General features: G+C 64.4%; 45 protein-coding genes and 4 pseudogenes (1 of these 49 running past the window's edge). 13 read left to right on the top strand and 36 right to left on the bottom strand.

Translation table 11 applies throughout. The features are described 5' to 3' along the window. Window positions 1-4, bottom strand: partial view of a fatty acid--CoA ligase gene (locus GPA27_RS16015; protein ID WP_169141560.1) — the 5' portion only. Its footprint begins 1,643 nt before the window's first position; the window shows 4 of its 1,647 coding nt (coding positions 1-4); the start codon lies at window positions 2-4; the stop codon falls past the left edge of the window. A gap of 325 nt (window positions 5-329) precedes the next feature. After that, window positions 330-3,035: a winged helix-turn-helix domain-containing protein gene (locus GPA27_RS16010; protein WP_169141559.1), complete on the bottom strand. Its 2,706-nt coding sequence runs from the start codon at window positions 3,033-3,035 to the stop codon at window positions 330-332. Window positions 3,036-3,266: 231 nt separating this feature from the next. On the opposite strand from GPA27_RS16010, the gene GPA27_RS16005 reads away from it, so the two are divergent. The 8 genes and pseudogenes from GPA27_RS16005 to GPA27_RS15970 all read left to right on the top strand — a co-directional run. Beyond that, the gene (locus tag GPA27_RS16005) at window positions 3,267-3,581 is read left to right on the top strand and encodes a Rieske (2Fe-2S) protein (protein WP_169141558.1); all 315 of its coding nucleotides are present in this window, start codon (window positions 3,267-3,269) and stop codon (window positions 3,579-3,581) included. A 31-nt stretch (window positions 3,582-3,612) separates the two neighbouring features. After that, complete coding sequence (locus GPA27_RS16000) at window positions 3,613-4,638, top strand: universal stress protein (protein ID WP_169141557.1); 1,026 nt, start codon at window positions 3,613-3,615, stop codon at window positions 4,636-4,638. Window positions 4,639-4,697: 59 nt separating this feature from the next. After that, window positions 4,698-5,678 carry a quinone oxidoreductase family protein gene (locus tag GPA27_RS15995; RefSeq protein ID WP_169141556.1) on the top strand — a complete coding sequence of 327 codons (981 nt, stop codon included), beginning with the start codon at window positions 4,698-4,700 and terminating at the stop codon, window positions 5,676-5,678. 89 nt (window positions 5,679-5,767) lie between these two features. Continuing rightward, window positions 5,768-6,706, top strand: coding sequence for a TauD/TfdA dioxygenase family protein (locus GPA27_RS15990; protein WP_211165036.1), 939 nt, complete (start codon window positions 5,768-5,770; stop codon window positions 6,704-6,706). A 55-nt stretch (window positions 6,707-6,761) separates the two neighbouring features. After that, the gene (locus tag GPA27_RS15985; protein WP_169141555.1) at window positions 6,762-7,820 is read left to right on the top strand and encodes a beta-keto acid cleavage family enzyme; all 1,059 of its coding nucleotides are present in this window, start codon (window positions 6,762-6,764) and stop codon (window positions 7,818-7,820) included. A gap of 128 nt (window positions 7,821-7,948) precedes the next feature. Then, window positions 7,949-9,250, top strand: coding sequence for an MFS transporter (locus tag GPA27_RS15980; RefSeq protein WP_169141554.1), 1,302 nt, complete (start codon window positions 7,949-7,951; stop codon window positions 9,248-9,250). 32 nt (window positions 9,251-9,282) lie between these two features. Further along, window positions 9,283-9,852, top strand: a complete 570-nt coding sequence (locus GPA27_RS15975; RefSeq protein WP_169141553.1) for an RBBP9/YdeN family alpha/beta hydrolase — start codon at window positions 9,283-9,285, stop codon at window positions 9,850-9,852. A 339-nt stretch (window positions 9,853-10,191) separates the two neighbouring features. Beyond that, window positions 10,192-10,390, top strand: a pseudogene (locus GPA27_RS15970) (IS1595 family transposase); the annotation flags it as partial. A 256-nt stretch (window positions 10,391-10,646) separates the two neighbouring features. Here the strand turns inward: GPA27_RS15970 and GPA27_RS15965 are convergent. The 18 genes and pseudogenes from GPA27_RS15965 to GPA27_RS15885 all read right to left on the bottom strand — a co-directional run. Then, window positions 10,647-11,030: pseudogene (locus GPA27_RS15965) on the bottom strand (enoyl-CoA hydratase/isomerase family protein); the annotation flags it as partial. Between the two features lie 40 nt (window positions 11,031-11,070). Next, window positions 11,071-11,196: pseudogene (locus GPA27_RS29505) on the bottom strand (3-hydroxyacyl-CoA dehydrogenase family protein); the annotation flags it as partial. Between the two features lie 38 nt (window positions 11,197-11,234). Then, window positions 11,235-11,705, bottom strand: coding sequence for a 3-hydroxyacyl-CoA dehydrogenase family protein (locus tag GPA27_RS15960; protein ID WP_256222988.1), 471 nt, complete (start codon window positions 11,703-11,705; stop codon window positions 11,235-11,237). Further along, window positions 11,688-12,164 (bottom strand): annotated as a pseudogene (locus GPA27_RS15955) (3-hydroxyacyl-CoA dehydrogenase family protein); the annotation flags it as partial. The gene GPA27_RS15960 and the pseudogene GPA27_RS15955, both read right to left, overlap by 18 nt. A gap of 86 nt (window positions 12,165-12,250) precedes the next feature. After that, window positions 12,251-13,438, bottom strand: coding sequence for a beta-ketothiolase BktB (gene bktB / locus GPA27_RS15950; protein ID WP_169141550.1), 1,188 nt, complete (start codon window positions 13,436-13,438; stop codon window positions 12,251-12,253). 45 nt (window positions 13,439-13,483) lie between these two features. Continuing rightward, window positions 13,484-14,626 (bottom strand): acyl-CoA dehydrogenase family protein, encoded by a 1,143-nt coding sequence (locus tag GPA27_RS15945; protein ID WP_169141549.1) that lies wholly within the window; start codon window positions 14,624-14,626, stop codon window positions 13,484-13,486. Between the two features lie 224 nt (window positions 14,627-14,850). Continuing rightward, window positions 14,851-15,834 carry an acrylyl-CoA reductase (NADPH) gene (acuI, locus tag GPA27_RS15940; RefSeq protein WP_169141548.1) on the bottom strand — a complete coding sequence of 328 codons (984 nt, stop codon included), beginning with the start codon at window positions 15,832-15,834 and terminating at the stop codon, window positions 14,851-14,853. A gap of 2 nt (window positions 15,835-15,836) precedes the next feature. Next, the gene (locus GPA27_RS15935) at window positions 15,837-16,271 is read right to left on the bottom strand and encodes a hypothetical protein (RefSeq protein ID WP_169141547.1); all 435 of its coding nucleotides are present in this window, start codon (window positions 16,269-16,271) and stop codon (window positions 15,837-15,839) included. 18 nt (window positions 16,272-16,289) lie between these two features. Beyond that, entirely contained in the window at window positions 16,290-17,243 is a 954-nt protein-coding gene (locus GPA27_RS15930) for an NmrA family NAD(P)-binding protein (RefSeq protein ID WP_169141546.1), read from the bottom strand. A 30-nt stretch (window positions 17,244-17,273) separates the two neighbouring features. Then, on the bottom strand, window positions 17,274-18,062 hold the full coding sequence (locus tag GPA27_RS15925; protein ID WP_169141545.1) for a glucose 1-dehydrogenase: 789 nt from the start codon (window positions 18,060-18,062) through the stop codon (window positions 17,274-17,276). A 22-nt stretch (window positions 18,063-18,084) separates the two neighbouring features. Then, window positions 18,085-19,896 carry a DUF1302 family protein gene (locus GPA27_RS15920; protein WP_169141544.1) on the bottom strand — a complete coding sequence of 604 codons (1,812 nt, stop codon included), beginning with the start codon at window positions 19,894-19,896 and terminating at the stop codon, window positions 18,085-18,087. 36 nt (window positions 19,897-19,932) lie between these two features. Further along, window positions 19,933-20,931 carry a WD40/YVTN/BNR-like repeat-containing protein gene (locus GPA27_RS15915; protein WP_256222985.1) on the bottom strand — a complete coding sequence of 333 codons (999 nt, stop codon included), beginning with the start codon at window positions 20,929-20,931 and terminating at the stop codon, window positions 19,933-19,935. Window positions 20,932-20,933: 2 nt separating this feature from the next. Further along, window positions 20,934-22,307 (bottom strand): DUF1329 domain-containing protein, encoded by a 1,374-nt coding sequence (locus GPA27_RS15910; RefSeq protein ID WP_169141543.1) that lies wholly within the window; start codon window positions 22,305-22,307, stop codon window positions 20,934-20,936. A 40-nt stretch (window positions 22,308-22,347) separates the two neighbouring features. Beyond that, on the bottom strand, window positions 22,348-24,774 hold the full coding sequence (locus GPA27_RS15905) for an efflux RND transporter permease subunit (RefSeq protein WP_169141542.1): 2,427 nt from the start codon (window positions 24,772-24,774) through the stop codon (window positions 22,348-22,350). Window positions 24,775-24,876: 102 nt separating this feature from the next. Next, window positions 24,877-26,118: a thiolase family protein gene (locus tag GPA27_RS15900; protein WP_169141541.1), complete on the bottom strand. Its 1,242-nt coding sequence runs from the start codon at window positions 26,116-26,118 to the stop codon at window positions 24,877-24,879. Window positions 26,119-26,167: 49 nt separating this feature from the next. Next, entirely contained in the window at window positions 26,168-27,283 is a 1,116-nt protein-coding gene (locus GPA27_RS15895) for a saccharopine dehydrogenase family protein (protein ID WP_169141540.1), read from the bottom strand. A 31-nt stretch (window positions 27,284-27,314) separates the two neighbouring features. After that, window positions 27,315-28,934: an AMP-binding protein gene (locus GPA27_RS15890; protein ID WP_169141539.1), complete on the bottom strand. Its 1,620-nt coding sequence runs from the start codon at window positions 28,932-28,934 to the stop codon at window positions 27,315-27,317. A gap of 37 nt (window positions 28,935-28,971) precedes the next feature. Next, window positions 28,972-30,228, bottom strand: a complete 1,257-nt coding sequence (locus GPA27_RS15885) for an acyl-CoA dehydrogenase family protein (RefSeq protein WP_169141538.1) — start codon at window positions 30,226-30,228, stop codon at window positions 28,972-28,974. A gap of 342 nt (window positions 30,229-30,570) precedes the next feature. Here GPA27_RS15885 and GPA27_RS15880 point away from each other — a divergent pair, with 342 nt between their 5' ends. Further along, window positions 30,571-33,270: a winged helix-turn-helix domain-containing protein gene (locus GPA27_RS15880; RefSeq protein WP_169141537.1), complete on the top strand. Its 2,700-nt coding sequence runs from the start codon at window positions 30,571-30,573 to the stop codon at window positions 33,268-33,270. Window positions 33,271-33,837: 567 nt separating this feature from the next. Here the strand turns inward: GPA27_RS15880 and GPA27_RS15875 are convergent. The 6 genes from GPA27_RS15875 to GPA27_RS15850 form a co-directional block, all read right to left on the bottom strand. Beyond that, window positions 33,838-35,493, bottom strand: coding sequence for an electron transfer flavoprotein-ubiquinone oxidoreductase (locus tag GPA27_RS15875; RefSeq protein WP_169141536.1), 1,656 nt, complete (start codon window positions 35,491-35,493; stop codon window positions 33,838-33,840). A gap of 21 nt (window positions 35,494-35,514) precedes the next feature. Beyond that, a complete protein-coding gene (locus GPA27_RS15870) occupies window positions 35,515-37,104 on the bottom strand; it encodes an MFS transporter (protein WP_246261164.1) in 1,590 nt (529 codons plus the stop codon). A 102-nt stretch (window positions 37,105-37,206) separates the two neighbouring features. Beyond that, window positions 37,207-37,668: a MaoC family dehydratase gene (locus GPA27_RS15865; RefSeq protein ID WP_169141535.1), complete on the bottom strand. Its 462-nt coding sequence runs from the start codon at window positions 37,666-37,668 to the stop codon at window positions 37,207-37,209. 205 nt (window positions 37,669-37,873) lie between these two features. Then, window positions 37,874-39,577 carry an AMP-binding protein gene (locus GPA27_RS15860; protein WP_169141534.1) on the bottom strand — a complete coding sequence of 568 codons (1,704 nt, stop codon included), beginning with the start codon at window positions 39,575-39,577 and terminating at the stop codon, window positions 37,874-37,876. Window positions 39,578-39,626: 49 nt separating this feature from the next. After that, window positions 39,627-41,156 (bottom strand): tripartite tricarboxylate transporter permease, encoded by a 1,530-nt coding sequence (locus GPA27_RS15855; RefSeq protein WP_211165034.1) that lies wholly within the window; start codon window positions 41,154-41,156, stop codon window positions 39,627-39,629. Window positions 41,157-41,170: 14 nt separating this feature from the next. Next, window positions 41,171-41,656: a tripartite tricarboxylate transporter TctB family protein gene (locus GPA27_RS15850; RefSeq protein WP_169141563.1), complete on the bottom strand. Its 486-nt coding sequence runs from the start codon at window positions 41,654-41,656 to the stop codon at window positions 41,171-41,173. A gap of 378 nt (window positions 41,657-42,034) precedes the next feature. Between GPA27_RS15850 and GPA27_RS15845 the strand changes: the two genes are divergently transcribed. The 4 genes from GPA27_RS15845 to GPA27_RS15830 all read left to right on the top strand — a co-directional run bounded on the left by GPA27_RS15845 (window position 42,035) and on the right by GPA27_RS15830 (window position 47,143). Further along, the gene (locus GPA27_RS15845; RefSeq protein ID WP_169141533.1) at window positions 42,035-43,894 is read left to right on the top strand and encodes a DUF1302 domain-containing protein; all 1,860 of its coding nucleotides are present in this window, start codon (window positions 42,035-42,037) and stop codon (window positions 43,892-43,894) included. A 275-nt stretch (window positions 43,895-44,169) separates the two neighbouring features. After that, the gene (locus GPA27_RS15840) at window positions 44,170-45,366 is read left to right on the top strand and encodes a CaiB/BaiF CoA transferase family protein (RefSeq protein WP_169141532.1); all 1,197 of its coding nucleotides are present in this window, start codon (window positions 44,170-44,172) and stop codon (window positions 45,364-45,366) included. Window positions 45,367-45,453: 87 nt separating this feature from the next. After that, window positions 45,454-46,203: an electron transfer flavoprotein subunit beta/FixA family protein gene (locus GPA27_RS15835; RefSeq protein WP_169141531.1), complete on the top strand. Its 750-nt coding sequence runs from the start codon at window positions 45,454-45,456 to the stop codon at window positions 46,201-46,203. 10 nt (window positions 46,204-46,213) lie between these two features. Then, a complete protein-coding gene (locus GPA27_RS15830; RefSeq protein ID WP_169141530.1) occupies window positions 46,214-47,143 on the top strand; it encodes an electron transfer flavoprotein subunit alpha/FixB family protein in 930 nt (309 codons plus the stop codon). 68 nt (window positions 47,144-47,211) lie between these two features. Here the strand turns inward: GPA27_RS15830 and GPA27_RS15825 are convergent, their stop codons facing one another. From GPA27_RS15825 to GPA27_RS15780, 10 genes are all read right to left on the bottom strand, one after another. Next, on the bottom strand, window positions 47,212-47,577 hold the full coding sequence (locus GPA27_RS15825; RefSeq protein ID WP_256222982.1) for a hypothetical protein: 366 nt from the start codon (window positions 47,575-47,577) through the stop codon (window positions 47,212-47,214). A 78-nt stretch (window positions 47,578-47,655) separates the two neighbouring features. Then, window positions 47,656-48,651: a Bug family tripartite tricarboxylate transporter substrate binding protein gene (locus tag GPA27_RS15820; protein ID WP_169141529.1), complete on the bottom strand. Its 996-nt coding sequence runs from the start codon at window positions 48,649-48,651 to the stop codon at window positions 47,656-47,658. 76 nt (window positions 48,652-48,727) lie between these two features. Further along, complete coding sequence (locus GPA27_RS15815) at window positions 48,728-49,642, bottom strand: SDR family NAD(P)-dependent oxidoreductase (protein ID WP_211165033.1); 915 nt, start codon at window positions 49,640-49,642, stop codon at window positions 48,728-48,730. A gap of 114 nt (window positions 49,643-49,756) precedes the next feature. Continuing rightward, window positions 49,757-50,854 (bottom strand): acyl-CoA dehydrogenase family protein, encoded by a 1,098-nt coding sequence (locus tag GPA27_RS15810; RefSeq protein ID WP_169141528.1) that lies wholly within the window; start codon window positions 50,852-50,854, stop codon window positions 49,757-49,759. 7 nt (window positions 50,855-50,861) lie between these two features. Further along, window positions 50,862-52,013: an acyl-CoA dehydrogenase family protein gene (locus tag GPA27_RS15805; RefSeq protein WP_169141527.1), complete on the bottom strand. Its 1,152-nt coding sequence runs from the start codon at window positions 52,011-52,013 to the stop codon at window positions 50,862-50,864. A 337-nt stretch (window positions 52,014-52,350) separates the two neighbouring features. Continuing rightward, window positions 52,351-53,256 carry a LysR family transcriptional regulator gene (locus tag GPA27_RS15800; protein WP_169141526.1) on the bottom strand — a complete coding sequence of 302 codons (906 nt, stop codon included), beginning with the start codon at window positions 53,254-53,256 and terminating at the stop codon, window positions 52,351-52,353. Window positions 53,257-53,506: 250 nt separating this feature from the next. After that, the gene (locus GPA27_RS15795) at window positions 53,507-54,709 is read right to left on the bottom strand and encodes an acetyl-CoA acetyltransferase (protein ID WP_169141525.1); all 1,203 of its coding nucleotides are present in this window, start codon (window positions 54,707-54,709) and stop codon (window positions 53,507-53,509) included. Window positions 54,710-54,727: 18 nt separating this feature from the next. After that, complete coding sequence (locus tag GPA27_RS15790; protein WP_169141524.1) at window positions 54,728-56,173, bottom strand: hydroxymethylglutaryl-CoA synthase family protein; 1,446 nt, start codon at window positions 56,171-56,173, stop codon at window positions 54,728-54,730. Between the two features lie 351 nt (window positions 56,174-56,524). Further along, window positions 56,525-56,968, bottom strand: coding sequence for a universal stress protein (locus GPA27_RS15785; protein WP_169141523.1), 444 nt, complete (start codon window positions 56,966-56,968; stop codon window positions 56,525-56,527). Between the two features lie 57 nt (window positions 56,969-57,025). Next, window positions 57,026-57,544 (bottom strand): tripartite tricarboxylate transporter permease, encoded by a 519-nt coding sequence (locus GPA27_RS15780; protein ID WP_246261162.1) that lies wholly within the window; start codon window positions 57,542-57,544, stop codon window positions 57,026-57,028. Window positions 57,545-57,671 lie beyond the last annotated feature (127 nt).

Here is a 57,671-nt window from a genome sequence, read left to right as displayed (position 1 = left end):
GCATGGCTGTCTCCGTCGTGGTTGTTCGAGATGAAACCGGGGTGCGATCAGTGGTTGGGACTCAAATTCAGCATAGCCCTTGCACACCATCGCACAGACAGGAGAAAGCTTATTGGGGGGATGGGGCCGGCTCCCCCCCCTGAGGCGAGGGGGAGTGGACCACTAGTCATGCAACGCATGGGGGGTGAGGTCAGGACGTCATCTGGCCCGAGCGGGCGAAACACACGCTCGGGTCGAACAACCGGAAACGATCTGCGATGCGTCTGCCCGCCGAGACCGGGGATGAGAGCAGTGCCGGACTGAACTGCCGGTCCGTCCGGCGCAGGCGACTAGTCGACGCCTTCGAGCAAGCCCAACAGCTGCGCCCGCCGCACCACATGTTTTCTGTTCGCGGCATCCAGCTTCCCGAACAGGTTCTTGAGGTGCCACTTCACGGTCTCCTCCCCTACTCCCATCGCCTGCGCGACCTCCTTGTTGGAGAGGTTGCGCGCGAGGAGTTCCAGGACCTCGCGCTCCTTGGGCGTGAGCACCATGCTCGGGATCGCGCGCGGGCCGGCGGCGTCGCGCGGGGGAGTGGACGTTGCCGGGCGCAGGACGCGGGCCACGGCGATGCTGCGGCCGGGTTCGGGATAGCCGGCTTCGTCGACCGAGAGGCTGCGCGCCCAGTCGGCGATGGCAGGGTGGGCATCAACGAACACGCGGGCAAGGCCGTAGGTGTGGGCGAGGTCCATCGCTTCCCGCAGGAGTTCGCGGCCGTGTTCGCTGCTGCGGTCGAGGACCCAGGCGCGTAGCGCCATGTTCTCGATATGGGCGCGGCCGAGCTTGAGGCCTTCGGCGAAAGGGGCGGCGCGTTCGAGGGCTTCGCGGGCGGTGCGCCAGTCCTGCGCGGCGATGGCGGCGTTGGCGTGCGCCATGGTGCGCTGGAGTTCGACCATGCGTTGCCACACGGGGCCGTGTTTGCCCTCCTCGCGCGCAAGGAGTTCGTCGATGCGCTGGGCGAGCGCGCGGCAGGTTTCCGAGCGGAAACGGCCGGCGTGCATGCGGGTCTGTTCGGCAAGGCTGACGATGCACAGGCGCGGCATGTTGCGAGCGGCGCCGATCGCGAAAAGGGTTTCGAGGAGGTCCAGCGCGCGGTGCTCGACGCCCTGCGCAGCGGCGACGCGGGCGGCGGTGCGGTATGCAAGCAGCGCGGTCTCGGGGGTGCCGGTGCGTTCCAGCACGTCCAGGCGGTTGGCGAGCAGCGCGGCGGCTTCGTCGACACGGTCGCGTTCGTAGGCCGCGGCGGCCAGCAGCGCGGCAAGCATGCACGACAGCGGATGGCGGCGGCCGAGTGCCTCGTCCGCATGCGCCAACGCGGGGCACAGCACCTCCTCGACGAGCCGCACCTGCCCTTCCCAGAGGTAGCTCAGGCCGGTGATGAATTCGCCCCAGCGCGCCGAGTAGGCATAGGCGACGCCGTATTCGCCGCGCGGTACCTGCTGCTGGTGGCGCCGCGCAAGCGCGGGATCGCCGCGCAGGATAGCGAGCACCGAGAGGCGGTTGGCGTGCATCTGCAGCAGCCGCGGTTCGCGCGCGGGGGGCGCATCCACCCACGGCTCGAAGAGCGCGATGCATCGGTCGGGGTCGTCGGCGTAGTAAGCGGCACCGCTACCGATGAGCGCGCATTCGTAGCGCTGGCCGACGTCGATGTCCGCCCCTTCGAGAATGCCCGCAACGAGACGCTCCGCCGCATCGTGGCGTTCGCTCAGCGCCAGCACCCAGGCGGCCGCGAGCCGCAGCCGCGGGCGCCTGTCGAGTTCGGCTTGCGGCAGCAGTTCGACCCAGTCGAGAACCATGCCGACGTGGCCCTGCAGCGCCGCATCGTAAAGGCATTGCTCGGCGAGGTCGAAGGCGACCTCGCGATTGCCCGCGGCGAGCGCGTGGCGCGCGGCTTCCTCGAGCATGCCGCGGTCTTGCAGCCAGCGCATCGCACGCGCGTGCACGTCCGCCTGCTCGGCAGCGGGCAGTTCCGCGAGGCGCGCGCGCAGGGCGTCGCGCGCAAGCGTGTGCAGGCGGAACCATTCACTGTTGTCACCCACCGCGAAGATCGGGATGTCGCGCATCAACCGCGCCATGCGCTCGGCCGGGTCGGCGACACCGGTGAGGGCCCCGCACAGGTCGGGGTGCAGCATGTCGACCACCGAGATGCGGGTAAGGAAGGCCGCGTCCTCGGGCGCGATCTTCGCCAGCAGACCACCGAGAAGTTGATCCTGCTGGTTGCCGGCGCGCGCGGACAGCGCATCGACGACGAGGCGGGGGTCGCCGCCGCGTTCCAGCGCCGCGAGCGCAAGCTGCAGGCCCAGCGGCCAGCCTTCGATGATCTCGTGGATGCGCGCACAGGTGTCGGCGTCGACCTTGGTGCCGAAACGGTTGCGTACGAGATTGAGCGTCTCATCGAGGCGAAAGCGCAGCGATTCCGCTCCGAGGAGGACGCAGTAGCCGTAGGAGCACAGGTCGGCGACCTCGCGGTCGAAGCCGCTGCGCGCGGCGATGACGAGACGCAGGTTGGGCGGAGCGTTGTGCAGCAGGTAGGACAGGAGCGTGAAGGAGGCATCGGGCAGGCGTTCAGCCTCGTCCACCATCAACACGAGGTCGAGCGAAGTCTGCGCGACCTCTGCCAGCCAGGCGGTGACGCCTTCGAACTCGCTGGCCGATGCGCCCGCGCCCTCGACCAGGATGCGCCCGAAGGTGGGCCGGCCGCAGCCCGAGCGTACGGCCTGCACGAGGCTCTGCAGCAGGCGCTGCGGGTCTGTGTGCTCGTCGACCGAAATCCACGCGACAGCTGCGCCGCGGGCGAGGATCTCGCGCCGCCACTGCGCGAGAAGCGAGGTCTTGCCGAAGCCCGGCGGGGCCTGCACGACGACGACCTGCCGGTCACGGAACTGTTCTTCATCGAGACTGAGCCGCGGGCGCAGCAACAGGTGTCGCGGCGCTCGCGGCGGAGTGGTCTTGAGAACAAGTTCCGGCAGCGCCGCAGCGCCGATCGCAGAGGTCATGAGCGTCCCGACAGGTTTGGATCCGGCATACGCGCCGCGGCGTTCGCTCCGCCGACGGCCGGAGAGCGCCGCGCAACGCGCCAATGCAGCTTATACCCGCCCTCGCGCGAGGGGTGGGCAATTATAGGCATGCCCCCCGTGGGGGGGCTCCCCCCCTTCTGCGAGGGGGGTGGCCCTTGCACCCCCTCTCTAACATCCGTTTCAAGTCATTCCCCATGCGAGGAGAAGCGGATGCAATACGTCGATGTCTGCCCCCTGGAAAGCATCGCCCCAGGCGGCTCGCTGGCCGTGCGTGCCGGCGGTCGCGACCTTGCGCTGTTCAATGTCGATGGCGTCGTGCATGCGATCGAGAACGCATGCCGCCACGCCGGCGCGGCACTCGCGGGAGGAAAGCTGTGCGGCCGCACGGTCGCCTGCCCGGCCCACGGATGGAAATACGACGTCACGACGGGTGCTCTGCTCGTGGCGCCCGAGATGTCGGTGCAGAAGTTTCCGGTCGAAGTCGTCGACGGCAGGGTACGCGTCGCGGCCGGAAACGCAGCATGAGACCCAACCCGCCCTGCTTCCAGGAGTAGCCATGTATCGCCATCTGCTCGTGCCCATCGACGGTACCGATCTCGCGACCGAAACCGTCAGCAACGCGGTCGAATTCGCCCGCACCCTCGGTGCCCGCATCACCTTCTTCCACGCGCAGCCGAACCATGCAGCGGCGTTCGGCGGCGAAGCCGAGATCGTGCGCCTCACCTCCCCGGCCGACTTCGCCTACGCCTACCAGGGGCGAGCGCGCGAACTGCTGGCGAAGGCCGAATCGGCGGCGCGGGCACTCGGCGTACCGTGCGACTCCTCCACTGCGGTGAGCGACTCCCCCTACCGCGCTATCATCGCCGCCGCCCAGGATGGCGGCTGCGACCTGATCTACATGGCCTCGCACGGACGGCGCAGCAGCATCGGCATGATGCTGGGCTCGCAGACCTTGAAGGTGCTGGTAAATGCGGGGATCCCGGTGCTGGTCGCGGCGACGTCGAGCCCGCCAGCGACCTCGCAGGCGATCGGCATCATCCGCGACGAACACCGTTCGCTTGCCGCGGTGCTGCACGCCTGGCTGCATCTGCTGGAATCCGACAGCGGCCCGGCGGAGGGTTCGCGCGACGAGTTGATGCGCGCGATGGTTCATTACATCAAGGCCTTCCCGGTCGCGCTGCACCACCCGAAGGAAGAGGATTACCTGTTCCGCAAGCTGCGCGAACGGACCTCGCAGTGCAACGCCGAACTGGACGAACTGGAACGCCAGCATGAACGCGACCTGCAGTTGGTGGATGAACTGGCGAAGGCGGTGGACCGCCATGCCGCCGGCGAGGCAGACCTCGCGACCGTGAAGGAAGCGGTGAGCCGCTACGCGTTGTTCATCTGGGAACACATGGGGCGCGAGGAAGGCGTGATCCTGCCCGCCGCCCAGCGCTACCTGACCCCGGCCGACTGGGACGAGATCAACGCGGCCTTCTCCGAGAACTGCGATCCGCGTTTCGGTCGGGACACCGACGCGGAGTTCAAGCGGCTGTTTTCGCGCATCGTGAATCTCGCGCCCTCGCCCGCGAAGCAATAAAGAGCTTTACTTAAACCAAACCGCGGCCGCACTTCGCGCCGCAGCAAGGAGCACACAGCATGGCCAATGCGATTCGAATCCACGAGACCGGTGCGCCGGAAGTGATGCGCTGGGAATCCGTCGAAGTCGGTGCCCCCGGCCCGGGCCAGGTCCGCCTGCGCCACGAGGCGGTCGGTCTGAACTTCGCCGACACCTATTTCCGCACCGGCCTGTACCCGATCCCGATGCCCAACGGCCTCGGCGTCGAGGCCGCGGGCGTGGTCGAGGCGGTCGGCGAAGGCGTGTCGAACGTCGCCGAAGGCGACCGCGTGACCTACACCGGCTTTGTGAATACGCTCGGCGCCTACAGCACCGCACGCATCATCTCCGCCGCGCCGCTGATCAAGCTGCCGGACGCGATCTCGTGCGAGACGGCCGCCGCGATGACGATGCGCGGCCTGACCTCGGCCTACCTGATGCGCCGCATCTGGCCGCTGGCCCCGGGCGATACGATCCTGATCCACGCCGCGGCAGGCGGTGTCGGCCTGATCGTGTGCCAGTGGGCGAAGCTGCTCGGACTCACGGTGATCGGCACGGTCTCCAGCGAGGAAAAGGCCGCGATCGCCCGAGCCCACGGCTGCGACCACGTGATCTTCTACCGCCGCGAGGACGTCGCGACCCGCGTGCGCGAAATCACCAACGGCGTCGGCGTGTCGGTCGTGTATGACAGCATCGGCAAGACGACCTTCGACGGCTCGCTCGCGTCCCTGAAGCGTCGCGGCCTGATGGTGTGCTTCGGCACCGCCTCCGGCCCGGTCGAGCCCTTCAACCCGCAGTTGCTCGCGATGAAGGGCTCGCTCTACCTGACCCGCCCCGCGCTCGCCGACTACATCGCCGATCCCGCGGAACGCGACGCCCTTGCGGGCGAGCTCTTCGACCACGTCGCGGCCGGCCGCATCAAGATCGAGATCAACCAGCGCTACGCGCTGCAGGACGCCGTACAGGCCCACCACGACATGGAAGCCGGCAAGACGATCGGCTCGTCAGTGTTCATCGTCTGACCAGAAAAAGCGTCCCGACAGAGAGACAAGAAAACCACGGACCCCCATTCACCCGACATACCAGTCAGTCCACACCTGGAGACAGCTTCATGAACCAGACGACTCAGGAAAAGCCCGCTGCACCGGCCTTCGTGCGGCCGGGGGCGTTGAACAGCTCGGTGAAGTTCGAGCCGCTCACCGCGAGCATCGGCGCCGAACTGATCAACGTGAACCTCGGCGACGCCTCGCGCGATCCGGCGCTCTTTGCCGAGATCAAGGCCCTGCTGCTCGAATACAAGGTGCTGTTCCTGCGCGATCAGGACATCACCCGCGCCGAGCACGTCGCCTTCGCCGAACGCTTCGGCAAGCTCGAAGACCACCCCGTCGCCGGCAGCCACCCCGAACACCCGGGCCTCGTGCAGATCTACAAGTCGCCCGACCAGCCGATGGACCGCTACGAGAACGCCTGGCACACCGACGCCACGTGGCGCGAAGCGCCCCCGATGGGTTGCGTGCTGCGCTGCGTGGAATGCCCGCCGGTGGGCGGCGACACGATGTGGGCCAACATGGTGCTCGCCTACGAGCGCCTGCCCGAGGACATCAAGGCGAAGATCGCCCACCTGCGCGCCCGCCACAGCATCGAAGCGAGCTTCGGCGCGGCGATGCCGATCGAGAAACGCCTTGCGCTGAAGGCACAGTACCCGGATCCCGAGCACCCGGTGGTGCGCCTGCATCCCGAGACCGGCGAGAAGGTGCTGTTCGTGAACGCCTTCACGACCCACTTCACCAATTTCCACACCCTGGCCAACGTGCGCTTCGGCCAGGACTATGCGCCGGGCGCCGCCGAGCTGATGCAGTACCTGATCCGCCAGGCCTTCGTCCCCGAGTACCAGGTGCGCTGGCGCTGGAAGCCCAACAGCATGGCGATCTGGGACAACCGCAGCACCCAACACTACGCCGTCATGGACTACGCGCCCTGCCATCGCAAGATGGAACGCGCCGGGATCATCGGCGACAAGCCCTACGGCCTGGAAGGTCCGGGCGCCTGAAGCGCCCCGACATGAAACTCCCAATAGATACCAATCCCTGCAAGGAGCACCTGAAATGAATTTCCTCGACGGATCGCTGTTCCCCGAAAACCAGCAGAAACTCGTCATCACCGCCGCCCCCTACGGCCCCGAGTGGATGCCTTCCGATTTCCCGGAAGACATTCCGGTGACGATGGAAGAGCAGATCCAGAAGGCGGTCGACTGCTACAACGCCGGCGCCACCGTGCTGCACGTGCATGTGCGCGAACTCGACGGCAAGGGCTCGAAGCGCCTGTCGAAATTCAACGAACTGCTGGCCGGCATCCGTGCCCGCGTGCCGGACATGATCCTGCAGGTCGGCGGGTCGATCTCCTTCGCCCCCGAGGGTGAGGGCGAGGCGGCCAAGTGGCTGTCGGACGACACCCGCCACATGCTCGCCGAGCTACAGCCGACGCCCGATCAGGTGACGATCGCGATCAACACCAACCAGATGAACGTGGTCGAGCAGATGTGCGCCGCCGACGTCGCCGGCACCTCGCTGGGCGAGCCGGCGATGTACCAGGCCTACCGCGAAATGACGATTCCCGCCGGTCCGGATTGGGTCGAGGAACACATCCGTCGCCTGTCGTCGAAGGGCATCCAGACGCACTTCCAGCTCGCCAACATCACGCAGCTCGAAACCGTCGAGCGCATGATGCGCCGCAACGTCTGCAACGTGCCGCTGATCCTGACCTGGGTCGCTATCGGCGGCGGCTTCGACGCGCCGAACATCTACAACCTCGCCAACTTCGTGCGCGCCTGCCCGGACGGTGCCGTGCTGACGCTGGAAACCTCGATGCTCAACGTGCTGCCGCTCAACATGATGGCGATCGCGATGGGCCTGCACGTGCGCTGCGGTATCGAGGACAACATCTGGACCCAGCGCCGCGATCGCAAGATGGGCTCCGTCGAGCAGATCGAACAGCTGGTGCGGATCTCGCGCGAGTTCGGCCGCGAGGTCGCCAACGGCAAGGAAGCGCGCGAGATCTACAAGATCGGCACCTTCTACGAAGGGGCCGACGAGACCCTGGCGAAGAACGGCTTCGCACCGAACCGCAAGGCGGGTCAGGTCGGTTTCCTGCAGCACGCGGCATGATTCGTAGCACAAGGTAGTACCAATGCAGTACGGGCAAGGGGGACGATTTCTGCCCCTTGCCCGCATAAAGCGCCGACCGGCGAGCGATCTCGCGACGCCGGGACGGCCACAAACACGAGGAGACAAGCTTGGCCGCGTATATTGCAGAGGCCCTGCCGGAGGCATCGACCTCCACCCCGACCGCTCCGCGTACCTACGCCTGGATCGTGTTCGCGCTCACCTTCGGACTGCTGCTGTCCGACTACATGTCGCGCCAAGTCCTGAACGCGGTCTTTCCGGTGCTGAAGGCCGAATGGACGCTGAGCGACACCCAGCTCGGCTCGCTCAGCAGCATCGTCGCCCTGCTCGTCGGCCTCCTGACCTTTCCGCTCTCGGTCGTGGCCGACCGCTGGGGCCGCGTGAAGAGCGTGACGCTGATGGCTGCGCTGTGGAGCCTGGCCACCCTCGGCTGCGCCTTGGCGTCCAATTACAATGAGATGTTCATCGCCCGATTCTGTGTCGGTGTCGGCGAGGCGGCCTACGGCAGCGTCGGCATCGCGCTGATCCTGAGCATCTTCCCCGCCCACCTGCGCTCGACGCTCAGCAGCGCCTTCATGGCAGGCGGCCCGGTCGGCTCCGTGATCGGCATGGCCTTCGGCGGCGTCATCGCCGCCCAGTTCGGCTGGCGCTGGGCTTTCGGCGCGATGGCCGCGTTCGGGCTCGCGCTGGTCATCCTCTATGCCCTCGTCGTGCGCGAGAAACGCCTGTGCCCACACGGCGCTAACGGCCGCGTCGCGCAGCGCGCCGCCCGCCCCGGCCTGCGGATGATCTTCTCCGGACTGTTCGCATCGGTTTCGGTGATCGCGGCCTACATCGGCAGCGGGCTGCAACTCTTCATCATGGCGTCGATGCTGGCGTGGCTGCCCAGCTTCCTGAACCGCTATTACGACCTGCCCACCGACAAGGCCGGTGTCGGCGCCGCGGTCTTCATTCTGATCGGCGCCATCGGCATGATCGTCTGCGGCATCGTCACCGACCGTCTCAGCCGTGTCAAAGCGGAGCGCAAATGGACGATCGCGATGACCTATTCGCTGACTTCGGCCGGGCTGCTGCTGTTCGCCTTCCAACTCCCGGCCGGCCCCGCGCAACTGGTGCTGCTCGGCGCCGGCATGGCGATCGTCGCCGGCACCACCGGCCCGGCGGGCGCAATGGTCGCCAACCTGACTCCGGCCCCCATCCATGCGACGGCGTTCGCGACGCTGACGCTGGCGAACAACCTGCTGGGCCTTGCCCCCGGCCCCTTCGTCACCGGACTCATTGCCGACCGCGTCGGCCTGATGGACGCGATGCAGATGGTGCCACTGGTCGCCCTCGGCGCGGTCGCCGCCTTCGCCGTCGGCAAGCGCTACTACGCCGGAGACCTGAAGCGTCTCCAGGCGCAGCAACACTGACCTCCTGTTTCACCCCTCGCCACGCACAAAAAATGACGACTACCCCGACCATCCTGATCGTTCCCGGCCTGCGCGACCACGTCGCGGAGCACTGGCAGACCCTCCTCGAACAGAAGCTCCGAGAGAAGCTGATTGAAGCACGCTCGGTACAACCGCTTGAGCACGACAAGCTGAGCCGCGATGCCCGCGTCGCGGCGCTCGACCAGGCCTTGGCCGAGATCGACGGCCCGGTGATCCTCGTCGCCCACAGTGCCGGCGTGATGATCACGGTGCATTGGGCGCAGCAGCACAAACGCCCCATCATGGGCGCGCTGCTCGCAGCCCCCGCCGATCTGGAATCCCCCTTCCCGCCCGGCTACCCGACGATCGACGCGCTGCGCGATAACGGTTGGCTGCCGATCCCGCGCAATCCGCTGCCTTTCCCGAGCATCGTCGCCGCAAGCACGAACGACCCGCTGGGTAGCCTGGAGCGCGTGACCGGCTTCGCGCACGCCTGGGGCAGCCACGTCGTAAACATCGGCGACGTCGGCCACCTCAACCCGGCGGCCGGCTTCGGCGAATGGGTCAAGGCCGAGGAGTTTGTGCGCGAACTCGCCGGATAAATGCCAGGCGCCTCAATGAGGTAGAGTTCTAACGCATAGAGTCCAAGCCCCGTTGCTCCGGGATTCGGAAGTGGTTGAGAGACAGCGTGCTTTCCGACGAGGCGACAATTCACAACTATTGCCGCACCACCACACCGAAATGGCTATGTCCCAATTACGTGTTGGAGGCTAATCCGTAAGCAGGCGCCCGACGCGGAGTCTGATCATGGATACGCAAGCTTTCCAGCATTTGTTGGCTCAGTTGAGCGAACTCAGCGGCAAGCAGAAGGCCCTTCTCGTGGCGACACTTCATGAGCAGCCCCGGCGAGACGAGCTTGAAGGCGCTGTGCCGGACCTGCGGGCGCTTTCCATATCCAGAACGTCAATGCCTAGCCGGCTCAAGAACTGGATAGCACTCTTTCACGGCGTCGCCACCAAGTACCTCGTCAATTACCTCGGTTCGCGACGCATGCTGGAACGTTGCCGAGACGCGATCCGACCTGCGTACTGCCTGCACAAAGCAGCCGGACGTCCCATGCAACACGTAATTGGGACATAGGCACCGAAAAGCCCTTCGCACTGCTGCGGGCCTGGTTGAACCGCGAGGCGTCTTGTGGAGATTTCCCATGTGACGGACGTCGTCGGCCGCGGTGATGATTGCAGATCGACGAATCCAGTGCGGAACCGTTTATAAACAAGCGGGCCCGCTCATTGGCGGGCCCGCTTTTGTAGATCGTTCTACAACCACTTTGGATACTGCAATTCGCTAACTGCTTGATCGTAATGTCGTCGCGATCGCATAAGAAACCCAGCTCTCTGGCCTCCTGTGCGGATGCGCTCACCTTGCAGGTCCGTAGCAGATCGAAGCAGTGGGCGATCGCCTGCCCCACGCCGACCTTCGCCGCGCTTCGCGCAAGCATTTCGCGGCAGCCACCCCACCCCGGAACGATCCCGACCTGCGCTTCGACCAGTCCCATCGCGCTCTCGGCATGCGCCTGGATCGCATGGCAGTGGAGAAGCAGTTCGAACCCGCCGGCGAGTGCGGAGCCTGTCAAGACGCCAACCACGGGCACGGGGGCCTGCAGCAGATCGACGACGAGGCGTTGGCCGATCGAGATGAATCGCTCCACTGCGCCGGGCTGAGCGATAAACCGGCCGCCCCTCAGCGCGCGACAGGAAGGCGGATGGAACGATGCCATCTCCGGTCAGGCGCCTGACAAACGCGGGCAGGCCGATCCGGTGGATCATTTCGAACGGGCCCCATGTCCAGTTGTAGCCGAGCTTCATCGCCTGGTCGAAGGCATCCACGTCGGCTGCGACATCCGGAATCAACCGCGTCGCGTAATGCAGCACCTGCGACAGCACGCGCCAGGCGTAACGCCCGCCCTTGTCGTCGCAGGCGATCAGTTCGGCGAGTTGGCCGGGCTTGAGGGCGGCGCTCGCCAACGAAACCTCGCGCGGCGCCCGATATTCCAGCGTTTGCAGATCGATGGTTTCGCGCACACCCCGCCGGACGCATCCTTGAACTGGCGGTAGAAGCCTTGCAGCGTGCCGCCCTTTCGGCCCCTGTAGCCCTTGTCGAGCATGCCCCGAACCGTCGCGTCGATCTCCGCCATGGCCGAGAAGTCGTCTTGGGGCGGTAGCAATGCGCCGAGGCTTTCCACTGCCGAGGGCATCAGGTCGATGCCGACAAGGTCCCACAGCCCGAACACGCCGGTCTTCGGAAACCCGCAGACGCGCATCACCGCATCGGCTTCTTCGACCGTGAGACCGAGCGCTACGGCCTCGCGCAAGGCAAGTTGCATCCAAAATATACCCAGGCGATTGCCGATGAAGCCCGGACGATCGGCGCAACGGATCACGGTCTTGCCCATTCGAAAGTCGTTGAAATCGGTCACCCGCTCAACAACCTCGGGCAAGGTCCCTTCCCCCGCGACCAGCTCCACCAGGCGCATGTGACGCGGCGGATTGAAGTAATGGGTGACGACGAAGTGGCGTCGGAAGTCTTCCGGCAGACCTTCCACCAGCCTCGCCAGCGGAATGGTCGAGGTGTTGGAGGACACGATTGCGTCGGAGCGGCGCACGGCGGCGATCCGGCGATACAGGTCCTGCTTGACGTCGAGCCGCTCGAGTACGACCTCGACGATCCAGTCGCAGTCGGCCAGCAGCCCGAAATCGTCTTCGACGTTGCCGATGCGGATCCGCGATGCCACCGACGGGTGCATCAACCCCCCGTTGCTGCCGGCGCGGACAAAGCGATCCAGTACCCCTCGGGCGATGCAGCTGCGATCCTTGGCTTCCGGCGGGACGATGCCGAGCAGCACCACTTCTGCGCCGCCGTTGGCCGCCTACGCTGCGATGCCTGCGCCCATTACGCCGGCGCCGATCACGCCGACCTTGCGAATCGGATCGACCCCGCTCATGCCAGACGCTCCACGACCAGGGCGATGCCCTGCCCACCGCCGATACACATCGTCACCAAGCCATAGCGGCCGTCGATCCGGTCGAGCTCGGCAAGCAGCTTGACGATGATGATCGAGCCGGTTGCGCCGACCGGATGGCCCAGCGCCACGGCACCGCCGTTGGGATTGACCTTGTCCTCGTCGAAACCGAGCACGCGGCACACCGCGATCGCCTGTGCGGCGAAGGCTTCGTTCGATTCGATCACGTCGAGGTGGGCGACCTTCAGCCCGGTTTGCGCCAGTACGCGCTGTACCGCAGGAATCGGCCCCAACCCCATCACCTCGGGGCCGACACCACCGAAGGCATAGCCGACCAGCCGCGCACGCGGCTTCAGGCCGCGCCGCGCCGCCTCGGCAGCGCTGGTCAGTACCATCGCGGCGGCACCGTCGTTGAGGCCGGACGCGTTGCCGGCGGTGACGATGCCGTCCTTCCTGAATACGGGCTTCAGCTGTCCGAGGCTTTCGACCGTGGTGCCCGCGCGCGGGTGCTCGTCGCGGCAGAAGCTGATCTCCTGACGCCCCTGGCGGACCGTCACGGGAACGATCTGCGATTCGAAGCGGCCTTGCTCGATCGCGGCACAGGCGCGGCGATGGCTTTCCGCGGCGAAGGCATCGAGATCGCCGCGGGTCAGGCCGTACTCGCGCGCGACGTTTTCAGCGGTCACGCCCATGTGGCCGCTGCCGAAGGGATCGCTCAGCACGCCCACGGTCAGGTCCACCACGGCGCCATCCCCCATCCGCAGCCCCTGGCGCGCGTTGGGCAACACATAGGCGCCGCGGCTCATGCATTCGGCGCCGCCCGCCAGCGCCACGCGGCTGTCGCCGAGCAGGATCATCTGGGCGGCCGAGATCACGGACTGCACGGCCGAGCCGCACAGACGATTGACGTTGAAGGCGGCCGACGTCTTCGGCAGCCCGGCATTCAGCGCGATATGACGCGCCACGTAGGCATCCTGCGGCCCCGTGGTGACGATGTGGCCGAAGACCGAGTGGTCGATTTCCCCGGCGGGCACACCGACCCGACGAATCGCTTCGACGGCCGCAACGGTGCCGAGTTCGGCGGGACTCATCGACGAGAGGCTCCCGCCGAAGCCGCCGACGGCCGTACGCACGCCGTCCAGAATCACGACATCCTTCAATTCCATGCACATTCTCCCAAGATCAGTCCTGAGCGCGACCGCAGACCGCGCTCACTTGCCCAGCATTGAGCGGGCGATCACTTCCTTCATGATTTCCGACGTACCGGCGTAGATCGTCTGCACCCGCGCATCGACGTAGAAACGCGAGATCGGATACTCGACCGTGTAGCCATAGCCGCCGAAGAGCTGCAGGCATTCGTCCGTCACCCGGCACTGCATCTCGGTGAGCTGCAGTTTCAGGATCGCCGCATCGACGGCATCCATCTCACCGCGCCGGTACTTGCGAATGCAGTGGTCGAAATAGGCGCGAGCCACGGCAAGCTCGGCCTTGGCCTCGGCAAGCTTGAAGCGGGTGTTCTGGAAATCGGCGATGCGCTGGCCGAAGGCGGTTCGCTGCTGGACATAGTCGAGCGTCAATGCGAGCGCACCTTCCGTGGCGCCCAGCGCGTGCGCTGCGACCGCCAGTCGTTCGCGGGGCAGTTCCTGCATCAGGTAGGCGAATCCGCGGCCTTCCTCGCCGAGCAAGGCGTCTTCCGGCACCACGAGATCCGAAAAGAACAGTTCGGCCGTGTCACCCGCGTGCTGGCCGATCTTCCGGATCGCCTTGCCGTGCGAGAATCCGGGCAGGCCCGCATCGACCAGGAACAGCGAGACGCCCTTTGCCCCCGCCTTCGGGTCGGTCTTGGCGCAGACGATCACGAGCTCGGCCTGCATGCCGTTGGTGATGAACACCTTGGCGCCGTTGATGCGCCATCCTTCGGCCGTGCGCTCCGCGGCGGTGCGCATGGCCGCCAGATCGCTGCCGGCGCCTGGCTCCGTCATCGCGATCGCACCGAGCACTTCGCCGGTGCTCATGCGCGGCAGCCATTGCCGCTTCTGTGCCTCGCTGCCGATATGCAGAATGTAGGGCATGACGATGTTGGCGTGGATGTTGTATCCACTGGCCAGACCTCCGAAGCCCTGGCGCGCGATCTCCTCGGTGGCGATCTGCGAAATCTCGAATCCGGCACCGGCGCCGCCATACTCTTCAGGCATATCGATACCGAGCAATCCGGCTTCGCCCAACGTGCGCCAGACCGAGCGGGGCATGGTCCCGGCGTCCTCCCAGTCCTGGTAGTGGGGCGCGATCTCCTGCTCGAGCGCCCGCACGATCATGTCGCGAAAGAGCTGAACATCGGGGTCTGCACTAGTCATCGCGGTAAATCCTGCTCCAATGCTTCGAGTGTTTTGGGGGCATTTCCAAGGCAGAGGGAGATGCATGGAAATGGCTGCAGAAGACCGGCCGAGCCGTCTCCTGCGCCGGGAATCCGGCGCTCGTCGAGGGGAAAAGGCCCATCCAGCGCGTACGCTGGATGGGTAAATCGCCCAACGGGAGGAGAGAGGAGGCTCCGCTGGTCGAACACGATGGGCCGATCGCCCTAATTCCAGACGTCTACGACAATTCGCCCGCGCACCCTGCCCGCCAGGATCTCGGGGGCCAATCCGACGACTTCGCTCAGCCCGACGTCACGGATCATCGACTCCAGCTTGTCCGGATTCAGATCCCGGGCGAGCCTTTGCCATGCCCGGAGCCGGAGTTCCCTTGGCGCCATGACACTGTCGACGCCGTACAGCGCAAGATTGCGCAGTACGAAGGGGAGCACCGTTGTCGGGAAATCCATTCCGTGCGCCAGCCCCGTCGCCGCCACCGCGCCGCCATAGCGCACGGATGCGCAAACGTTCACGAGGGTGTGGCTGCCGGCGGTATCGATCGCGCCCGCCCAGCGCTCCGCCTGCATCGGCGCACCCGGGTCGGCAAGGAGGGCGCGATCCATCACCTCTGCCGCGCCGAGGGCCTTGAGGTATTGCGTCTCCGCGGTCCGCCCGGTTACGGCCACCACGCGATAGCCGAGCCGCGAAAGGATCGCGAGCGCAACGCTCCCCACTCCGCCACTCGCACCGGTGACGAGGATCTCGCCGTCGGACGGGCGGATGCCGTGGCGCTCGAGCGCGAGGACGCAGAGCATCGCGGCATAACCCGCGGTGCCGATCGCCATCGCCTGGCGCGTGGAAAATGCCGCCGGCAAGGGCACCAGCCAGTCGCCGCGGACCCGCGCGCGCTGCGCCAGTCCGCCCCAGTGGCGCTCGCCCAGCCCGTAGCCGTTGAGAACGACCTTGTCGCCGGGCCGCCAATCCGGATGGTCGCTGGCCTCGACGGTCCCGGCCAGGTCGATGCCGGGCACCATCGGGAAATGACTGATCAGCGGAATCCGCCCCGTGATCAGCAGACCGTCCTTGTAATTGAGGGTCGAATGTTCGACCCGTACGGTCACGTCGCCTTCGGGCAGGCGTCCGTCATCCACCTCGGCCAGCGTTGCCGCATGACCGTTCTCGTCCTTGTCGATCAGGATTGCCTTGAACACGGTCAAGCTCCTTCGGGATGGGTACGCAGGTATCGCCAGAAGAGCGAGGCCCACACGAGATCGCCGGTCACCAGCACGGCGAAAGGCAGGCTGGCGGTGCCGGCGAGAAAATGCTGGTAGCCCACCAGCACTACCAGCAGCTTTCCGAGGATGCCCATCTCGACCATCACGCGGTTCCGCACCGGGTCGGCACCGACCCGCCAGTAGCCGATGCCGAAAGCGATCACCAATACGGCGAAGAGATCGGTGTAGAGGATGTCCGTGGGTACCGGCTCGAAGCCGAACAGCTTCGACAGCGCCACCGGGGCGATCCACAGCGGGATCGCGACACCGATGTTGAAGAGGCCGGCCAGACGGAACATCAGCCGCCAGCCGGAAAAGCTGCCGCTGCCTGCCGGCACGGTCGTGCTCGTTATCGTGCTCATGCTCATATTCATCTTCTCTCCTTTGCTGAATCAGGCGGCGCCGAGCATGGCCTGCAGTTCCCTGACACGGGGCTCGATGTATTCGGGGAAGAGTTGTTCCAGCGGCGTACCCTTGAACGCGGGCAGATGCATGGCGTTCCAATGTGCCCACAACGGCATGCCTTCCGGGCACTCGGTCGCGGACACGCCGATACCGACGATGGCCTTCATCGGGCCATCGGGCGTTTCGTCATAGGCCTTGAGCCAGTCCTCGTGCCCCAGGTACACGCGCTCGACCTTGCGACCTAGGATGCGCTCGCGTGCGTCGAGCAGCTCGTTCCAGGTGAGGTAGGCCGTGGCAGCGACCGGGCAGACCGCGTTGCGCGAGGCCGGGTGGGCGAGCACGTGGGGGATGATGCGTCCCACGTCGCACGCCGATGACCAGGAAATTTTCGTATTGCCGTCCCCCATCACCGCCACCGGCTCGGGCATGAAATACTCGATCCACAACCCGGCCGGGATGATCGTGAAATCCAGCCCGGCCAGCTCGATCACGCGGCGGATGAATGCCTTCTGGCGGGCGGCGGTCTTGTGCGCGTTGTCGGTCGGCCAGAACTGTTCCCACTCGTAGATGAAGCCGAACTCGGAGGGCACGAAACGCTCCACGCCGGCCTCCTTCGCGGCCCAGATCAAGGGGTATTGCGACTCGGTCGCGAACAGCGGAACGCAGGACACCAAGTAGTCGGTGCCCTCGAGCGCGGGGATCAGCGAGGCGTGATCGGTGACGTCCGCCTGCTTGACGACCACGCCGCGCCGGCGCCAGTCGTCCCAGCGCTGCTGCTTCGTATCGACGGAATTGAGGAGACCGGAGGAGGACTTCTCCTGCAGCCCCCCTGCCCGCGCGAGCACCTGCACGTTGAATACGTCCTGGCGCAGCAACTCCTCGACACAGGCCGACCCGGCACTACCGGTGGCCGCAAAGACGGTGACGGTTTTCCTGCTCATCGTTTGACTCCTTATCTATGAATGCGCTGCTCAGCCGGCAGTCAGCCCGCCGTCGAGCACCAGTTCGGCGCCGTTGATCCATCGGCCACTACCGGCCGCCAGGTAGCGCACCGCGGCGGCCACGTCTTCCGGTCGTCCGTAGCCCATCGGGTGCATCTGCAGCATGAGGGCCTCGGCCCCTGCCACGTCGGCGGCCAGCCCCAGATCCACCAGCGAACGCACCACCGCCTCGCCCATGTCGGTCTTGATGACGGCCGGGTGGAGCGAATTGACCCGAACGCCGTATCCGAGCCGTGCGCTTTCGATGGCGGCCGATTTGGTCAACAGGCGCACCGCGCCCTTGGCGGCGCAGTACGCCCCGAGACCCGCAACGCCGACGAGGCCCGCCACCGACGAGAGGTTGACAACCGCCCCGCCCCGGCCCGCCGCACCGCCCGGCCGCATTACGCGCATCGCCCACTTGGTGCCGAGAAAGCAGCCGTCGGCATTCACCGCCATCACCCGCCTGAAGTCGGCGAGGTCGCAATCGACCATCAGTGAAGCGGTCTCGATGCCGGCGTTGTTGACCACCACGTCGAGGCCACCGAATGCCTCGACTGTGCGCGCCATGACGTGCGACCAATCCTCCTCGCGGGTCACGTCCTGCTGCAGGAACATGGCGCCGAGGTCTTCGGCCGTCGCCCTGCCGCGCCCTTCGTCGAGGTCGGTCACGACGACGCGGGCGCCCGCCGCAGCGACTTCGTGGGCAATGGCCGCACCTAGGCCCCGGGCCGCGCCGGTGACGAGCGCAACCTTCCCTTCCAGGGAACTGGAATCCATTCCTTACTCCTCCAGGCCGGGATCAGAAGTAGAAGGTGCCGCGCATAAACACTTCGTTGGCGGACTGCAGGTTCGCGCCGAAGTCATCCCCGCCGCCGTCGCTGCGCAGGATGTTTCCGTAGAGGTCGAGCTGGAAGGACTTGTTCGGCTTCCACTTGACCCCGGGCTGGATCAGCCAGCCGCCGCGCAGGTCGGTCAGCATGGTGAGGTCGCCGCGCCACTCCAGGGTTTTCGACGGTTGCTGGATCGCCAGGGCCACGGCATTGAAGCTGTCGAGCCCCTTCGGACGCTCGCCGGGCTTGTTGTCGAGGCCGGAGAGGTGGCGCCCGAACAGATCGCTCGCGGTCTTGTGCAACCATTGCGCGACGATGTAGGTGGCGGGGATGTCGGCGCTGAACTTGTGGTATTTCTCGACAATGAAGGCGAACTGGGTCTCGTTTTCCTCGACGTAGCGGCGCGACAACGTCGGGTTGGTGAACTTCTTGTCCGGGGTCCAGGAGAGTTCGAAGCGGCCCACCAGCTGGTCGAGGAAGGAATCGGGCTCGCCTTCGAAGACGTGGTTCACGCTGAAGCCGAACACGTTCTCGCGCGGAAACTCGCGGGCGATGTGACCACGCAGGTTGCCGAGGCCGGCCACCGGATCGAAGAAGGTGTCGAGCACGCAGGACGTCGCGGCCTTGTTGGGCAGCGAGATCTTCCCGCCGCTCACCGTGCCGCCGCACCCTGCTGCGACCGCAGCCGAGCCCAGGCCCAGCGTCGCCGGGAATTCGTTCAGCGCGCTTTCCAGTCCGCCGATGCCGTCCAGTCCGACGAGGCTGGCATAGTGGAACCATTCCGCGGCGCTGTAGATGCCCTGCCCCGTGCCCGCCTCGAAGGCGGTATTGGCGAGGACGCCCTTGCGGGAATCGGTCCACTTCACGACGCCGTCGGGATTGCGTCGATTCACCGCCATCAGCTGGACGCCGAAGTCGCCGAGTTTTCCGCGCACCCGTCCGCCGAAGGTCCAGTCGTCCTTGACCTTGTCGTAACCCGCCCGCTCCTGCACCGCGAATTGCGACGGAATGGTGTTGTACGGCGAGTTGTCGCCAGGGAGGATCGTGGGCTGGAAGCGCTGCGTGAAGCCTTCGACCTCCCAGTCGTTATTCACGCGGAAGCTGCCGCGCAGCGCGAGCGAGGGCACGCGCTTGTCGGAATATTCCTCGGCGGCGACGTCGAGTATCGAGTGGCGGCGCAGGTCGATGCCGTTGGGCACGTCCAGCACGCGGAAGAAGATTGATTCACCCCACGCGATCTGCTGGTTGCCGAAGCGCAGCCACAGCGGGCCGTCGTTGTAGTCGAGATAGGCTGCCGGGATGTCGAGCATCCAGTCCTTGCGCGCGACCTCGAACGGCGTGCCGCCGCGGCTGCCACGGAATTCCTGCTCGAAGAGGTTCTCCTTCCTGAAGGCGCCGTCGACCTGGCCGATACCGTCGTAGAACCCCCGCAGCTTCACGTGGGCCGCCAGCGACTCGCTCAGTTTGCCGTCCGCAGCCAATTCCACGCGTGTGGCGAACATGTTGAAGGTGTTGGAATCCTTCAGCGATCCCGGCCGGGTCAGCGTCGCGGGCGCGACACCTGGCGCGAGGAAAGGGCCGAGGCCGGTGTTCGGCACCGCCTTGCCGTTGAAGACGTTGCCCTGCTGGTTGGCCGGATTGTCCTCGCCTCCGACCCGTACCGCGATTTCCTCCCTAACGAAGCCGGAAAACTGCCACTCGGCCGCGAGTGTCGACGCCGGGGCGAGAAGCGCAGCGATCCACAGGCTGCTGCGCGTGAAGCCGAATGCCTTGGTGTTCATCGTGTCCCCTACCTTGTCTTGTTGTGTCGTGTCGCGTCACGGCGCGAGTTCGAGCAGCGTGCCGGCTGCGCCGGCGGTCATCACCCGCCATGCGCCTTGCCCTTCGCCGTCCCGTCGGGCGGCGGTCACGGCTTGATGCCAGGCCTGGGTGACGAGCCGGGAGTCGATGCGGCGCCAGCTCGCGCCACCGTCATCGCTGCGCAGGATGGTGTTGATGCCGGAGGCGACGATGCGCCCGTGGCCGTCGCCCCACACGCCCGTCAGGATCGCTGCGGAACCCGTGGGCAGTGCTTTCCAGCTCGCGCCACCGTCGGTGCTCGCCAGCACCGTTCCCGCCTGGCCCACCGCGTAGGTGTTGCCGTCGCCCGCTTGCGCGAGGCCGAAGAGGGACTGCTCGCCGCGATGCACGACCTGCCAGCGCACGCCATCCGCCGAGCGCAGGATCACGCCGAATTCGCCGACGATCGTGACCATGCCGTCGTCGCCGACATGGACGTCGTAGAGATGCGGTTCGGCGCCGCCCTCGCCGACTCCGGTCCAGTCGATCGCGACCGGCTGCCACGCATGGCCGCCGTCGGTAGAGCGCAGTACCGTGCCGAAAGCACCGACCGCGTAGGCCTGCCCGCGGCCGTTCAGGCTCACCGCCATCAGCCGCGCGTTGCCGACCGGGGCGACGGGACGCCACTGACGGCAGTCGTCGGCGGCGAGGATCGTCCCGAGCTGGCCGACCGCGAGGCAGTGGCCCGCCCGGATCGCCGCACCGAGCAGCACCGGGGTCTTGGCCGGGACCGCGAGTGGAGCCCAACTCGCACCGCCGTCGTCGCTGCCGAGGATGGTGCCGAAGGCGCCGACCGCGATACCCTGTCGTCCGTCGAATGCGAGATCGAAGAGGGCGTCGTGGGCGCCCCCGCTGCGGATCGCCTTCGGCGACGGACTCGCCGGGCCTTCCGACGCCGTGACGCTGGCCCCGGCGAACACCAAGAGGGACGCAGCCACCACGCGGCGAAGCATGATTCTGGACTTGAGTGCCTTCACGATCAGGTCCCCAGCCGCTGCATGGCCTGTTCGGTCAGGTACTTCTCGTACAGACCGGCCTGGTTGTAGCCCGACGACACACCGCCCGCGACGGTCTTGGCCTGAACGAAGCGCGTCATCCGGTTGGACTGGATGTCGTGGCAATGCACGCCCGTCCACGACCACGCGGTGTTCTTGCCGTCGAGGACGCGCGCCCCACCCTTCTCGTAGAGGCTGTATTGTGGTTCGAACTGCTTCCAGATCTCGCCGCGGCGATCGTAGGTGACATAGGCGACATACATCATGTTGCGCACGTCGATCCACACCCTCTTCTTCGACACCGGCGCGCGCGAATAGCCCACCGGCTCGGCCTCGACAACGATCACCTCGGGGCACAGCTCCATCTGGGTCTCGAAGAAGGTCTGGCCCTTCGGGCCGCCGTGCACCGGGCGCTCCCAGTTCGCGTGGTCGCCGTACCAGTTCTCCGACACCGCGCCGAGGAAGGGGCCGCGGCCGACGATCTTGTAGTTGCCCCAAGTCAGCATCGGGTCGCCGGCTGCCCAAGCGTCCGACAGGTACAGCGCCATGCCCGCCACCAGCGGTTCGAAACGCTGATTGGTCGGGAACTTGCGCACGCGCTTGAAGGCCGGCAGATAGCCGACGAGATCCGGGAACTTGCGCTGGTCGTAGTGCCACGTGTTGAGATAGGACGTGCCCTTGACGTCGGCGGGCGACGTGAAGAACACCGACTGGAAGCGCAGCTTGTCCTCGAGCCCCTTCAGGTAGGGGCCGCCGGCGCCGACGCGAGCGACGGTGTTCTCCTCGACCCACACGAAGTCGTACTGGTACGAGACGTCCCCGTCCGGCCCGATCTCCCAGTCGCGCACGGCATACACCGAGTTGTCGTGGCGCCCCCAGCACAGCGTCAGGTTCGCGAACACTTCGTTTGCGCTCGTGCCCTCGGGGAACGGGTTCCCGCCGATCCACGGCTTGCCGTCGGTGGTCACGACGTTGCCGTCCTGATCGAGCTTCGCCTTGCCCTTGTTGCGCAGCGTCGCCTCGAGGTATTCGTGCGGGTACATGCGGGTGACGTCGCGCGTCGAGGCGACGATGCGGATGCGCCGCCCCATCTCCTTCACCTGCCTGTAGGCGACGGGGTCGAGCAGGTTCTTGACGAGCTCCACGTTGTCCGCGGTGATCAGGTCGCCGGTCTTGATCTTGCCCTTGGTGTAGCCCTCGATCGACAGCAGTTCGTCGGGATAGGCCTTGGTGATGTCGGCCGAATGCGCGATGAGCGGCCACAGCGGGGTCAGCACGCCGGCGGTGAGGATGCCCTTGGCGGTCTTCTCCATGAAGTTGCGCCGGCTGTAATCGAAGTCGAATTTGCGGATATGCATGTCTCACTCCTCCTTGTGTTCGGGATGGATCCCGTCGTGTTTACAGCGTCGCCACCGAGACCCGCAGGCCCCCCGGAGCGGGTTCGACCGATTCCGAAAGCACCGAGATGTCCGATTCGAGGAAACGGGGGCGGAACAGGTACACCAGCAGCGGCACCAGCAACAGCGCCAGGACCATGTTGATCAGCATCACGACCACCAGCATCAAGCCCATGTCGGAGAGGAACTTGAGCTCCGACAGGAAGTACCAGGGCGCGATGCCGAGCGTCATCAGGCTGGCGGTGAAGAAGATCGCCTTGCCGCAGGTGGTGAGCGCGCTGCGGATGGCCAGCGGCAGGTCCTTGTGCGCGAGGTGGTATTCCTCGCAGATGCGGGTCAGCAGGTAGATGCCGTAGTCGATGCCGACACCGATCCCGATCGCGAGGATGGGCAGCGAATTCACGTCGAGGCCCAGTCCGACCAGCGACATCGCCGCGGTGAGGAAGACGTTGGCGAGATTCACCGGCACCAGCAGTACCAGCCCGGCGGCAAACGAGCGATAGGCGAACGAACAGCCGATCAGGATCACCAGATTCAGCGCGCCGAGGATGTACCACTGGTACAGATCCACGGTGTCGTTGATCGACTGCTGCAGGGCGATCGAGCCAGAGCCGAGGCGGATCAGGAAGTTCGGGTGGGATGTGCCTACCTGATCGATGCATTTGCGCGCTTCGACCAGCGCCGCATCGACGGTCGCCTGCTTGTTATTGGGGTACCACAAAGAAACGGTGCCGTTTTCCTGCTCGAAGTCGGTGACGTGCAGGTAAGCCTTGGCGTTCGTGCCGACCATCAGCGCACCCGCTGCGGCGGCGGCCGAGGCGTCATCCGGGTCGAGCGGCGCCCACTTCGGATTGCCGCCGTTGAACACGCGGTTGGCTTCAGGCGCATAGTCGGCGAAGGACAGCGTCGCGGTGGGCGGATTGGGGCCGCTTTCGAGGCAGTGCTGCAAGGCCTGCATCGTGCCCAACGTGTCGGCCTGGCGCACGATGCGGCCGGATTTGCCTTCGAAGATCACTTCCAGCGTCATCAGGCCCGGGAAGTTCCGGTTGATCTCGCGCACCGCGACGTTGAACTGCGAATCGTCGCGCAGCAGGTTGCTGCCTTCCACCGGATTGCCGACCTGGATGCGGAACATCTCGACGAGGGCCAGCGCGCTCAGCACGACGAAGACGGCTGCGGTGAAGCGCGCGCGCCGGCCCACGGCGAAGCGGCCGATGCCGACGAGCAGCGTCTGCATCCCGCGCTGCAGCGCCCCGCCCTGACCTTCCGTGGCCAGCAGGTGGTCGAGATTCTTCGGCCGCGGCAACAGGCTCAACATCACCGGCGTCAGGAACACGCCGGTCGGCACGAGGTTGAGCGCCCACAGGCCGGTGAAGAGCGCGAAGCGTTCCAGCGCGGGAATCGGCGCGATCGCGACCAGCAGGAGGCCGACGACGTCGGTGAAGATACCGAGCGTGCCCGGCCACATCAGCGAGACGAGCGAGGTTTCAGCCGCCTTGTGCTTGTCGCCGAACTGCTGCAGCAACTCGTAGTAGCGCTCGGTGGCCTGCACGCAATGGCTGAAGCAGCGCGCGATCAGCAACAGCGGTACGACCATCAGCAGCGGCTCGACCGGATGCCCGATCCAGCCCACGAGGCCGAAGCCCCACACCGCCGACACGGCACTGACGATCACCGGCGTGACGATCCCCGCGACGTTGCGCATGTGCAGCGCGAGCAGCACGAACATCAGCGCCAACGTGACGCCGAAGATCTTTGCGGTATCCGAACCGAAGAAGTACACCCAGCCGGTGAGCATCGGCCATCCGGCGACGTAGACCTCATGCGCCTCGTCGCGCTCGCGGGCGACGAGATCCTGCACGAAGGTGAACAACTGGCCGTAATCCACCAGCCGCTCGATGAAGGTCGCATTGATCACCGCGGCGGTGCCGTCTTCCGACACCAAGAAGGTGCGCGCGCCGGCCGACTCGTTCACGCGACGGCGCACCTCTGCGAGCTCCTCGGCGGTCGTCGGCGGATGGTCGTCCATGATCGGGTTGGAATAGATCCCGTCGGCCGTCACAACCGTGTAGCGGGCCTTTTCGGTGGCGATGGAGAGGATCTGGTCGTGGTCGACGCCGGGCGCGAGATCGATCTCGCGCGACATGTCCCAGATCTTCTTCATCGTCTCCGGCTGGTACAGGTCCTTCCCGTCCTTGCGCTTGACCATCACGGTGATGGTCAGCGGATTGCCGAAGTTGGGGTGGTCCTTGTACGCCTGGACGAAGGGATGATTCTTCGGGAACAGATCCGAAAAGATCGTCCGCACCTCGATGCGCTGCAGACCGACAGCAAAGAACGCCGTCGCCAACGCCATCACTGTCAGCACCAGGAACCGGTGGCCGAGGGCGAACCTGGCCAACCGATGGCGCAACTCCATTGCCTCCATTTTCTTGTCTCCAACCTGCCTTCTGTTATCGAAGCTCAGCCCTGCAGCGGGCCGAGCGCTTCGTTTTTTTCTTCTTGCTTACGAGTTCCGTCCGCGATCAGTTCATCGCCCGAGGAGCGTCACGCACGCGACCGCTTCCTCGATGCCGTAGAGGCCGCCGCCGTTCTCCGCCAGTGCAAGTCGCACCCCCTCGACCTGGCGCGCACCCGCTTCGCCGCGCAACTGGGTGACGAGCTCAAAGATCTGGCCCAGCCCTGTCGCGCCGATCGGATGCCCCTTCGATTCCAGGCCACCGGACGGATTGATCGGGATGCGCCCGCCGATGGCGGTCTCGCCCCGTTCGGCGCACACGCCTCCCATGCCCGGAGCACACAGGCCGAGCACTTCCGACTGGATGATTTCGCCGATGGCGGTGGCGTCATGCACCTCCGCGACCGAAATGTCTTCCGGTCCCACGCCCGCCTGTTCATAAACTTTCTGCGCAGCAGTACGCACCAGATGCAGGTCGAGCGCTTCCGCTGCACGGTCCGAGCCGCCCTGCAGCGCCCAACCAAGCACCTTGATCGCACGGGACGTCCGCCCCGCCAACCGCGCCAGCCCGGCCTCGCTGCACACGATCGCCGCCGCAGCACCGTCACTCACCGGCGAACACATCGGCAGCGTCAGCGGATAGGTGATCGGCGGTGCCGCGAGGATCTCGTCGATGCTGTAGGCCTGCTGATATTGCGCCAGCGGGTTATGCACCGAGTGGCGGTGGTTCTTTGCCGACACAGCGGCGAACTGGCGCTGCGTGCTACCGTATTCGCGCATGTGCATGCGCCCGAAGGCGGCGTAGATGTCCATGAACACGCTGTACGGCCTGGGCGAGACACTGCCCGCCGGTGGTTCGATGCCCTCGCCCATGCGCAGCAACCGGTCGCGCCCGGCGGCCACGTCATGCACGTCCCATGCGCCGTCGAACACACCGAAGGTGCGCGCCTTGTCGTCGGAGAACATCTTTTCCGCGCCGACAGCGAGCACGACGTCTGCCGCACCACCGCTGACCAGGGCCACCGCCATCTGGAAAGCTGTGCTCGCACTGGCGCAGGCATTCTCGACATTGACCACCGGAAGCCCCTCGAAGCCCATCGCACGCAGCGCGATCTGGCCCCGGACCATGTCCTGCCCCTCCATGTGGCCCTGCGCCGCGTTCGCGAAGAAGGCCATCTGGACATCGCTCGCCTGACAACCGGCATCGGCCAGCGCCTGCTCGACCGCGACGCGGGTGAGCTGCTTGACGCTGGTGCCCAGATGCTTGCCGAAGGGCGTCATGCCGACGCCCGCTACATACACTCGTTGATTCATTTCGCTCTCTCGCGTTGATCCGGGTTCGGGAACTGCAAACGCCGCGCGCTCAAGCGCTGTACACCTGCCACGCGAGATGACCTTCCTCGGCCAATGCCGCCAGCAGATTGCGGGCGCCGAAGGCCTGCGCCGGCGACACGAAGCCGACCGCCTGAAGCTGGCCGCGCAGCACGCGCCGGGCGGCCTCGGCGCCGAGCACGCCGGTCTGGATGTAGGGGGAATTGCCGCGCAGCACGACGTTGACCGAGGCGGTCTTGCCGCGCCCGTAGCACGACAGCACGCAGCGATTTATTTCCGGATCCTCGCGCGGCGGCTCGACAGAGGTGACTTCGCCACCCCACTGGTTCGTCACACGCTCCTGCTCGTCTGGCGGCAGTTCCCGGCACTCCTTCTCGAAGCGTTCGAGGATGTTCATCACCGCCTTGAACATCACCTGATTGCGGAAGGACACCAGTACCCGGCAATTGCGCACGCGCTTGTCGCCTTGGTACCAGACCGGTTCGCCGCCGCCGCCCCAGGGCAGTGCGTTGAACAGTTCGTGCTCGCCCGGCAGCGTGACCGTGTAACCGGTGGCGTAGGGCCACATCGTCGGCGTCTTGTCCTTGATGTAGTACTGTGGCTTGGTGCACATCCGCAGGAAGGATTTCGTCGAGGCGACGCTGGTTTGCGAGTCCGCCAGATAGGCGATCTCCAGCGAATCGATACCCGGGGTTTCCAGGGCGATCTCCGCCGCCAGCAGCCCTTCCGCCCACATGTAGGAATTGGCCGGGCACAGTGCCAGGCCGGCTTGGGCGAAGCGCTTGCCGTACTCGGCCTTGAGCATCGACATCCAGTCGGCTTCGCCTGTGGTGTCGAAGTAGTGACACCCCGCAGCAAGGCAGGCCTGCACGACCGGTTCCCCAATCTGCATGAAGGGGCCGGTCACGTTGATGACCACCTTCCTGCCGCGGAACAGCTCGGTCAGCGAAGCGACATCGTGAGTGACCGCCACGCAGCGGTAGTCGTGCCCCCCCAACTCGGGGACACGCCCCATCTCCTCCTCGAGCCGCTGCAGGTTGCGCCCCGCGGCGATGAAGGGGATGCCGCGCTCTGCAAGCTTCCACGCGATCAGCTTGCCCGTGTAGCCGCTGGCGCCGTACACCACCACTTCGTAATTCGTCTCCATTGCTTTCTCCTTTGATATTGAGGGTCGGCGGCTAACGCGCCATTGATTCGGCGCGACGCTCTTCGTGGATCTCGGCACCGGCAGCCTTGAAGGCATCCTTCAGGAACCGCTCCTGCGGCTTCTCCGAGGCGGTCTTGGGGATTTCGGCCACCACCTGCAGGTAGCTCGGGACGCTCGAGCTATCGAGCTTCTGGCGGCACAGGCGGAACAGCGTCTCGGGCGCGAATTCGATGCCGGCCTCCGGCACGATCGCGGCCACCACGTCCTTCTCGCCGGGGGCACCGGAGGCCGCGTCGATGCCGTACACGAAGACGTCGGAAACCATCGGGCTCTCGGCCAGCACCTTCTCGATCGTGGCGGGATCAACGAAATCGCCGTTGTGGCGGATCGCGCCCCCCATGCGGAAATCGAAGAACAGCCACCCGTCCGCGTCGACGTGACCGATGTCGCCCATCCGCAGCCAGCCGCCGCGCGTTTTTGCGGCCGAAGCTTCCGGGTTATGGAGGTAGGCGATCGCCGGGGCGGATCCGTCGGCGGGCTTGAAGATGATTTCACCGCGCTCGCCCGGCGCGACGTCCTGCCCGTACTCGTCGACGATTCGCATGCGAAGCGTTGCAGGCGGCTTCCCGACGCTTCCGACCGGGCCTTCGCCGACCGGTTTGATGCTCAGTCCGCCCTCCACCGCGCCATAAAACTCCAGGATCTCGACGCCGAAACGACGCTCGAAGTCCCGCCAGATCGCTGCCGGCATGCCGGCGCTGATCACGAAGCGCACCGGATTGTCGGCATCGTCCGCGCGGGGCGGCTCGCTGTAGATGGCGGTCGTCATGCCGCCCAGCAGCGTGAAGGTGGTGCAGCCATACTTGCGCGCCACATCCCACAGGCGTGACTTGGAGAACTTCCGGCTGATCACCGCCCGCATGCCCAGCTTGAGCACGCAGGACAGGGTCACCAACTGGGCGTTGCCGTGCGTCAGCGACAGACCGGTATAGGGCCGGTCGTCCTGACGGTAACCGAGCAGTGCGTGCCAATTTCCGACCGCGGCAAAGCGCGCGTGCGGAATCACCACGCCCTTCGGATCACCGGTGGTGCCCGAGGTATACATGATCTCCATCGGCTTCGACGGATCGTCGGCGACGATCTCCACCTCCGGCACCGAATCGCCGAGTACCTCCGCCAGGCGCTGCACGCCCGCATCGTCGGCCAGCGGCCTCTCCATCCGCGCGCCGCTGTCGATGACCCAGATCCATTCCAGCTCCGGCAACTGCGCGCGCACCGCGTCGAGGTTGTCGAGCACGTAGTCGGCGCAGATCACGCCCCGGCAGCCGGAATGGCGCAGCATGTACACCAGCTTGTCGCCCTTGGTACGCGGGTCGATGGGAACGAAGACCGCCCCGCTGATCGAAGCGCCGACCATGGCGTCGAGAAACTCGGGGTGGTTCTGCATCAGCAGCGCGAAATGCCCGCCGTTGGCGACACGACCGGCCTTGAGGGCAGCGGCGACACGCCGACCGTTATCCCACAGCTGCCGATAGGTACGCACCTCGTCGGGGCAACCTGGGTGCTCGAAGGTCACCACGTCCAGGTCCGGGTGGGTTTCGGCCCGGTTGGCGATGAGGTTCGCGAGAATCTGTTCGTCTCTTGCGGTCATGGCTGGGACTTCTCCGCTTCCTGTTGCTCGCCGCGCATCACAGACGATCCGGGTCGGCGAGGTAGTAGCCGCCTTTGATGGAGAGAATTTCGTTGCAACCGTCCTCGATCAGCGAGGCACGGGCATCGCGCAACAGCTTTTCGACCGGGTACTCGCGCGTCAGACCGTTGCCCCCGAAGATCTGCAAGGCATCGCTGGCGACTTCGAATGACGTCTGCGTGGCCGTCACCTTGGCGGTCATGGCCGCATGCAGCGAGGGCGCGGGGGAGATGAAGTTGTAGTGAAGGACGCGGTTCGTCAGCGCCCGCGAGGCCTCGACCTTGCGGAACATGTGGAACAGGCGCTGGGCCACCGACTGGTGGCGGATAATCGGCACGCCGCCCTGCTTGCGCTCGTGGGCATAGTCGAGTGCGTGTTCGTACGCCGCCCGCGCCACGCCGGTAAAGGTCGCGCCCATCAACCCGTTGGCGGCCGTGTGGATGATCTTTACCGCCGCCTGGAATTCATCCGGCCCCGCCAGCAGGTGGGTGCGCGGCACGCGAACGTTGTCGAAGTAGATCTCGCCCTGGTTGAGCGCACGCTGGCCGAGCTTGTCCAGCGGCTTCCCGCGCGAGACGCCCCTCGCATCCATCGGCACGATCACGACGCAGCCACGCTGCGAGTCGAGGGACGTGCCCGTGTCGGTCGCGCAGTACAGCACGCAGACATCGGCGATGGTGCCGTTGGAGACCCAGGCCGACTTCTGTCCGTTGATGACGACCTCGTCGCCGTCGATCCTCGCCCAGCAGTTCGGACGGCCGTACTGCCCTTGGGGGTGGAAGATCATCCGGTTCGGATCGATCGAATCGGAACCGTGATCCGGCTCGGTGATCCCCCAGCAGCCGAGCACCGCGTCCGGGTACAGCTTGAGCAGGTCGTCGCGACCGAGCACGGCGCACATGTATTGCGGCAGCATGGCGGCGCCGAAGGAAATCGCGAGGCCCGAGTCGCCCCAGCCCAAGGTTTCGAACAGCAGGCACATCATCTTGCCGCGTTCTTCCGGCTCGAACCCGAGCAGCGCCTCAACGCCGAACCCGAGCTCGACGAACTTGCGGCGCGATTCCCAGTACGGCGAATCGGCCGCCGCGACCTCGTCTGGCGTCATCCGGTCCAGCCGGGTGCCGATCGGACGCATCACGTCCGTGGCAAAGCGCTCGAGGCTTTCGAGGATCATGGCCGCCGTTTCGGAAAGCGGCGGCTCTGCACCCAGCGGCCCCAATCTGGCAGCGGCGGGCGTTGGGTTCCGGTCGTTCATGTTCGAATCTCCTCCGTGGGTGGAACGGGACGCCGAAACGCTGTCGGCATGGGGGAGATTTTTAATCGACCGATAAATCCTCTCAATCGCGCAAACCCATGACTTTCCGCGGCACGTGTCGTAACGGAAAACCGTGACAAGTGCTGCAATGCAAGATAAGCGCGGCGGTGCACAGCGATCCCGCAGCGCACCATGCGTCGGGCCCAGGCGCCAGCATTCACGCGCCTTCCACCGTCGCGCACACGCTTGTCAAAACCCCCGTTACGGTGTTTCCATCACCCTTTCGCGGATTCATACTGAAAGCGTCGAACACGCCCCGGCCACCCTTCTTACGTCCAGTTCATGCACCAGCAAGCCCTTTCCAGTCCCGGCATCCGCGTCAATACACGCAAGCTGCGCCCGTCTTACGACGCCGCGGGAAAGGTGGAACGGAGCCGGATCTTCGACCTGGTCGATCACTCGAACGCGAACCTTGTGCTCGTCACCGCGCCGGCCGGCTACGGCAAGACGACGACCCTGAGCCAGCTCTACTGCCAGATGCGCACCGCCGGCCGGGCGGCCTGCTGGCTGACGGTCGACGCGTCGGACGACGATCTCGGGCGCTTCACTTTCTACCTTCGCGCCGCGCTGAGCAGCGTGCTTGACGAGGTCGATGAACCGGAGAGCGCCGGGTCCGGCCTCGATGGCTCGACGGCGTCGAGCGCGCGCATGCAGCAGCTGCTCGAATCCCTCGATCTCGCGGAAGCTCCCTTCGTATTGTTCATCGACGAATTCGAGGAAATCGGCTCGACCAGGGTCCTCCAGCTCGTCAGCGAAGTCGTCGCCGCCCTGTCCCCGGGCCAGCAGATCGTCCTCGGCTCGCGGCATACGCCCGACCTCCCACTGGGGCGGCTGCGGGTCAGTGGTCGCCTGCTGGAGATCGACGCGGATCTGCTCAAGTTCGACCGGGAGGAATCGCGGCGCTACATTGCCGGCCGCTTGCCCTGCGCCCTCAACGAGGCGGAGCTGGATACGCTGCAACATCGCACCGACGGCTGGCCCGCGGCCTTGCAGCTCGCGGCGGCGGCGCTCACGGGGCGCACCGATACCGCGGCCCTCCTCGAAGGGCTGGCGGCATCGTCACGCAACATCTCGGACTACCTCGCCGAAGACGTCCTTGCCCGGCTCCCCCCGCGCCTGTGCGATTTCCTCCTCACGACCAGCCTGTTCGACGCCTTTTCGCCGGCCATGTGCGACGCGGCCCTCGGCGTCACCGACAGCCGCGAATGCATCGCCGCAACCGAGCGCGACAACCTGTTTCTCCAGCGCATCGACAATGACGGCCCCTGGTATCGCTACCACCCGCTCTTCCGCGAATTTCTGGGTACCCAACTACGTCACTCGGGCGTGACGCCACAACGCGTTGCCACCCTGCAGTTGAACGCAGCCCGCTGGCTCGCGGACCATGGCAGGCACTTTCCCGCCGTGCCCTACGCCCTGGCCGCCGGCGACCATGCACTTGCGGCCACCATCATGGCGACGCGGGCCAACGATCTGGTGCGGGTCGGACAGTTCGACACGGTTGCAAAATGGGTGGCCGCCATCCCGGCAGCGATTCTCGCGACGCACCCGCCCCTGCTGATTGCCGGCGCCTATGCCGCGACCTTCCTGCACCGGTACGGCGAGGCGTCCCGGCTCATCGAACTGCTCCCGGCGCAGGCCCAGGCCGACGAGGCAATCGCCGCCGAGCTGGTGGCCCTCAGGATCATGCTGTGCGCCTGGTCGGACCGGCTCGTGGAAGCCTTCCGGATCGGCGAATCCGCCCGCGCCAACCTCGCCGTAATGCCTCCCTACGTGGCCGGCCTGATCCACAATACCCTCGCCTACGAAGCCATCACGCTGGGGCGCGACATCAAGGCAATGCAGGAGATCGCTGCGGCGAAGCGCCTGCTCGAGCCCATCGGCGCCGTCCATGCCCTCAACTACAGCGTCAGCTTCGAAGGCGCCATCGCCCTGCTACAGGGCGAGGCGAAAGCCGCGCGGGCGCGCTTCGAAGGCACGCTGCAGGCGATCATCGCGGGCGGCCACCGTTACACGACATCAACCGCGATCGTCGCCGCCCACCTCGCCGAAGCCCTCTACGAGATCAACGAGATCGACGCGGCCGAAACGCTGCTCATCGACTATTTGCCGGTCATACACGACGGCTGCCTGCCCGACCACATCATCGTCGCGTACCGGGTGCTGGCCCGCATCCAGGCGCAGCGCGGACAGTATGCGAAAGCCCTGGTGACCCTCGACACGCTGCAGGACCTCGGGGACGTGCGATCGATCCCGCGCATTTCGGCAGCATCCCGAATCGACAAGCATCGGCTCGCGCTGCTCGCCGGCGACGTCGCGGCCGCCCAGCGAATGGCGCCGCTGATCGCGGACGCATCCGTGTGGCAGCCCTCAGAGGGATTTTCGCTCTACGCCGAAAACCTCGACGACCCGATCGTCTCCGACGCCCGGCAGGCACTGGTCGAAGGGTCGGTGCGCGCGATCATTCCCCGCCTACAGGACGCGATCTGCGAAGCCGGCGGACACAACCGGCGTCGACGCGTCGCAAGGCTGCAGTGCCTGCTCGCCCAAGCCTTCGAAGTCGCCCGTCGCCGGCCCCAGGCCCTCGAAACGCTTGAACGCGCCCTCGCACAGGCCGAGCCCGGTGGAATGCTGCGCGTCTTCGCCGACGAGCCCTGGCACCTCAACGAGTTGCTGAGAACGCTGGAAGATCGGAAATGCGCGGTCTCCGCGGGCTATCTACAGCACGTCCACGCCGCAGCGACCAAGACCGAACCGATCGCCCCCAAAGGCCACCCGCAGGACGAGGCCATGCGCCTCAGCCCCAAGGAGGGCCAGATCCTCCGCCTCCTCGCCGAAGGACACTCCAACAAGGAGCTCGCACGCAAGCTGTTCGTGACGGAGAACACCGTCGAAACCCACCTGCGCCGGATCTACGGGAAACTCGGGATCCGCAGCCGCACGCAGGCAGTGGCGAGAGCCTTGGAGTTGGGGCTCATCTGAGGGCTTGAGCTCGTGAGCCGCATGATCGGGTCTCATGAGCAGGCGGAACACATGCATAGCGTGTTGGAATTGCCGTCATCGGATACGGATTTCGCAACCCGCTGGCGATTGATCAGGGCAGGCCTTTCAAAGGTCTTGCCTGCCACCGAGAGGCGCCCCGCGCTTCCCCGGGCGCGCGGCTCTCGCGAGGTGTCTTGTGGAGATTTCGCCATGTGGCGGACATCGTCGGCCGCAGTGATCATTGCAGATCCACAAAGCATGTGCAGCCGCAGCTGCGCTGTGGCTAGTCGCTGCCCCTTAAGCGGGCGGCACCGAGCCCCCTGTCGCACTTGACATTATCCTCCTCGTGAAAGGAGCACGTTGTAGGGGGAAAATCGAGAAGGAAAATGCTGGCAAAGCTCAATCGATGAGCTGTCACGTGCACGCAGAGAACTGAGCGGTGCCCCATCGGGTCCCCCGACGACGTGCAGTAAAAAAATGGAAAGGTGCCGCGCGTGAAGGAAAGGGAGAGGGGGAGAGTAAACCGTCAAGCGCCAAGTTGACACCTTTCCGAAAGGAAAAGGATGGCTACATCCCTTGGTAGATCGGCCCCTCGCCGCCCTGCGGCACGACCCAGTTGATGTTCTGCGTCGGGTCCTTGATGTCGCAGGTCTTGCAGTGCACGCAGTTCTGCGCGTTGATCTGCAGGCGGGGGTTCGATCCTGATTCGTCGCGGACGATCTCGTACACCCCGGCCGGGCAGTAGCGCTGCTCGGGGGCGTCGTACCTCGCGAGGTTCACCGCGATCGGCACCGACGCATCCTTCAGCTGCAGGTGGCAGGGCTGATCTTCCTCGTGGTTGGTGTTCGACAGGAACACCGAGGAGAGGCGGTCGAAGGTCAGCACGCCGTCGGGCTTCGGGTAGTCGATCTTCGGGCATTCCGAGGCAAGCTTGAGCTTGTCGTGGTCGGAGCTGTTGTGCAGCGTCCACGGGGCCTTGCCTTTGAGCACCTTCTGGTCGATGCCGAAGAGCAGCGAGCCCATCCACAGGCCGCGCTTCATGTAGGGCTTGAAGTTGCGCGTCTTGTGCAGTTCCGCGTACAGCCAGCTGTTCTTGAACGCTTCCGGGAACGCGGCGAGTTCGTCGCGCTGACGTTCAGCGGCCACCGCGTCGAAAGCCGCTTCCGCGGCGAGCATGCCGCTCTTGATCGCTGCGTGGCTGCCCTTGATGCGCGCGGCGTTGAGGAAGCCCGCGTCGTCGCCGATCAGCGCGCCGCCCGGGAACACCAGCTTGGGCTGGCTCTGCAGGCCGCCCGCGGCGATCGCGCGCGCACCGTATGCGAGACGCTTGCCGCCTTCGAGATACTTGCGGATCTCCGGATGCGTCTTGTAGCGCTGGAATTCCTCGAAGGGCGAGAGGTGCGGGTTGGTGTAGTTGAGGCCCACCACGTAGCCGATCGCGACGAGGTTGTCCTCGAGGTGATAGACGAAGCCGCCGCCGTAGGTGTCCGAGGGCAGGGGCCAGCCGGTGGTGTGCACGACCACGCCCGGCTCATGACGCTCGGCGGGCACTTCCCACAGTTCCTTCAGGCCGATGCCGTAGGTCTGCGGATCGACGCCGTTCCTGAGGTTGAATTTGGCTTCGAGCTGCTTGCCCAGATGCCCGCGGCAGCCTTCGGCAAACAGCGTGTATTTCGCGTGCAGCTCCATGCCCGGCTGATACGCGGGGCCCTGCTCGCCTTCGCGCGTGACGCCCATGTCGCCGGTCGCAACGCCCTTCACGGCGCCGTTCATTTCGCCACTGAGGTCAAACAGGATCTCGGCCCCGGCAAAGCCCGGATAGACCTCGACGCCCAGCGCTTCGGCCTGCTCGCCGAGCCACTTCGCGACGTTGCCGAGGCGCACGATGTAGTTGCCGTGGTTGAGGAAACAGTCCGGCAGCAGGCCGGTGGGCACCTTGCGGCCGCCCGCCTCGTTGAGGAAGATCACGCGGTCTTCGATGACGGCGGTGGTGACCGGCGCGCCCTGTTCCTTCCAGTCGGGGATCAGCTCGTTGAGCGCACACGGGTCCATCACTGCGCCGGACAGGATGTGGGCGCCGATCTCGGCCGCCTTCTCGATCAGGCACACCGCCAGTTCCATGCCCTTCTCGTTGGCCAGTTGCTTCAACCGGATCGCCGCCGCCAACCCCGCAGGGCCGCCGCCGACGATCAGGACGTCGAATTCCATCGATTCGCGTTGCATATGCATTGCTTCCTTCAAGAATCAGCACTCCAGATAGCGCTGAATGCGCGGAGGTGTAGCGCTGATATGAAACCCGAGCCGCCGCTCGCGCAGGCGCTCATCGGCCGCAGTAAATCGCTCCAGCAGGCGTTGATGCTCGACCCAGCTCTCGTTGACAATATGCTCGATGTAACGCCCCGGCTCCGTGATATCGCGGTACAGCCGCCATGAAAGCGCCCCCTGGCGTAATCGAGCCCCGCGCGTCTCCTTCATCACGGTTCTGAAATCGTCCGCACGCGTCGGGTCGATCATGTATTCGATCGTCACGACTAACGGCCCTTCGTCGAAATTGATATCGACGACGGGGGGAACCAAATTCGCGCCTATCCGTACCGGCGTCAGATCCTCATCTTCCAGCCCACAGGCACCCAGCCGGTGCATTACGAAAAGTGCGAGCGGACCGATGATGGCAGCGGCAAGGATGCTGTCGGCGACGGTCGTCAGACGGGCTGAATAACCCCACAATGCGGCGCCCGCCGCCATGCCGCCCATCATCGCGATTTGAACGAACGACATGCCGCGTGCCCGCACCCAAGCCGGCAGGGCCCATTGCGCCGCAATGGTCAGCGAATTCGCGACGCCGATCCAAGCCATTCCCACAACAAACATCGCCGGCAGCGCCAACCAGAGTGTCGGCGCAAACACCACCAGCACCGATGTCACGCTGTGGATCCCTGTACCCCAATAGATGACCCGATCCCGGTCCAGATGTCCGCGCAGATATGGCAACAGGAAGATGCCGGCAATGGCACCGCCGCCCATGGCCGCGAGCATGGTCGTAAAGCTGCCAATCCCTTCACCGTGAAAATTGCGTGCGATCAGCGGCAGCAGAGCCGTCAGCGCCGTTACCTGGAAAAAGAAGAGGAAGGTCCGTGCCAGCACAACGCGCAACGCCGGGGACGCGAGGACATGCTTCAATCCGACCCGCATCGCACCGACGAAGCGCTCGCCCGGCAGCCGGCTGTCCTTGGGCGCTGGGCGACACCGCATGACCAGCAGGAAGGCGACTACCGACAGCACGGCGTTGGTCATAAAGACGTACTGGCTGCCGGCACTGGCCAGCAAGACTCCCGCTACCACGGGGCCCAGCAGGCGTGAGAAATGCACGGCAATCGCATTCAAACCGATCGCGGATGGCAGCTCGGTTTTCGATACGAACTCCGGGATGATCGCAATGAATACAGGCCATCGCATCGCCACGCCGATTCCGGCGAGAAAGGTAAACACCAGCAGCATCGCAGCCGTCAATGAGCCCGCGGCCACGAATGCCCACAGGCCGGTCGACACGCCCGCGCCCCATAGCAGGGTCGCCGCCATATAGCGCCGCCGGTCCATGATGTCTGCCAATGCGCCGCTCGGCAATCCGAGGATGAATACCGGCAATGTTGCTGCCGACTGCACCAGTGCGACCATCAGCGGATCGTTGGTCAGCGAGGTCATCAGCCACGCCGATGCAACATCCCCCATCGAGACGGTCAAATTGGCCGCAAACCAGGATAGCCACAACATGCGAAACGCTGCTCCGCTCAGCGGAGCCAGCACCGATGATTTTCCCAAGGACTTCGCAAACAAGTCCGTGTCCTCCGAACGATAACGTCCCGCCTGGCCTCTTCGTCGCCGGCCCAGCACCGGTGCTTCAACCGTCTTGCGGTTCGCACCCGACTCGCATACCGCTCACGCGTATAGCTGATTCAACGCTTCTGCGACGCACGCCGGCTTTTCGCTGCCCTTGAGCTCGACGACGACGCGCCAAGTCAGCTGTGCGCCGCCTTCGATGTCTTCATAGCGCTCCAGAAAGGCGCGCGCGCGCACCCAGCCGTCGACCGGCACCGGTGCGAGAAAGCGCGCACGGTTCAGCCCGTAGTTGACCCCGCGCTTGCGATGCTTGATGTCCAGTGAATCGAGGAAAAACCCTGCGATCAGAGACAGGGTGAGATACCCGTGGCTGATGGTCCCGCCATAGGGCGATTCCTTCCGCGCCCGATCGACGTCCACGTGAATCCACTGGCGGTCTCCCGTTGCCTCGGCGAACGCATTGATTCTCTGTTGGGTAATTTGCAGCCAATCGGTCACGAAGGCTTCCTCGCCAACTCGCGAACGCAGATCGCCAATTGACTCCACGACAAGCTTTCCCATTTTCGATCTCCTCGTCACATCTCTTGAATGTCATTGCATACGTCGCACCGGAAACGGACAGCGAATGCACGATATTCACTGGCATTCCCTGAAGCCGAATTCGACGACACACCCTGACGATATCAGCCGATCTTTCGGTGAGCCACGCAGTTCTTGGTGTCACCCATTCTTTGCGGGCATGGCGTCGCGGACGAAGACTTGCACGCTACTGGCGGGCAGCGTCTCGTCGCTCTCGATCGTTTTCATTCTGCTCATTCTGCAGCGCTCGCCATAACACCTTTCCCGAAAGTGTCCGGGGGAGGCTGCCGACGAATTCGATCAAGCGCGGGACTTTATAGGCTGCCAAATGCGTCCTCGCCCACTCGATGATGATCTCGGCTGAAATCGTCCCCTCTGCGTCGGGAACGGGCACGATCAGCGCCTTTGCGGTTTCCCCGCGATATTCATCGTAAGCTGCGAGGACGCAGGCTTCCTGGACCAAGGGATGCGCCACCAGGCAGGCCTCGACTTCGCTCGGCCAGATTTTCAGCCCCGAGGCGTTGATCATCCGCTTGAGGCGATCGGTGATATGGAAATAGCCGTCTTCGTCATGGTGGCCGATATCGCCGGTTCGTACGAAGGGTTTGCCGTCGATCTCGACGAATGCCTCCCGCGTCGCTTCGGGCTTGTTCCAGTATCCGATGAACTGTGTCGGGCAATTTATGACGATCTCGCCGGACTCGTTGCAATCCAATTCAGTCAGGTTTTCCGGATCGATGATTCTGGCATCGACGTCGATTTGGGGAATGCCGGCACATCCGCATCGTGCGTCCATAGGAGGATTGATGTGCGTGCTGCCGCATGTTTCCGTCATGCCATAGCACTCGATCGGAACCCGGCCAAGGCGCGCTTCCAATTCCTTCGCAATCGAGACGGGTGTCGGCGTCGCGCCGACATACAGGCGTTTGAGGGAGGAGAGGTCGTGGCGGGCAAACTCCGGACGCGCCAGCAATTCGATCAGCATCGGGGCGACCCCCCCCAAGCGTCCGACACGGAAACGTTCGATCAGCGCCGGGACGGCTCCAGCATCCCAACGCGCGAGCAGCACGATGCTCCGTCCCTGGAAGATTGCCTGATTCATGCCGCTCATGCCGGCGATGTGACACATCGGCAGGACCAGCAGATCGCTGCTGGGCGCTTTGTCGTCCAGCCACAACGAGCGCTGTGCGGTGGCGAGCGCGAGTGCGCGATGGCTCAACATCGCACCTTTGGGCTTGCCTGTCGTACCCGAAGTGTATGCGATCACCGCGAGATCGCTTCCAGTGACCACGATCGGGGACGGCGCCAAGGCAGCGGCGACGGCATTCCCGAATTCGTGCTCCCGATCGGACAGCGGCGGCTGGCCGGCCTCGGCGACGAAGTCCGGAATCTGCAGGAAATCCGGATTCCCTTCGGGATACGTCATGTCGCTGTAGGCCCCGACGATACAGCCCGTCAGGGATCCGTCATCGAGCCGGGGTCGGACCTTCGCCAACATGTCCTGCGTGACGATGGCCACGCGGGCGCCGCAATCACCGAGGTAATAGGCGGTTTCGTCGACAGTGCTCATCGGATTGATCGCCACCACCACTGCATTCGCGCGCAGGATCGCGTAATAGGCGATGATGAACTGCGGGCAATTCTGCATCAGGAGCAGCACCCGGTCGCCGCACCTGACACCCAGGCATTGCTGCAGATACCCGGCCAGATTCAGCACCGCCCGATGCAAACCCCCATAGCTGATCGGGCGGCCGTAGTAGTCGATGGCGATCCTGGCCGGGGCTCTCTCCGCACTGGCTTCGAGATGCCGGTAAAGAGAATATTCGGGCAGATCCAGCGTGTGTGGCACGCCCTCCGGCCAGTGCGCATGATGTCTCGTCAGCTTTGGCATTTCCGAATCCGAAGCAAGGTGAAGCGCCCGGGCGCGCCGAAACTCTGTACTAGGTCTGGGCGCCCACCACGATCCGGGATTGCGCCCGGGTCTCAAGGAGCTTCTTCGCGTACGAACCGACCTGCACGAGCACGAGCAAGGCACACGCGGCGAGGAAGGTGGCGCTGATCGGGCGATCGACGAAGATGTTGAGGTCGCCGTGGGCAAGCAGCATCGCGCGGCGGAAGTTCTCTTCGATCATCGGACCGAGGATGTAGCCGAGCACGATCGGCGCCAGCGGGAAATCCAGCACCATCAGCAGCAGTCCGATGACACCGAAGGCCGCCACCTCGCCGACACCGAACAGGCTGTTGCGGGCCGTGAACACGCCGATGCAGATGAAGAAGATCGCCGACGGGAACAGCAGCCGGTACGGCACCTGCAGCATCTTCACCCAGACGCCGATCAGCGGCACGTTCAGCAGCACCAGCAAGATGTTGCCGATCCAGAAGCTCGCTACGAGGCCCCAGAAGATGTCCGGATGCTCGGTGATCAGCTGCGGTCCGGGCTGGATGCCCTTGACGATCAGCGCGCCCAGGATCAGCGCCATCACGATGTCGCCGGGGATACCCAAGGACATCGTCGGGATGAAGTCGACCTGCGTCTTGGCATGGTTGGCGGCTTCCGGCGCCGCGACCCCTTCGATCGCGCCTTTGCCGAAGCGCTCCGGGTTCTTGGACCACTTGCGTTCGAGCGCATACGAGATGAAGGTCGTGATCGTCGGCCCGGTGCCCGGCAAGGCGCCGAAGAGCGTGCCGATGGCCGTGCCGCGCAGCATCGGGAAGAAGGATTGCTTGATCTCGGCGCGCGTGGGGCGCATGTCGCGCAGCGACACCTTGGCGTCCTGCGGCTTGATCGTGGTGCGATTGACGCACAGCATGAAGTCCGCGATGCCGAACAGCCCCATGCACAGCGCCCCCAGTTCGATGCCGTCGGCCAGATGCGCCATGCCCAGCGTGAGCCGCGTCGCTGACGTCGTCACATCGGTGCCGACCACGCCGACGACCAGACCGAAGAGGGTCATCGCGATCCCCTTCAGGGGCGAGCCGCGCGACATCGTGGCGCCCGTCATCAGGCCCATCAGCATGATCGAGAAGATCTCCGCCGGCCCGAAATTGACGGCCAGCTGCACGAGCAGCGGCGACAAGAAGATCATCACGACGATGCCCACCGAGGCGGCAAAGAAGGAGGACATCATCGTGACCCCCAGCGCCGCACCGCCACGGCCCTGGCGGGTCAAGGGGTAGCCGTCGAGGCAGGTCACGGCGTGCGGCGGATGGCTCGGCAGGTTGAGCAGGATCGCGCCGATCGCGCCGCCGTACTGCGAGCCGTAGAAAATCCCGGCCAGCATCAGGATGCCCGGCACGGGCGCCATCACGTAGGTGAGCGGCAATAGCATCGAAATCGCGGTCGGCGCCCCCATGCCGGGCAGCACCCCGATCAGGTTGCCGATCAGCACGCCGAATACGCACCACATCAGGTTGGTCGGCTGCAGCGCGACGCTGAAGCCGTACCAGAGATCCATCAGGCTCTGTTCCATGATGTCCGATCTCCTTATAGCGAGCCGAAGGCGGGCATCTGCACCTTGAGTGCCCAGCTGAAGACGATCAGCGCCAGTGCGACCATCACGCCGGCGAGCAGCGCCGCGTCGCGCACGCTGTTCTTGCGGTCGCCCAGCGCAGCGATGAAGACGCTGGCGAAGGTCGCGGGTACCAGGCCGGCATGCTCTCCGAGCACCACGAACGCCATCACCCCCGCCACGATGCAGACGCCGCCCCGCAGGTCGGGCAGGCCACTCAGGTTCATGTGCTGCATGTGCGGCGAGCCGTCTGCGTCGTTGGGCGACAGCAGCGCGGCCAGGCCCAGCAGCAGGCCCACCACCACCAATGCCACGCCGATCGAGAGCGGCACGAAACCCGAGCCCATGTGCTCCAGCGTGCCCACGCCATATCCGTGCCCCGCATAGGCGATCGCACTGCCGAACAGCACGATCAACCCCGCCCCGGCTCGCTCCTTGTTCAAGCCCCGAATGTCTGTCACCGCCGTCTCCTTTATTGCTCGCCTTAGAGTTATCCGCGCCCACCGCACCACCTTATGCGCTTACGAACGACACTACTTTCGCTTTCTTCAGCGAGCAATCCGATTTTTACGGCAATCTATTCCAAAAAGTAATACTGCGGATCTCCGCGATCGGCAGTAAGGCTCCCACCCCAGAAACGATCGAAGGTATCCAAACAAAGAATAGCTCCGCTCGCGGATTTGATGTCTCGGCAATCGCAACCGGTCTAGTGTTACATCCAGTTGCGCATCATATGGGCAATCTCCGTCCGGCGTTTCATGCCAACGGATTCATTGCGGGCTGCGCGCACATGATCGCAAACCAAATTGCCAAGAGAGCAAAACAAGGAAGGAGACATCATGAAACGCAGTGCGCACCGCTGGAACGGGACCATTCATTGCATTGTTGCACTCGGCGCCGTCGGCGCCGCGGCACCGGCATTTGCCCAAAGTCCCGACAACAGCCCGGTCAAAATCACCACGAACGCAACCGTGACCTACGGAATTGCGCAACGTACCGACGACGTCGAACCGACGCTCGTGCCCTATATCAATGCCAATTCAATCGGGGTGAAATCCGGAAATTCCCTGGGAGGCAAGAACGCCAGCAGTCAAAGCACCGACGACGGCAATTTGAACTACGGGAAGAATGCCATCGTCTCTCGCGTTCTGAAGGCCTACGGGAGCGTGAATGTCGATCTCGGGCAATGGGGCGGTTTTCTGGCGCTCAAGGCGTGGAATGACTTCGCGCTCGAAAACGATTCCGTGCGATGGGGCAACGATCCCAACAACTACGTTCATGGCACGCCGCTGAGCGACAGCACTTTCACCCATCGGGCGAAATTCTCGGGCGTGGCCGTACAAAGCGCTTACCTATTCGGAAAGACTTCGCTCCGTGACACACCGGTCAGCTGGAAGGTGGGAGGACAGAATTTCGACTGGGGACGCGCCTCCCTGATCGGCGGAGGCCTGAAGGCCATCAATCCCGTCGATGCCCCTGCCGCGTTTCGGCCCGGTGCGCTTCCTGAAGAAGTCCTGGTACCGATTCCGGCGGCCCAGGCCACGGCCAATCTCACGAAGGAACTCGCCTTCGAAGGATTTGTTCAGCTGGCGAACGCCCATTCCGTCGTTCATCCGTGCGGCACCTTCCTTTCGCTCAACGACTACATGCAGCCGGGCTGTGATCGGCTCATGAGCGGCGGTGCAGCGGGAACTGACACGCAACGGGCTGCCACGGGCAATTACGTGGCACGCGTATCCGACCCGCACGAAGACGTGGCGGGTCAATTCGGCTTGTCCCTCCGATACGATCTCACGGCATTGAACACCCGGGCCGGCATCTATTATTTCCAGAACAATTCCAGGACGCCGGTCATCGACCTCATCAAGTCCACGCGGCCCGGCGCCGGCACGGGCACGAATCCGGTCATCGGAAGCGACCCGAAAAACAATACGAAATACCGCATGGAATATCCTGAAGACGTACGGACATTCGGCTTCAGCACCCTTACCCGGTTCGACTCGACGGGGATAACGCTGGGCACCGAAGGTACGTATCGGCCGAATCAGCCGATCATGCTCAACGCGCCCGATGCGCTGGGCCCCTTCAATGCAACGGTCGCGTCCCCTTCCGCCCACCTGCTCTACAAGGACTGGCTCAATACCGCGCCCGGGCAAGCCTGGCACGCATGGGATTCGCGAGAGGTTTCCCAACTGAGCATCAACGTTGCGAAGAACGATCTTCGTATCGCCGGCGCCGCAGGCGGCAGCATCGCGATCGAGGTCGCCGGGAAATGGGTGAACGATCTTCCCGACGTCTCGGTTCGCCGTTACGGCCGGATGACACAGGCAGGACGAGGCTTTGTGAAAGGCGTTTGCACCGTCACCAGCACGAGCAACCTTCCCGAATTGCAGTGCACGACCAACGGCTACGTGAGCAAGGAGGCAATCGGCGCGACGATCGCCGGTTCGCTGATGTACGCCAATGTCGGCATCGACGGCCTCAATCTGCGCGGCAGGTTCTCCTACACGAAGGGGTTGCGCGGCTGGTCCTACGACGGCCTCTTCAGCGAGGGCGCTACGACGACGGTGCTCGGTCTCGACGTCGAATATCTCAAGCGCTATTTCGCCGCCATTTCGCTGACGAACCATGACGGCGGTGACTACAACACCTTGAAGGACAGGAGTTACCTTTCGATGAACATCGGGATGAAGTTCTAGCTCATTCGACCTCGGACAAATTGCGGGGCGCGGCATCTGCCGCGCCTTTTCTTATTCCTGAAGCGGACCGCGCAAACCCCGGCCGACGCTATTCCATTGCGGAATACGACGCCGCAACAACTTGATTGCGACACCCAATTCAGCGCGCTACTGTGTTTTTGCGATAAATACGGCAGTTATATCCGCTGTCGTTATCGATTACCGAATTGCAGGACCGTGTCCATTCCGAGCGGGCCGGAAATTCGAACTGAACCTCGCAAAATGGAGACAAACTGATGAGCGGACCTCTTGCAGGTTTGCGTGTCCTCGACATCGCAACCATCATCGCCGCCCCGACCGCCGCCGCATTGCTCGGCGATTACGGGGCCGAAGTACTCAAAGTCGAATTGCCGGGCGAAGGGGATGGCGCACGCAACCTCCCCCCCTTCAAGGACGGCAGGCCGCTTTGGTGGAAAGTGATCAACCGCAACAAGAAATTCATCTCCCTCGATCTTCGCCAAGCCGAAGGCGTCGAAGTCTTCCTGAAGCTGCTGCCGCATTTCGACGTTCTCATCGAGAACTTCCGGCCCGGCACGCTCGACCGCTGGGGCCTGACCGCGGAAGCCATGTGGGCGGTACAACCGCGCCTCGTGATCCTGCGCGCTACGGGTTTCGGTCAGTCCGGGCCGTATCGCGATCGCCCCGGGTTCGCACGCATCTTCGAGGCGATGGGCGGACTGGCGCACATCACGGGCGAACCCGACGGCGAACCGATGCATGCCGGGTACCCGATCGGCGATGCGGTCGGGGGCCTTTTCGGTGCCCTCGGCGTGCTGGCGGCGTGCTGGAAGCGCGCACGCGATCCCGAGGCACCCGGCGAGGAGATCGACCTCTCCCTGACCGAAGCGACCTTCAAGCTCGTCGATAACCTCGCGATCAAGTACGACCAGCTCGGGAATATTCAGGAGCGAGAGGGCAACTCCAATCAGTTCTCGGCGCCGTCAGCGGTGTTTCCCTGCCGGGACAATCGTTGGGTGTCGCTTGCCGGATCGACCGGGCCGCTTTTTGCAAACAACTGCCGTGCGATCGGACGCCCCGACCTGATCGACGATCCGCGTTTTGCCACGAATGGCTCGCGTGTCGAGCACCGGAAGGAGCTGGTCGAGATCTTCGCCGCGTGGTGTGCGAAGCACACTCTTGACGAGGTTCTTTCAGCCTTCCAGAACGCGCAGGGCACGATCGCGCCGGTCTATTCCGTAGACCAGATCTTCGCCGATCCGCAGATGCAGGCCCGCAAGGCGATCACCTCCGTGCCCGACGCCGATTTCGGCAGCGTACGCATGCAGGACGTCGTTCCGCGATTTGCCAGGGATCCCGGCAGCGTGCGGTCGACAGGCGGCGCGCTGGGACAGAACAACGCGGAAATCTACGGCGAGCTGCTGGACCTTTCCCCGAAGGAGCAGGACCGTCTGCGCGCGAAGGGCATCATCTAGTCCAACAGGGCGGTTCAAGGCGCATGGAATTCGGACGCAGGTTCGAATTGTTGCGTCCAGACCGCCCTTTTTTTTCGAGTGAATCTCATGAAAGTACTTGTCGCTGTAAAACGCGTTGTCGACTACAACGTGAAGATTTCCGTGAAGGGAGACGGGTCCGGGGTAGAAACCGCGAACGTCAAGATGAGCATGAATCCCTTCGACGAAATCGCCGTCGAAGAAGCCGTGCGGCAGAAGGAGCGAGGTGCGGCGACGGAAGTGCTCGTCGTTTCCTGCGGCACCGGCCAGTGCCAGGAAACCTTGCGCACCGCCCTTGCGATCGGCGCCGACCGCGCCATCCTGGTCGAGACCGACGCCGAACTGCAGCCCCTGGCCGTCGCGAAACTCCTCAACCGTGTCGTTCATGACGAACGGCCAGACCTGATCATCCTGGGCAAGCAGGCCATCGACGACGACTGCAACCAGACCGGCCAGATGCTGGCGGCCCTGGCCGACCTGCCGCAAGCCACCTACGCGTCCAAGCTGCGGCTGACCGACGGGGCGGCGCTGGTGACGCGCGAAATCGACGGCGGGCTCGAAACGCTGAAGCTCACCCTGCCCGCACTCGTGACGACCGACTTGCGCCTGAACGAACCGCGATACGTGACGCTGCCGAACATCATGAAAGCGAAGAAGAAGCCGCTCGATGTCACGACACCCGCCGATCTCGGCGTGGATGTAACGCCGCGTCTGCGGACGCTCAAGGTCGGCGAGCCTGCAAAGCGCTCGGCCGGCATCAAGGTACCCGACGTGGCGACGCTGGTGGCGAAGCTGCGCAACGAAGCCAAGGTCATCTGAGGATCACGACATGAGCACACTCGTCATTGCCGAACACGACAACCAGACGCTCAAGGGAGCGACCCTCAACACCATCACCGCGGCAACGCAATGTGGCGGCGACGTACACGTGCTGGTGGCGGGCGCGGACGCGTCCGCCGTCGCACAACTCGCGGCGAGGGTAAGCGGCGTCAGCAAGGTTCTTCACGCCGACAGCTCCGCTTTCGCAAGTGGATTGGCGGAAAACGTGGCAAACCAGGTCACGAAAATCGCATCGACCTACAGCCACATCCTGTTCCCTGCTACGGCCTGGGGGAAAAACATCGCCCCGCGGGTTGCCGCCCTCCTCGACGTCGCGCAGGTCAGCGACATCACGGCGGTCCACGCGGCCGACACGTTCGAGCGCACGATCTACGCCGGAAACGCCGTCGCCGTCGTCCAGAGCGAGGACGCCGTGAAGGTCCTCACGGTCCGTATCACCGGCTTCCAGGCGGCAGAGTCCGGCGGCGATGCCCCCATCGAGACGATCGGCGCCGTTGCCGATTACGGCAAGAGCTCGTTCGTCGAACGCCAGATCACCAAGAGCGATCGTCCCGAACTGACGGCGGCAAAGATCGTGGTGTCAGGCGGACGGGCGCTGGGCTCGAGCGAGCGCTTCTCCGAAGTGCTGACCCCGCTGGCCGACAAGCTGGGCGCGGCGATCGGTGCCAGCCGCGCAGCCGTGGATTCCGGCTACGCGCCGAACGACCTGCAGATCGGCCAGACGGGCAAGATCGTCGCGCCCGAGCTCTACATCGCATGCGGGATCAGCGGCGCGATCCAGCATCTGGCAGGCATGAAGGACTCCAGGATCATCGTGGCCATCAACAAGGATCCTGAAGCGCCGATTTTCGGCATTGCCGACTATGGACTCGAGGCCGATCTGTTCGAGGCCATCCCCGCGCTCGTCAATGAGCTCTGAGGGGCTCAACTGAAGGCCGCTGCCGGTGCCAATTCATGGCCCGGCAGCCGATGTTCGATCGAATTTCTTCAGGCGCCGGCAACAAACGCGGCCGCCTGCTCCCGGGTATAAAAGAGGCCGTCTCTCAGGAAGCCCGAGACGAGCGAGGTCTTGACCTCGGCAACCTGCCCGGAAGCATGACGCCGCATGACCACCTCATCAGGCAGACCATCGAGGAGATGGAACGGGGCGTCCATTCCATTTGAAAAGCGGGATGCGTAGATGATGCCCGTGATGCCGTCGAAGAAGGCCGGACGAAAGCCGAGGGAACGGTTCTCCTGGCTTCGCCCTCCCGTTCCCTGAAACCGGCGGTTTTCCTCGCTCAGGCGAGAAGACGCCTTTCCGCACGCTGGTGCGGCGTCGCGCTCCGAGGGAAGCGCTTCGACCTTATCCACGATTGTTCTCCGGACGGGCAGTGGCACAAAGTCGCGAGCCCTGCCCACCTGGGCAGGGCTCGCGCACGTCACCTCAACTCAGTTTTCGACGCTGATGTTAGAGTCCGTCGCGATCTTCTTCCATGTCGTGAGGTCGTTCTGCACGATTTCGCGGAACTGCTCCGGAGATTTCTTCGGCGGAGCCTCGAAGTTCAGGTTCGCCATCAAGCCGCCCATGTCCGAAGACCCCTGAATCCTGTTCACCTCGTCGGAGAGCCGTTTGACGACCGCCGGATTCGTTCCCGCGGGCGCGAAGATGCCGAACCACCCCAGCGCATTGAACTTATGCCCCGCTTCGTCCAGCGTCGGGATATCCGGAACCTGCGGCGCACGGGTGTTACCGGAGATCACGATGCCCCGAATCTTGCCCGTGCGCAGGAAGGGCACCGGCGCGCTGGGATCGGCCCAGCCGATCTTGAGCACGCCCGACGACAGTTCCGTGAGCATCTGGGTTGTCGTCCGGTACGGCACGTGGGTCATCTTCATCCCGGTCCGTCCCTTGAGCCATTCCATCATCAGATGCCCCGACGACCCCGTCGCCCAGGTGCCGTAACTGAACTTGCCCGGATTGGCCTTCACCAGCTCGATCAGTTCCTGCAGATTCTTCGCCGGCACTTCGCTGTTCACGAGCAGCAGTACGCCCCCCGCAGCGGTCTGCGCCACCGGAGTGAGATCGCGCATGACGTCATACGGCACGGATTTTCCGACTGCGGGCCACACGACGGCCGCCGATGCACTCGTATACAACAGCGTGTAGCCGTCATTCTTCGCCTTGGACACTGCATTGATCGCGATGACGCCACTCGCGCCCGGACGGTTATCGACGATGACCGGCTGCTTCAGCGCCTCGGACAAACGCTGGGCCATCGCGCGCGCCAGCGCGTCCGGCCCCGAACCCGCCGACGAGGGTGTAATCATCGTGATCTGGCGCGAAGGCCAGACATCCTCCGCCTGTGCCGCCCGCGGCACGATCAATCCCAGGAGCAACGCGGAACCCAGGCCCAGCATCGCCAATCTACGCGCACGTAATGCCATTTCGACTCACCTCAGATCAAGTGAACAACGACTCCTGCTACCGGGCCTTGCCACGGTAGCAGGTCTCCTGCGTCGCTTAAATCGGATCCCAGCTGAAGACGTCCGGCGTCCGCTCCAGCGGGTAGAGATTCGGCTTCAGTGCCGGCAGCGCGATCTCCGCAATGCTCTGCGGCGTCCACCCTTCGGCATGATGAACCGAACGGAGCGGACGGCTCTGCGACATCAGGAACAGCTCGTTGGAGCGCACGCAGAAGATCTGGCCACTGACACCCGCGGCGCCATCACTCGCAAGATAGACCGCCAGCGGCGCGATCTTGCCGGTTTCCATCGTCTTGAACTTCTCGAGGCGCGCCTGCTGTTCGGGCGTTTCCGACGGAATCGTGCCCGCCATGCGGCTCCATGCGAACGGGGCGATGCAGTTCGACGTCACATTGAACTTCGCCATGTCGAGCGCGATGGAGCGCGACAGCGCCGTCACCCCGAGCTTGGCCGCGGAGTAGTTGGCCTGGCCGGTCTGGCCGATCAGCCCCGACGTGGACGTCATGTGAATGTAGCGGCCGGAACCCTGGTTCTTGAAATGGGGCGCCGCCGCGCGCGCCACATAGAACGATCCGTTGAGATGGACGTCGATGACCGCCTTCCACTCCTCGATCGACATGTTGAAGAAGAAGCGGTCACGCAGGATGCCGGCATTATTGACGACAACGTCGACCTGGCCGAACGTGTCCATCGCACACTGCACGATCCGTTGCGCCGAATCCCAGTCCGCGACGCTGTCGGTGTTGGCGACGGCCGACCCGCCTTTCGCCTTGATCTCGTCGACCACCTTCTGCGCCGGACCGGCGTCGTTGCCTTCGCCCGCGACCGAGGCCCCGATGTCGTTCACGACGACGCGCGCGCCGTTCGCCGCCATCGCCAGCGCGAAGTCGCGGCCGATGCCGCCCCCTGCGCCCGTCACCACCACCACCTTTCCTTCCAGCATCTTCGACATTACCTTGTCTCCATGTTTTTGTCGGTCAAGAGCGCCCGACTTTCGGCGGCCGGTCCGGACACTACGCTCCGGACCGCCGCATCCGACTTGCCCGCTGCACGGCGCGTACGCTTCTTACAGCGCCCCGAACCGCGTCAGGTGATAGTCCTCGTCACCGAATTGCTCCGCGATGACGGTCAGGCGCCGGAAGGTGTGCGACACCTTCAGTTCCTCGGTCATGCCCATGCCGCCATGCAGCTGCACGGCTTCCTGGCTGATCAGGCGCGCGCTGTCGGAAATCTTGATCTTCGCGGCGGAAACGGCGTGCGCCCTTTCTTTCGCGTCCCCCGTCGCATCGACTTTCGAGCACGCGAGGCAGGTCATCGACCGCGACAGCTCGCTGGCGATATACATGTCGACCATGCGGTGCTGCAGCGCCTGGAAAGAGCCGATCGTCACGCCGAACTGCTTGCGGGTCTTCAGGTAGTCGAGCGTCGTGTCGCACGCGTACTTCATCGCCCCGACCGCCTCGGCGCACACCAGCGCGGTGCCGAAGTCATTCACTTCCTCGATCTTCGCCAGGGTCGCGGCCCCGTCGCCCAGGAGTTCCGCCTTCGCGTTGAAGAGCAGGACATCGGCGACACGCATGCCGTCGACCGTGGCGTGGCGCTTCAATTCGGCGTCTTGCGTGTCGATCAGGAACAAGCCGAGTCCGCTCGGCGTGCGCGCGGAAACCACGAGCTTCCCGGCCACCGGGGCGCCGACCACCGCGCGTTTTTCGCCCGAGATCGTCCAAGCGTCCCCGGTGCGTTTCGCTTCCGCGCCGACGCGCGAGAGGTCGAAACGAGCGCCGCGCTCGAGATGCGCGAATGCCAGGCGAAGTTCGCCACTGGCGACGCGCGGCAGGATCGCCCTTCTCTGCGCCTCGCTGCCCGCCGCCATGACGAGACGACCGGCGAGCACCGTCGGCAGGAAGGGTTCGACGACCAGCCCCGCGCCGAAGGCCTCCATGATGCCCATCAGATCGACCGCGCCGCCGTCGAAGCCATCGTACTCGGCAGGCAATGCCAGCGCCGTCACTCCCATTTCCGCGAGCGCTGCCCAGGCATTGGAATCCCAGCCCTCGGGCGAGGCGATGATCTTGCGTCGTTTCTCGAAATCGTAATCCTTGTCGATGAAACGCCGCACCGAATCTGTGAGCAGCCGCTGCTCCTCATTGCTCTCGAAGTTCATACCTACCTCACAGTCCAAAAGTCATTTTCGCGATGATGTTGCGCTGCACTTCGTTCGATCCGCCGTAGATCGTCGTCTTGCGCATGTTGAAATAGCGCCGGGCAAGGACTTCGTACTTCTCCAGATCCGCGGGATCGGCCGCGCGCATCATCAGCTCGGTGAGCGTCTGCTGAATTTCGGTGCCCTTGATCTTGAGCATCGAGACATCCGCCCCCGGCGGCTGGCCGGTGCGGCGCATTTCGTCGAGGAAACGCAGGTTGGTGATCTCGAGCGCCATAAGTTCGACTTCGAGGCGCGTGAGCTTGGCCCGGAAATGCGGATCTTCGATGATCGCCTTGCCGTCGTTCCCGGGCTGGGAAGCCGCCAGTTCCTTCAGTTTCGCGAGCTCGCGCTTGGAGACCCCGGTCCGTCCGGCGCTCATCCGCTCGTGCCCGAGCAGGTATTTCGCGACCGTCCAGCCCTTGCCCTCCTCGTGCACGAGGTTCTCTACGGGCACCTTCACATCGTCGAAGAAGACCTCATTGACGTGGCGCACCCCGTCCATCAGCATCAAAGGCCGCACGGTAATTCCGGGCGTCTTCATGTCGATGAGAAGGAAGGAGATTCCATCCTGCTTCTTGTCGGTGCTCGGATCCGCACGGACCAGGCAGAAAATCCAGTCGGCGTAATGGGCCAGCGTCGTCCAGATCTTCTGGCCATTCACTACGTAGTGATCGCCCTGTCGTTCCGCCCGCGTCTTCAAGGAGGCCAGGTCCGAACCCGAGCCCGGCTCGGAATACCCCTGGCACCAGAAATCGTCGCCGTTGTAGATGCGCGGCAGGAAACGTTCCTTTTGAGCCTGGGTACCGAATCGCTGCAGCACCGGGCCGCACATGTGCAGGCCGAACAGCATCAGCGGCGGCGCACTGGCAAAGCCGCACTCCTCCTCGAAGATATTGCGCTGCACGGGCGTCCAATCCGTACCGCCCCATTCCTTCTGCCACGAGGGCGCCACCCATCCTTTTTGGGCGAGGATGCGGTGCCAGCGCATCAGATCATCGCGGGTCAGCTCGGCGTAGGTTTCGACCTTCTCGCGGAGGTCCTGGGGAAGATTCGCCGCCAGCCAGCTGCGGATCTCGTCTCGAAACACGAGTTCTTCGTCAGAGTAATTGAGGTCCATGGAATTGATCCTAGAGGTATGAGTCCGGTCGTTTCACGACAACCTTCACCTTTGCCAAGCCCATTCGCATGTCTGGCAATTTCGCAGTCAATTTCAAAGACAGCCGAAATCCTGATTTTCGCAATTGGAATCGACTGCGCTTGTGTTGGCCTACGTGTGATTGACGATACCCCACGCGATTTTCACCAGCCACTTAATCGCCGCAGGAACGTATTCACGACGGGCATATCATTAAAATGAGGGAAAAATGAATCGTGGCGAACGGGGGATCCCACGAAAGATTCGTTAATCGGGAAGCCGGAAAATGATTGGCAGGTCGCCAGGCCTGGACCTGTCGTCAGTCGCTGCGGCCCATGCGTTCGGCCACTTTCGAGAGACTTTCGATCAGGCGTTTAGCCGCTGCGCTGAGATATCCACCACTTCGGTGAACGACGCCGACCGCCCTTTCGGACCGCCAATCGTCCGGCGTACCGACAATGGAGCCCAGCGCGGCCACGGGCAGATAATTGACACTCGACGCAGGCAGCAGCGCGAGCAGATCGAGCGTTGGCCCGAGTCCGGCCCAGCCAGCCACCGAATCTAGGGCGATGGCGGGAACGGGAGGCACCAGTTCGCGTTTGCGGAACTGATTTTCGAACCATTCGCGCGTGGTCGTCCCTTCGACGGGAACGATCCATCGGGCCGCGGCGAGATCCTCCCAGTTCACATTCCGAGCCTGGAGAAGCGGATGGTTCTTGTGAGCGATCGGGACCATCGGGTCATCGAACAGCTTTTGCCACACGAGGTTCCCTTTCGATGCGGGCGCGATGGTGACCGCAAATTCGATATCGCCCGCGCGCACCGAGCGCAACAAGGCGTCCGCCTGGCCACCGACGATCGTGAAAGTAATATCGTTGCTGAGCGACAGCGGCTTGATCGCCGTCGCCACGAATGCCGGAGGAATTCCCGTCCCCACCCCGAAGGTGATCTGCCCCGTCTTTCCCTGGCGCAGATCCCTCAGCTCGGCAAACATGTCGCGGACGCCGACGTCGATACTCCCCATCCTGCCCACGACCGCTTCACCATACGAGGTAAGCCGCACACCGCGGGCAAGGCGTTCGATCAATTTGACGCGAAACAGCCGTTCGAGCCGGGTCACGGCCTTCGACAGCGTCGGCTGAGTGGTCCCCAGCAATTCCGCCGCCCGCACGAGGCTGCCCGCTTCCGCAATTGCGATGAGGTACTGCAGATCACGTAGGTCCATGCGATGTCCCGCCTTGCCAATTGAAGTGCCTCGATTGCCGGTCGGATAAGGGGCACCGGTGCCAAAACCTTATCCCCCGCCAAAAGGCCCAGCAATCAATTCGGCGCCCCGACGTATTCCCGGTTGGAATAGCCGCTTAATGGGCGAAACACCTGCAAGGTTGAAACCGCAAGAACATATCCTCCTGCGACCGAAAGCGCGTCACCGGTCTCCGGAATGCGGCGCTCACGATCACAGGAGGACACGTCAATCAGGCGCCATAGGCACCGACGATGGTCACCGCCGACACGTTCTGGCTCGGCCAGCCGCCCAGGTTGTGCGTGAGGCCGAGGACAGGATTGGACAGTTGCCGCTCGCCCGCACGCCCGCTGATCTGCAGATTCATCTCGTACAGCATCCGCAGGCCCGACGCCCCGACCGGATGCCCGAAGCACTTCAGGCCGCCGTCGATCTGGCACGGAATGCCGCCGTCCGCGTCGTAAAAGCCGTCCAGCACGTCACCGATGGCCTTGCCGTCCTGGGAGATGCCGAGATCCTCCATCGTCACGAGCTCGGTCACCGAGAAGCAGTCGTGCACATCGATGAGCGAGAGCTGCGATCGCGGATCGTCGATGCCCGCTTCGCGGTAGGCGCGCTTTGCCGCCGCGCGCGTCGTCGCCACGTAGGAACCGTCCCACTTGTCGAAGTACGCTTCCTCGCCGTTGGACACCGCAAGCTGGACCGCCTTGACCGAAACCAGGTCCTTCTTTCCAAGCGCGCGGGCGATGTCGGGGGTGGTCACGATGGCGCAGGCCGCACCGTCCGACACACCGCAGCAGTCGTACAGGCCCAGCGGCTCGGCGACCATCGGGGCGTTCAGCACGTCTTCCTCGGTGATGCGGTTCCGGAGATGCGCCTTCGGGTTACGCGAACCGTTGGCATGGCTCTTCACCGAGATGTGCGCCATGGCGCGCTTGAGCTCCTTCGGATCGACGCCGTACTTCGCGCAGTACGCCGACGCCAGCTGCGCAAAGTTGCCCGGCGCGGTCATGTTCGCCCAATACTGGTTATTGAAGGTGCCACGGGTGAATTGCGGCAGACCGGGGTAACCCGTGTCCTTGAGCTTTTCCACACCGAAGGCCAGCGCGATATCCACAGCGCCCGACGCCACCGCATACACCGCGCCACGAAACGCTTCGGTGCCGGTTGCGCAGAAATTTTCCACGCGGGTCACCGGGATGTACGGAAGGCGCAGCGTGACCGCCAGCGGCGTGCCGGACTTGCCGACGTTTACCTCGTCCGCTGCGGTGCCGAACCATGCCGCTTCGATCTGTTTTCTTTCAACTCCGGCATCCTTGAGACACTCTTCGAAGGCCTCGACCATCAGATCTTCGGCATTGCAGTCCCAGCGCTCGCCGAACTTCGAGCACCCCATACCGAGGATTACCACCTTGTCGCGAATTCCAGTTGCCATTTCTTGTTCCTCCTCAGCTCAGATCGGCGCAGCTTTCCAGAAATACCGAACAAAACCCCGCGCATGATCGTAGTCCTTGACCCGGAACATCATTCGCATAGGCAAACCCACTTCCATCCTGCCTTCATCGACGTCGGCAAAATCCATCACGAGACGCCCGCCGCCTTCGAACCTGACCATGCCGTAGTAATGCGGCGGATTCCGGCTGTAGGTGAGCGAGTCCGCCGTATAGGTCATCACGGTCGCAGGCGTATCGGAGAACGGAAGGTCGTCCTGCGAATCCAGCGCATTGCATTCGGGGTTGACGCAATAGCGGCCGCGCGGGAATTGGCGCGTTCCGCAGCACCGGCAGCGACCGCCGACCATCCCCATGACCGTGTCGCGGTTCCGATAGAGCGAGGTGAGCGTCGTGATCTTGTCCATCTCGGAACGCATCCCATGCTCGAGTACGACGGTATCGTTGAACGCGAGGAATTTCTGGTAATTCGACTCTTCCTTCCGGCGCGCCAGCGTCGCACTCACGCACTTGCGCGCGGCGGCTTCGGAAATCGCGTCGGTCACTTCGAAGAGCAGCACCTCGCAACCCTGTCCGAAGGCCGCAACCAGGATCCGGTCACCCGGCTTGGCGTCCTCCAGTGCGTGCGCGAGCATCAGCAGCGAATGCGCCGTACCGGTGTCGCCGCAGACCGCGGCGAGATTGTCCCGCACCGCCTCTTCCTTGATTCCCGCCGCCTTTGCGACCGCCGCACCGACACGCGACAGCGTGCAGGGCATACAAAAGTGCGTGATCGATTCCGGGCTCACCTCAGCCGACTTGAGGGCCGTACCGATCGCGCGGGGCACGATCTTCTGGTAGCCCTCTTCGCGGATCCACCGCTCCTCCCACCCGTAATCGTAATCGGCACCACGGCCGCGGAAATGATCGACGAAATCGACCGTCTCGCTATGCGACCCGATCAGGCGCGCGATCGGCTGGCCCCGGCCGACAAGTATTGCGGCTGCGCCGTCGCCGTAGTGCATTTCCTGCGGGCTCGCCGCCTTTGCCTGACGCTTTTCGCTCGCAACGACGAGAAAATCACTCCCTGCCGAGGAGCCGAACGCTGCGGAGAGGGCCGATGCGCCTGCACGCTGGCTCCCCGATGCGTCCAGCACCGCGAGGGAAGACTTGAGGTTCAATGCGTTTGCGACAACACCGGCATTCTGGCGGTCGTCGAACGGGAAGGTCGTGGAAGCAAAGGTCAGCTGACCGACGCCCGAGCGCTTTCTGCCCTGCAGGCAGCTCCGCGCCGCCTCCACCGCCATCGTAATGACATCCTCATCCCAATTCGCCATCGCGCGCTCACCGCGGGCGAGCCCGCGCAAGCCTGGCGAAAACCAGCTATTGGATATCGCGATACTCTTTCGCTGCAGTCGAAGACGCGGAACATACGCGCCACACGACAAAATACCGAAATCGTTGCTCATCGAAGAACTCCCATTTATTAGTGCGCGCCCCGGTTTTACAGCTATCAATTCGAAAGTTCGATAATCACTGTGATTTGATTATCGGCACCAAGAACGGAACCGCTAAATCAGAGTACTAGCGACCGAATGGGTCAGCAATTAACAATCCACACCGAGGTATTCGGGACAGGAATAGCGCATGAGCAACGCGCAAAAATGAATGGAATTGACGGGCGCCGAATCGAGGATCAACTCGTTCGGCGCAATTAGATGGCTCGCGGCCAGCTTTTCGACCGGAGGGCGAACGCGAGCAAGATCCCTGGCGAAGGGGATAGGGGCAACAGGCTCAGTTCGTTGCCAGACCGCGCTCGTTCAGTGCAGGACGAGGACCGGAAGCCTCGACCTCGCCACGATCTTCTGGGTATGCGAGCCGAACAGGAACTCCCCTATCGGCCCTCGCCCATGGGTGACCATGACGATCATGTCGCAGCCGGCGCGCTCGGCCTCCTCCATGATCGCGTTGTCGACCATGTAGGCAGTCACCGCCAGCCCGCTGAACGCCACGCCTACCGCCTCGGCGCGTTCCCTGAACTGACCGAGCAAGGCGTTGGAATGGCTTTCGTTCTTCTGCTCGTGCTCCCTCAGGTGCCGTGCAAAGGTCTCGGGATTGCGGCTGGTCGCGGATAACGGAACGTCCGGCTCGACGACAAAGCCGGTAATTCTGGCTCCCAGCTGCTTTGCAAGGGCGATACTGCCGTCCATGGCACGGTGCGACAGCTCCGAACCGTCAACAGGTACAAACAGGTGCTGGTACATTTTCTTCCCCGATTCGAGTTATTCGGTTTGCGAGGCGGCCGCTTCCGGGGCCGCTCCTCAATCCTCCACGAAGGCTTCCTCGCGCCTCTTCTTGATCGATGGCGACAGTACGACGATCAGGAGCAGGACCGCCACCGCCAGCAAGGTCGCGGACAGGGGGCGGGTGACGAAGACGCTCCAATCGCCTTGCGCGAGCACCAGTGAGCGGCGCAGGGTTTCCTCCATCATCGGCCCGAGGATCAGGCCCAGCAGCAGCGGCGCAGGCTCGCAACCGAGCTTGACGAAGGCATAGCCGATGATGCCAAACAGCCCCACCAGCCAGATGTCGAATACATTGTTGTTGGTCGAGTAAACCCCGATCGCGCAGAACAGCACGATCGCGGGGAACAGCCAGCGGTAGGGCACTGCCAGCAGTTTCACCCAAATGCCGATGAGCGGCAGGTTGAGGACCACCAACATTGCGTTGCCGATCCACATCGAAGCGATCAGCCCCCAGAACAGTTCGGGGTTGCTGCTCATGACTTGCGGCCCGGGCTGGATGTTGTGAATCGTCATGGCCCCGACCATCAGCGCCATGTAAGCGGTAACTGACCGGCGTTATTCCAGGGCACGTGATCGACGTGGACAATTGCCTCCAGGGTCAACAATGGAGGGATCGTTCATGGCAGGGGTGCTCAAGCGCAAATGGCGCCGGCGCAGCCGA

It is taken from the genome of Aromatoleum toluolicum, from assembly GCF_012911005.2.
Taxonomy (GTDB): domain Bacteria; phylum Pseudomonadota; class Gammaproteobacteria; order Burkholderiales; family Rhodocyclaceae; genus Aromatoleum; species Aromatoleum toluolicum.
This window is presented reverse-complemented; position numbering and strand designations above follow the sequence as displayed.

Bases quoted from the DNA above. Each gene is read 5' to 3' on its own strand.
- GPA27_RS16010 (WP_169141559.1), bottom strand. From the start codon at position 3,035: ATGACCTCTGCGATCGGCGCTGCGGCGCTGCCGGAACTTGTTCTCAAG.
- GPA27_RS16005 (WP_169141558.1), top strand. From the start codon at position 3,267: ATGCAATACGTCGATGTCTGCCCCCTGGAAAGCATCGCCCCAGGCGGC.
- GPA27_RS16000 (WP_169141557.1), top strand. From the start codon at position 3,613: ATGTATCGCCATCTGCTCGTGCCCATCGACGGTACCGATCTCGCGACC.
- GPA27_RS15995 (WP_169141556.1), top strand. From the start codon at position 4,698: ATGGCCAATGCGATTCGAATCCACGAGACCGGTGCGCCGGAAGTGATG.
- GPA27_RS15990 (WP_211165036.1), top strand. From the start codon at position 5,768: ATGAACCAGACGACTCAGGAAAAGCCCGCTGCACCGGCCTTCGTGCGG.
- GPA27_RS15985 (WP_169141555.1), top strand. From the start codon at position 6,762: ATGAATTTCCTCGACGGATCGCTGTTCCCCGAAAACCAGCAGAAACTC.
- GPA27_RS15975 (WP_169141553.1), top strand. From the start codon at position 9,283: ATGACGACTACCCCGACCATCCTGATCGTTCCCGGCCTGCGCGACCAC.
- GPA27_RS15960 (WP_256222988.1), bottom strand. From the start codon at position 11,705: ATGGGCAAGACCGTGATCCGTTGCGCCGATCGTCCGGGCTTCATCGGC.
- bktB (WP_169141550.1), bottom strand. From the start codon at position 13,438: ATGGAATTGAAGGATGTCGTGATTCTGGACGGCGTGCGTACGGCCGTC.
- GPA27_RS15945 (WP_169141549.1), bottom strand. From the start codon at position 14,626: ATGACTAGTGCAGACCCCGATGTTCAGCTCTTTCGCGACATGATCGTG.
- GPA27_RS15935 (WP_169141547.1), bottom strand. From the start codon at position 16,271: ATGAATATGAGCATGAGCACGATAACGAGCACGACCGTGCCGGCAGGC.
- GPA27_RS15930 (WP_169141546.1), bottom strand. From the start codon at position 17,243: ATGAGCAGGAAAACCGTCACCGTCTTTGCGGCCACCGGTAGTGCCGGG.
- GPA27_RS15925 (WP_169141545.1), bottom strand. From the start codon at position 18,062: ATGGATTCCAGTTCCCTGGAAGGGAAGGTTGCGCTCGTCACCGGCGCG.
- GPA27_RS15920 (WP_169141544.1), bottom strand. From the start codon at position 19,896: ATGAACACCAAGGCATTCGGCTTCACGCGCAGCAGCCTGTGGATCGCT.
- GPA27_RS15910 (WP_169141543.1), bottom strand. From the start codon at position 22,307: ATGCATATCCGCAAATTCGACTTCGATTACAGCCGGCGCAACTTCATG.
- GPA27_RS15905 (WP_169141542.1), bottom strand. From the start codon at position 24,774: ATGGAGGCAATGGAGTTGCGCCATCGGTTGGCCAGGTTCGCCCTCGGC.
- GPA27_RS15900 (WP_169141541.1), bottom strand. From the start codon at position 26,118: ATGAATCAACGAGTGTATGTAGCGGGCGTCGGCATGACGCCCTTCGGC.
- GPA27_RS15895 (WP_169141540.1), bottom strand. From the start codon at position 27,283: ATGGAGACGAATTACGAAGTGGTGGTGTACGGCGCCAGCGGCTACACG.
- GPA27_RS15890 (WP_169141539.1), bottom strand. From the start codon at position 28,934: ATGACCGCAAGAGACGAACAGATTCTCGCGAACCTCATCGCCAACCGG.
- GPA27_RS15885 (WP_169141538.1), bottom strand. From the start codon at position 30,228: ATGAACGACCGGAACCCAACGCCCGCCGCTGCCAGATTGGGGCCGCTG.
- GPA27_RS15880 (WP_169141537.1), top strand. From the start codon at position 30,571: ATGCACCAGCAAGCCCTTTCCAGTCCCGGCATCCGCGTCAATACACGC.
- GPA27_RS15875 (WP_169141536.1), bottom strand. From the start codon at position 35,493: ATGCAACGCGAATCGATGGAATTCGACGTCCTGATCGTCGGCGGCGGC.
- GPA27_RS15865 (WP_169141535.1), bottom strand. From the start codon at position 37,668: ATGGGAAAGCTTGTCGTGGAGTCAATTGGCGATCTGCGTTCGCGAGTT.
- GPA27_RS15860 (WP_169141534.1), bottom strand. From the start codon at position 39,577: ATGCCAAAGCTGACGAGACATCATGCGCACTGGCCGGAGGGCGTGCCA.
- GPA27_RS15855 (WP_211165034.1), bottom strand. From the start codon at position 41,156: ATGGAACAGAGCCTGATGGATCTCTGGTACGGCTTCAGCGTCGCGCTG.
- GPA27_RS15845 (WP_169141533.1), top strand. From the start codon at position 42,035: ATGAAACGCAGTGCGCACCGCTGGAACGGGACCATTCATTGCATTGTT.
- GPA27_RS15840 (WP_169141532.1), top strand. From the start codon at position 44,170: ATGAGCGGACCTCTTGCAGGTTTGCGTGTCCTCGACATCGCAACCATC.
- GPA27_RS15835 (WP_169141531.1), top strand. From the start codon at position 45,454: ATGAAAGTACTTGTCGCTGTAAAACGCGTTGTCGACTACAACGTGAAG.
- GPA27_RS15830 (WP_169141530.1), top strand. From the start codon at position 46,214: ATGAGCACACTCGTCATTGCCGAACACGACAACCAGACGCTCAAGGGA.
- GPA27_RS15820 (WP_169141529.1), bottom strand. From the start codon at position 48,651: ATGGCATTACGTGCGCGTAGATTGGCGATGCTGGGCCTGGGTTCCGCG.
- GPA27_RS15815 (WP_211165033.1), bottom strand. From the start codon at position 49,642: ATGTCGAAGATGCTGGAAGGAAAGGTGGTGGTGGTGACGGGCGCAGGG.
- GPA27_RS15810 (WP_169141528.1), bottom strand. From the start codon at position 50,854: ATGAACTTCGAGAGCAATGAGGAGCAGCGGCTGCTCACAGATTCGGTG.
- GPA27_RS15805 (WP_169141527.1), bottom strand. From the start codon at position 52,013: ATGGACCTCAATTACTCTGACGAAGAACTCGTGTTTCGAGACGAGATC.
- GPA27_RS15800 (WP_169141526.1), bottom strand. From the start codon at position 53,256: ATGGACCTACGTGATCTGCAGTACCTCATCGCAATTGCGGAAGCGGGC.
- GPA27_RS15795 (WP_169141525.1), bottom strand. From the start codon at position 54,709: ATGGCAACTGGAATTCGCGACAAGGTGGTAATCCTCGGTATGGGGTGC.
- GPA27_RS15790 (WP_169141524.1), bottom strand. From the start codon at position 56,173: ATGAGCAACGATTTCGGTATTTTGTCGTGTGGCGCGTATGTTCCGCGT.
- GPA27_RS15785 (WP_169141523.1), bottom strand. From the start codon at position 56,968: ATGTACCAGCACCTGTTTGTACCTGTTGACGGTTCGGAGCTGTCGCAC.
- GPA27_RS15780 (WP_246261162.1), bottom strand. From the start codon at position 57,544: ATGGCGCTGATGGTCGGGGCCATGACGATTCACAACATCCAGCCCGGG.